The 57,671-nt window shown below is 67.5% G+C and carries 47 protein-coding genes and 1 pseudogene (2 of these 48 running past the window's edge); 18 read left to right on the forward strand and 30 right to left on the reverse strand.

Features of this window, described 5'->3' with window-relative positions; genetic code table 11:
* From BLA15945_RS07105 to ahpF, 3 genes are all read left to right on the forward strand, one after another.
* A protein-coding gene (locus tag BLA15945_RS07105; RefSeq protein WP_174991891.1) for a LysR substrate-binding domain-containing protein crosses the window boundary here: on the forward strand, nt 1-748 show its 3' portion. 149 nt of this gene lie to the left of the window's left edge; the window shows 748 of its 897 coding nt (coding positions 150-897); its start codon lies beyond the left edge, outside the window; the stop codon is at nt 746-748.
* Between the two features lie 152 nt (nt 749-900).
* Complete coding sequence (ahpC, locus tag BLA15945_RS07110) at nt 901-1,464, forward strand: alkyl hydroperoxide reductase subunit C (protein WP_006488685.1); 564 nt, start codon at nt 901-903, stop codon at nt 1,462-1,464.
* 117 nt (nt 1,465-1,581) lie between these two features.
* Entirely contained in the window at nt 1,582-3,180 is a 1,599-nt protein-coding gene (gene ahpF / locus BLA15945_RS07115) for an alkyl hydroperoxide reductase subunit F (protein ID WP_174991892.1), read from the forward strand.
* Between the two features lie 87 nt (nt 3,181-3,267).
* On the opposite strand, the gene BLA15945_RS07120 is transcribed toward ahpF, so the two are convergent.
* The 5 genes from BLA15945_RS07120 to glnQ all read right to left on the reverse strand — a co-directional run bounded on the left by BLA15945_RS07120 (nt 3,268) and on the right by glnQ (nt 7,922).
* On the reverse strand, nt 3,268-4,026 hold the full coding sequence (locus BLA15945_RS07120) for an extensin (RefSeq protein ID WP_174991893.1): 759 nt from the start codon (nt 4,024-4,026) through the stop codon (nt 3,268-3,270).
* A gap of 160 nt (nt 4,027-4,186) precedes the next feature.
* A complete protein-coding gene (locus BLA15945_RS07125) occupies nt 4,187-4,741 on the reverse strand; it encodes a carboxymuconolactone decarboxylase family protein (protein WP_059237089.1) in 555 nt (184 codons plus the stop codon).
* A 32-nt stretch (nt 4,742-4,773) separates the two neighbouring features.
* Nucleotides 4,774-6,108, reverse strand: a complete 1,335-nt coding sequence (locus tag BLA15945_RS07130) for an aspartate aminotransferase family protein (protein ID WP_059237090.1) — start codon at nt 6,106-6,108, stop codon at nt 4,774-4,776.
* Between the two features lie 15 nt (nt 6,109-6,123).
* Nucleotides 6,124-7,173 carry a C45 family autoproteolytic acyltransferase/hydolase gene (locus tag BLA15945_RS07135; protein WP_174991894.1) on the reverse strand — a complete coding sequence of 350 codons (1,050 nt, stop codon included), beginning with the start codon at nt 7,171-7,173 and terminating at the stop codon, nt 6,124-6,126.
* 20 nt (nt 7,174-7,193) lie between these two features.
* Nucleotides 7,194-7,922 carry a glutamine ABC transporter ATP-binding protein GlnQ gene (gene glnQ, locus BLA15945_RS07140; protein WP_174991895.1) on the reverse strand — a complete coding sequence of 243 codons (729 nt, stop codon included), beginning with the start codon at nt 7,920-7,922 and terminating at the stop codon, nt 7,194-7,196.
* Between the two features lie 89 nt (nt 7,923-8,011).
* Between glnQ and BLA15945_RS37595 the strand changes: the two are divergent.
* Nucleotides 8,012-8,134: pseudogene (locus tag BLA15945_RS37595) on the forward strand (RNA-guided endonuclease InsQ/TnpB family protein); the annotation flags it as partial.
* A 59-nt stretch (nt 8,135-8,193) separates the two neighbouring features.
* On the opposite strand, the gene glnP reads toward BLA15945_RS37595, so the two are convergent.
* The 3 genes from glnP to BLA15945_RS07160 form a co-directional block, all read right to left on the reverse strand.
* A complete protein-coding gene (gene glnP / locus BLA15945_RS07150) occupies nt 8,194-8,850 on the reverse strand; it encodes a glutamine ABC transporter permease GlnP (RefSeq protein ID WP_059237092.1) in 657 nt (218 codons plus the stop codon).
* A gap of 66 nt (nt 8,851-8,916) precedes the next feature.
* Nucleotides 8,917-9,669 (reverse strand): glutamine ABC transporter substrate-binding protein GlnH, encoded by a 753-nt coding sequence (gene glnH, locus BLA15945_RS07155; protein WP_174991896.1) that lies wholly within the window; start codon nt 9,667-9,669, stop codon nt 8,917-8,919.
* Nucleotides 9,670-10,157: 488 nt separating this feature from the next.
* Nucleotides 10,158-13,700, reverse strand: coding sequence for an ABC transporter ATP-binding protein/permease (locus BLA15945_RS07160; protein ID WP_174991897.1), 3,543 nt, complete (start codon nt 13,698-13,700; stop codon nt 10,158-10,160).
* Nucleotides 13,701-13,821: 121 nt separating this feature from the next.
* Here BLA15945_RS07160 and BLA15945_RS07165 point away from each other — a divergent pair, with 121 nt between their 5' ends.
* Nucleotides 13,822-14,769 carry a LysR family transcriptional regulator gene (locus BLA15945_RS07165; protein WP_059237095.1) on the forward strand — a complete coding sequence of 316 codons (948 nt, stop codon included), beginning with the start codon at nt 13,822-13,824 and terminating at the stop codon, nt 14,767-14,769.
* 59 nt (nt 14,770-14,828) lie between these two features.
* On the opposite strand, the gene BLA15945_RS07170 is transcribed toward BLA15945_RS07165, so the two are convergent.
* Nucleotides 14,829-15,200, reverse strand: coding sequence for an MAPEG family protein (locus BLA15945_RS07170; RefSeq protein WP_059237096.1), 372 nt, complete (start codon nt 15,198-15,200; stop codon nt 14,829-14,831).
* Between the two features lie 304 nt (nt 15,201-15,504).
* Between BLA15945_RS07170 and alr the strand changes: the two genes are divergently transcribed.
* Nucleotides 15,505-16,626 carry an alanine racemase gene (gene alr / locus BLA15945_RS07175; RefSeq protein WP_174991898.1) on the forward strand — a complete coding sequence of 374 codons (1,122 nt, stop codon included), beginning with the start codon at nt 15,505-15,507 and terminating at the stop codon, nt 16,624-16,626.
* Between the two features lie 184 nt (nt 16,627-16,810).
* Here alr and BLA15945_RS07180 read toward each other — a convergent pair whose 3' ends face one another.
* Entirely contained in the window at nt 16,811-17,605 is a 795-nt protein-coding gene (locus BLA15945_RS07180; RefSeq protein ID WP_174991899.1) for an enoyl-CoA hydratase, read from the reverse strand.
* A 246-nt stretch (nt 17,606-17,851) separates the two neighbouring features.
* On the opposite strand from BLA15945_RS07180, the gene BLA15945_RS07185 reads away from it, so the two are divergent.
* Complete coding sequence (locus BLA15945_RS07185; RefSeq protein ID WP_059237098.1) at nt 17,852-18,097, forward strand: hypothetical protein; 246 nt, start codon at nt 17,852-17,854, stop codon at nt 18,095-18,097.
* Nucleotides 18,098-18,109: 12 nt separating this feature from the next.
* Here BLA15945_RS07185 and BLA15945_RS07190 read toward each other — a convergent pair whose 3' ends face one another.
* The 3 genes from BLA15945_RS07190 to BLA15945_RS07200 form a co-directional block, all read right to left on the reverse strand.
* Nucleotides 18,110-18,568, reverse strand: coding sequence for a DUF3592 domain-containing protein (locus tag BLA15945_RS07190; protein ID WP_059240752.1), 459 nt, complete (start codon nt 18,566-18,568; stop codon nt 18,110-18,112).
* Nucleotides 18,569-18,578: 10 nt separating this feature from the next.
* On the reverse strand, nt 18,579-19,163 hold the full coding sequence (locus BLA15945_RS07195; protein WP_174991900.1) for a hypothetical protein: 585 nt from the start codon (nt 19,161-19,163) through the stop codon (nt 18,579-18,581).
* Between the two features lie 150 nt (nt 19,164-19,313).
* Nucleotides 19,314-20,219 (reverse strand): LysR family transcriptional regulator, encoded by a 906-nt coding sequence (locus BLA15945_RS07200; RefSeq protein ID WP_174991901.1) that lies wholly within the window; start codon nt 20,217-20,219, stop codon nt 19,314-19,316.
* A 90-nt stretch (nt 20,220-20,309) separates the two neighbouring features.
* On the opposite strand from BLA15945_RS07200, the gene BLA15945_RS07205 reads away from it, so the two are divergent.
* Nucleotides 20,310-20,831 (forward strand): DMT family transporter, encoded by a 522-nt coding sequence (locus tag BLA15945_RS07205; protein WP_059237101.1) that lies wholly within the window; start codon nt 20,310-20,312, stop codon nt 20,829-20,831.
* Between the two features lie 37 nt (nt 20,832-20,868).
* Here the strand turns inward: BLA15945_RS07205 and BLA15945_RS07210 are convergent, their stop codons facing one another.
* Genes BLA15945_RS07210 through BLA15945_RS07230 form a run of 5 tightly spaced genes read right to left on the reverse strand, consistent with a single transcriptional unit; the run spans nt 20,869 to nt 25,962 of the window.
* Complete coding sequence (locus BLA15945_RS07210) at nt 20,869-21,234, reverse strand: response regulator (RefSeq protein WP_031401467.1); 366 nt, start codon at nt 21,232-21,234, stop codon at nt 20,869-20,871.
* A gap of 29 nt (nt 21,235-21,263) precedes the next feature.
* Complete coding sequence (locus BLA15945_RS07215) at nt 21,264-22,223, reverse strand: chemotaxis protein CheX (protein ID WP_174991902.1); 960 nt, start codon at nt 22,221-22,223, stop codon at nt 21,264-21,266.
* A gap of 22 nt (nt 22,224-22,245) precedes the next feature.
* Entirely contained in the window at nt 22,246-22,827 is a 582-nt protein-coding gene (locus tag BLA15945_RS07220) for a hypothetical protein (protein WP_174991903.1), read from the reverse strand.
* Nucleotides 22,824-23,552: a methyl-accepting chemotaxis protein gene (locus BLA15945_RS07225; protein WP_059240753.1), complete on the reverse strand. Its 729-nt coding sequence runs from the start codon at nt 23,550-23,552 to the stop codon at nt 22,824-22,826. The genes BLA15945_RS07220 and BLA15945_RS07225 overlap by 4 nt, the downstream gene beginning before the upstream one ends.
* Nucleotides 23,553-23,574: 22 nt before the next feature.
* Nucleotides 23,575-25,962, reverse strand: coding sequence for an MCP four helix bundle domain-containing protein (locus BLA15945_RS07230; RefSeq protein WP_174991904.1), 2,388 nt, complete (start codon nt 25,960-25,962; stop codon nt 23,575-23,577).
* Between the two features lie 522 nt (nt 25,963-26,484).
* Between BLA15945_RS07230 and BLA15945_RS07235 the strand changes: the two genes are divergently transcribed.
* The gene (locus BLA15945_RS07235; RefSeq protein ID WP_059237105.1) at nt 26,485-27,174 is read left to right on the forward strand and encodes an alpha/beta hydrolase; all 690 of its coding nucleotides are present in this window, start codon (nt 26,485-26,487) and stop codon (nt 27,172-27,174) included.
* Nucleotides 27,175-27,221: 47 nt separating this feature from the next.
* On the opposite strand, the gene BLA15945_RS07240 is transcribed toward BLA15945_RS07235, so the two are convergent.
* Both BLA15945_RS07240 and BLA15945_RS07245 read right to left on the reverse strand, forming a co-directional pair.
* Nucleotides 27,222-28,727 carry an amino acid permease gene (locus tag BLA15945_RS07240; RefSeq protein ID WP_174991905.1) on the reverse strand — a complete coding sequence of 502 codons (1,506 nt, stop codon included), beginning with the start codon at nt 28,725-28,727 and terminating at the stop codon, nt 27,222-27,224.
* A 76-nt stretch (nt 28,728-28,803) separates the two neighbouring features.
* On the reverse strand, nt 28,804-30,210 hold the full coding sequence (locus tag BLA15945_RS07245) for an aspartate ammonia-lyase (RefSeq protein ID WP_059237107.1): 1,407 nt from the start codon (nt 30,208-30,210) through the stop codon (nt 28,804-28,806).
* Nucleotides 30,211-30,351: 141 nt separating this feature from the next.
* Here BLA15945_RS07245 and BLA15945_RS07250 point away from each other — a divergent pair, with 141 nt between their 5' ends.
* Nucleotides 30,352-31,326, forward strand: coding sequence for a LysR family transcriptional regulator (locus BLA15945_RS07250; RefSeq protein ID WP_174991906.1), 975 nt, complete (start codon nt 30,352-30,354; stop codon nt 31,324-31,326).
* A gap of 105 nt (nt 31,327-31,431) precedes the next feature.
* On the opposite strand, the gene BLA15945_RS07255 is transcribed toward BLA15945_RS07250, so the two are convergent.
* Nucleotides 31,432-32,493, reverse strand: coding sequence for an asparaginase (locus BLA15945_RS07255; protein ID WP_059237109.1), 1,062 nt, complete (start codon nt 32,491-32,493; stop codon nt 31,432-31,434).
* Between the two features lie 323 nt (nt 32,494-32,816).
* Here BLA15945_RS07255 and BLA15945_RS07260 point away from each other — a divergent pair, with 323 nt between their 5' ends.
* On the forward strand, nt 32,817-35,063 hold the full coding sequence (locus BLA15945_RS07260) for a TonB-dependent receptor (RefSeq protein ID WP_059237110.1): 2,247 nt from the start codon (nt 32,817-32,819) through the stop codon (nt 35,061-35,063).
* A gap of 45 nt (nt 35,064-35,108) precedes the next feature.
* Here the strand turns inward: BLA15945_RS07260 and phnY are convergent, their stop codons facing one another.
* Nucleotides 35,109-36,563, reverse strand: coding sequence for a phosphonoacetaldehyde dehydrogenase (gene phnY / locus BLA15945_RS07265; RefSeq protein ID WP_174991907.1), 1,455 nt, complete (start codon nt 36,561-36,563; stop codon nt 35,109-35,111).
* A 68-nt stretch (nt 36,564-36,631) separates the two neighbouring features.
* Nucleotides 36,632-36,970 carry a GNAT family N-acetyltransferase gene (locus tag BLA15945_RS07270; RefSeq protein ID WP_174991908.1) on the reverse strand — a complete coding sequence of 113 codons (339 nt, stop codon included), beginning with the start codon at nt 36,968-36,970 and terminating at the stop codon, nt 36,632-36,634.
* Between the two features lie 265 nt (nt 36,971-37,235).
* Between BLA15945_RS07270 and pdxR the strand changes: the two genes are divergently transcribed.
* From pdxR to BLA15945_RS07300, 6 genes are all read left to right on the forward strand, one after another.
* A complete protein-coding gene (pdxR, locus tag BLA15945_RS07275; RefSeq protein WP_174991909.1) occupies nt 37,236-38,762 on the forward strand; it encodes a MocR-like pyridoxine biosynthesis transcription factor PdxR in 1,527 nt (508 codons plus the stop codon).
* 544 nt (nt 38,763-39,306) lie between these two features.
* Entirely contained in the window at nt 39,307-42,201 is a 2,895-nt protein-coding gene (locus tag BLA15945_RS07280) for a GH92 family glycosyl hydrolase (protein ID WP_233464140.1), read from the forward strand.
* A 375-nt stretch (nt 42,202-42,576) separates the two neighbouring features.
* Nucleotides 42,577-42,975 (forward strand): nuclear transport factor 2 family protein, encoded by a 399-nt coding sequence (locus BLA15945_RS07285; protein WP_047850193.1) that lies wholly within the window; start codon nt 42,577-42,579, stop codon nt 42,973-42,975.
* Between the two features lie 160 nt (nt 42,976-43,135).
* Complete coding sequence (gene xsc / locus BLA15945_RS07290) at nt 43,136-44,953, forward strand: sulfoacetaldehyde acetyltransferase (protein WP_059237115.1); 1,818 nt, start codon at nt 43,136-43,138, stop codon at nt 44,951-44,953.
* Nucleotides 44,954-45,070: 117 nt separating this feature from the next.
* Nucleotides 45,071-46,105: a phosphate acetyltransferase gene (gene pta, locus BLA15945_RS07295; protein ID WP_174991911.1), complete on the forward strand. Its 1,035-nt coding sequence runs from the start codon at nt 45,071-45,073 to the stop codon at nt 46,103-46,105.
* Nucleotides 46,102-46,869 carry a sulfite exporter TauE/SafE family protein gene (locus BLA15945_RS07300; RefSeq protein ID WP_059237117.1) on the forward strand — a complete coding sequence of 256 codons (768 nt, stop codon included), beginning with the start codon at nt 46,102-46,104 and terminating at the stop codon, nt 46,867-46,869. The genes pta and BLA15945_RS07300 overlap by 4 nt, the downstream gene beginning before the upstream one ends.
* A gap of 13 nt (nt 46,870-46,882) precedes the next feature.
* On the opposite strand, the gene BLA15945_RS07305 is transcribed toward BLA15945_RS07300, so the two are convergent.
* Nucleotides 46,883-48,604, reverse strand: a complete 1,722-nt coding sequence (locus tag BLA15945_RS07305; protein WP_174991912.1) for a cobaltochelatase CobT-related protein — start codon at nt 48,602-48,604, stop codon at nt 46,883-46,885.
* Complete coding sequence (locus BLA15945_RS07310) at nt 48,601-49,590, reverse strand: AAA family ATPase (protein ID WP_059237119.1); 990 nt, start codon at nt 49,588-49,590, stop codon at nt 48,601-48,603. The genes BLA15945_RS07305 and BLA15945_RS07310 overlap by 4 nt, the downstream gene beginning before the upstream one ends.
* Nucleotides 49,591-49,774: 184 nt before the next feature.
* Between BLA15945_RS07310 and BLA15945_RS07315 the strand changes: the two genes are divergently transcribed.
* Complete coding sequence (locus BLA15945_RS07315; RefSeq protein ID WP_059237120.1) at nt 49,775-50,527, forward strand: IclR family transcriptional regulator; 753 nt, start codon at nt 49,775-49,777, stop codon at nt 50,525-50,527.
* 26 nt (nt 50,528-50,553) lie between these two features.
* On the opposite strand, the gene BLA15945_RS07320 is transcribed toward BLA15945_RS07315, so the two are convergent.
* The 5 genes from BLA15945_RS07320 to BLA15945_RS07340 all read right to left on the reverse strand — a co-directional run.
* Nucleotides 50,554-51,501: a dimethyl sulfoxide reductase anchor subunit family protein gene (locus tag BLA15945_RS07320; RefSeq protein ID WP_174991913.1), complete on the reverse strand. Its 948-nt coding sequence runs from the start codon at nt 51,499-51,501 to the stop codon at nt 50,554-50,556.
* Between the two features lie 37 nt (nt 51,502-51,538).
* The gene (locus BLA15945_RS07325) at nt 51,539-52,285 is read right to left on the reverse strand and encodes a 4Fe-4S dicluster domain-containing protein (protein ID WP_059237122.1); all 747 of its coding nucleotides are present in this window, start codon (nt 52,283-52,285) and stop codon (nt 51,539-51,541) included.
* A 16-nt stretch (nt 52,286-52,301) separates the two neighbouring features.
* The gene (locus tag BLA15945_RS07330) at nt 52,302-55,238 is read right to left on the reverse strand and encodes a molybdopterin oxidoreductase family protein (RefSeq protein ID WP_174991914.1); all 2,937 of its coding nucleotides are present in this window, start codon (nt 55,236-55,238) and stop codon (nt 52,302-52,304) included.
* 225 nt (nt 55,239-55,463) lie between these two features.
* Nucleotides 55,464-56,888 carry an amino acid permease gene (locus BLA15945_RS07335; protein WP_059237124.1) on the reverse strand — a complete coding sequence of 475 codons (1,425 nt, stop codon included), beginning with the start codon at nt 56,886-56,888 and terminating at the stop codon, nt 55,464-55,466.
* Between the two features lie 178 nt (nt 56,889-57,066).
* A protein-coding gene (locus BLA15945_RS07340; protein WP_174991915.1) for an NAD(P)/FAD-dependent oxidoreductase crosses the window boundary here: on the reverse strand, nt 57,067-57,671 show its end. Its footprint extends 811 nt past the window's final position; 605 of the gene's 1,416 nt are visible here — the last part of the coding sequence; its start codon lies off the right edge, out of view; it ends in the stop codon at nt 57,067-57,069.

Here is a 57,671-nt window from a genome sequence, read left to right on the forward strand (position 1 = left end):
AGCATTCATCCAGACGCCGCTGACGGTGCGCGAGGGTCGGCTGCTCGCGCTCACCGACGAAGGGCGCGACTACTACCGGTCGATCAGCGCCGCGTTCTCGGTGCTGCGCAGCGCGACGCGCTTCGTACGCGACCGTTCGTCGCTGCGGCAGATCACCGTCAGCCTGATTCCGCTGCTCGGCATCGGCTGGTTCATTCCCCGGCTGCACGCGTTCCTCGCGGACAACACGGACGTCGACGTGACGGTGCTGTACGCACATCACCGCAACTACCGAAGCGATGCGTCGGACCTGTCGATCCGCTTCGGCACCGGCGACTGGCCCGGCTACCGCTGCGAGCGGCTGCTGCCGGGCGCGATGGTGCCGATGTGCAGCCCGTCGTTCCTGAAGCGCCACGGGCCGTTCCGCACGCCGGCCGATCTCGCGCGTGCGCCGCTCGTGCACGACGAGGACCGCAGCACGTGGGTCAACTGGCTGCAGGGCGCCGGCGTGCGGCATATGTCACACGCGGTGGGACCGATGTTCGAGGATGGGCAGCTCACGCTGAGCGCCGCGCGTGCGGATCTCGGCGCGGCGCTGCTGCGTGCGCCGCTGGTCGAGCGCGAGCTGGCGAACGGCGAACTGGTGAAGCTGTTCGATCACGCGCTCGACGACGGGCGCGATTACTACCTGTGCACGCGCGAAGACGCGGATATGCCGGACGGGGCTCGGCGGCTGGCGGCGTGGCTGAGGAAGATGGCGGGGATTTGAGCGGAGGCATCCCGCCAGCTCCACGCAATCAAGGGCCGGAAGCAGATAGAAAATCCCGATGCCCCGGATTGAAACAAGCAATTTCCCAAACTCAGGGTGAACCCGGATACTGGCAACACTCCACTCACCACTGACGAAAAGGAATTCTCCAGATGCCGATCATCAACACCCAAATCAAGCCGTTCAAGGCAACCGCTTACCACAACGGCGATTTCGTGCCCGTCTCGGAAGAGAACTTCAAGGGCAAGTGGTCCGTCGTCGTGTTCTACCCGGCCGACTTCACGTTCGTCTGCCCGACCGAGCTGGGCGACCTCGCCGACCGTTACGCGGAATTCCAGAAGCTGGGTGTCGAAATCTACGGCGTGTCGACCGACACGCACTTCACGCACAAGGCATGGCACGACACGTCGGACACGATCGGCAAGATCAAGTACCCGATGATCGGCGACCCGACGCTCACGCTGTCGCGCAACTTCGACGTGCTGATCGAGGAAGAAGGGATGGCCCTGCGCGGCACGTTCGTGATCAACCCGGAAGGCGAGATCAAGCTGTGCGAAATCCACGACAACGGCATCGGCCGCGACGCAGGCGAACTGCTGCGCAAGGTGCAGGCTGCGCAATACATCGCGGCGCACCCGGGTGAAGTGTGCCCGGCCAAGTGGACGCCGGGTGCGGAAACGCTGACCCCGTCGCTCGACCTGATCGGCAAGATCTGACGATCGCGCCGCGCGCCTCGCACGAGGCGCGCGACGGCGGGCCGCCGCAGCGCGGCCCGCCCCCTCCTCCGGCACGACGTGCCCGACCAGCATAATCAATACGGAATCCGAAACGCCATGCTCGACGCCAATCTCAAGAACCAACTCAAAGCGTACCTCGAAAAAATCACGCGCCCGATCGAACTCGTCGCCTCGCTCGACGACAGCGCGAAATCGCAGGAACTGCTGGCGCTGCTGAACGAGATTGCGTCGCTGACGGATCGCGTGACCGTGACCGAACGCCGCGACGACGCCGAGCGCAAGCCGTCGTTCTCGATCGGCGAGCCGGGCAAGCCGGCCGGCATCCGCTTCGCCGGCATCCCGATGGGCCATGAATTCACGTCGCTCGTGCTCGCATTGCTGCAGACGGGCGGCCACCCGATCAAGCTCGACGACGATGTCATCGAGCAGATCCGCGCGCTCGACGGCGACTACGCGTTCGAGACGTTTTTCTCGCTGTCGTGCCAGAACTGCCCGGAAGTCGTACAGGCGCTGAACGTGATGTCGCTGATCAACCCGCGCATCCGTCACGTCGCGATCGACGGCGCGCTGTTCCAGGATGAAGTCGAGTCGCGCCAGATCATGGCCGTGCCGACGATGTTCCTGAACGGCGCCTCGTTCGGACAGGGCCGCAGCAGCGTGAAGGAAATCCTCGCGAAGCTCGATACGGGCGCCGGCGAACGCGCCGCGAAGTCGCTCGAAAACAAGCCGGTGTTCGACACGCTGATCGTCGGCGGCGGCCCGGCAGGCGCGGCAGCCGCGATCTACTCGGCCCGCAAGGGCATCGCGACGGGCGTCGTCGCCGAGCGTTTCGGTGGCCAGGTGCTCGACACGATGGCGATCGAGAACTTCGTGTCGGTGCAGGAAACCGAAGGGCCGAAGTTCGCAACGGCACTCGAGCAGCACGTGAAGCAGTACGACGTCGACATCATGGACGTGCAGCGCGCCGACGCGCTGATTCCGGGCGACGTGCACCAGATCCGCCTCGCGAACGGCGCGGTGCTGAAGGCGAAGACGATCGTGCTCGCGACCGGCGCGCGCTGGCGCGAGATCAACGTGCCGGGCGAGCGCGAGTACCGCAACCGCGGTGTCGCGTATTGCCCGCACTGCGACGGCCCGCTGTTCAAGGGCAAGCGTGTGGCAGTGGTCGGCGGCGGCAACTCGGGCGTCGAGGCCGCGATCGACCTCGCCGGCATCGTGAAGGCGGTCACGCTGATCGAGTACGGTGCGCAACTGCGAGCGGACGAAGTGCTGCAGCGCAAGCTGCGCAGCCTGCCGAACGTGACGATCGTCACGCAGGCGCAGACGACCGAACTGACCGGCGACGGCAGCAAGCTGAACGGGCTCGTCTACAAGGATCTGCGCTCGGGCGACACGCAGCGCATCGATCTCGAAGGCGTGTTCGTGCAGATCGGCCTCGTGCCGAACACCGAATGGCTGAAAGGGACGGTCGAACTGTCGAAGCACGGCGAGATCGTCGTCGATGCGCGCGGTGCGACGTCGGTGCCGGGCGTGTTCGCCGCCGGCGACGTGACGACGGTGCCGTTCAAGCAGATCGTGATCGCCGTGGGTGAAGGCGCGAAGGCATCGCTCGGCGCGTTCGATCACCTGATCCGCCAGGACGTGGCGCCGGTCGCCGCTGCGCAGCCGCAAGCCGAGGAAGCGGTCGCCGCATAACGCCCTTCGGCATACCCGATTGTCTCTCTTGGCCCCGCATGCTTTGGTCGGCGTGCGGGGTCCTTTTTATTCCGAAACCGATCGCGGTTACTTGGTCGCGGTCGGATCGCCGTTCGCAGGCGCGGGTGTCGTCGACTTGAAGTTGCTCGACGCCCGGACCAGTTGTTCGGTCATCGCGGCGGCAACCGGATTCGCGCCGGACGACGAACTCCCCTGCCGGTACAAACCGGCGCTTGCCGGCATCGACGACATCGGCGGCGCGGGCAACGACGGGTCGAGCTTCGCCGATTCCCGGACGAGCGCGGCCGTCTCCGGCGTTTCGGATTTCGTCGTAGCGGTCGCGTGACGTTCCAGGCCGTCGCGCTTGCGCGGCGCACGTTGCGTGACCTGCGCCGGCGCGGCCGGCTGTGCCTGCTGGGCGGCCGGCGGCGGCGCTGGCGGGGTCGAATCCTGCGCATCGACCGTCACGACATTCACCTTCGGCGGCGGCGCACCCGGCTTCGTCACCGGCTGCGCTTTGTCGCTGACGACCGGTACAGCCGGGGCAGAAGGCGGCGCGGCGCTGACGCGCGCGGGTGCGGCCGGCGCAGGCGCCGTTGCGGGTGACGGGGGCGGAACCGCAGCCTGTTGCTGCGGCGCCGCGGCGGCGGGCGCCGGCGGCGCAATGGTGCCCTGCACCGCGTGATCGTTGTTCGCGGGCGCCACGGCAACCGGCGCGGCCGAATCGCCGATACCGGCGTCTTCGATCGCACGGTGGTCCGCGCGCAGGAGCATCACGTAGGCAGTGCCGGCCACGGCTACCAGGAGCCCACCGGCGATCATCAAGGTCTTGCGGGTACTCGTCATGCTTGCTCACCGATCATGTCGACGTGAACAAGCCATCATACGCGGCCATCGGCCGGCGATCCCGCATGAATACATTTGGTTGCATTGTGCCGGGAGCCGCTCGGCGTGACGTTCGTCAGACGTATCGCCGCCCTGCTCCGGCCCGATCGAAGCGCCGCCTTTACTCCGGAAACGGCAATTCCGTCTGTCCGTCCGCACGCATGCCGAACGTGTTGAGCGTCATCGCGACAAGCGCGTAATAGCCGAGCAATGCAACGAGATTCACGACGGTTTCGTGGCCGAAGCGTGCTTGCGCACGTGAGAACGTCGCGTCGCTGACGCGCCGCGTATCGTACAGCTCGCTCGCGAACGCATGGATCAGCGCATCGTCGTCCGATTCGAATGCGGGTGCGACGCCAAGCCGGATCGCGTCGGCCGTCGCGGCCGGCACGCCCGCGTCGAGCGCGATCGGATGATGGATGTGCCACTCGGCCTGCGAGCGCCAGCGTGCAGCCGTCACGAGAATTGCGAGTTCCGACAGCCGCAGCGGCAGGCCCGTGCGATAGCGGCAGAACGCGCCGAGCTTCTGCGCGTGCTGCGCCAGCTCGGGGCTCGCGATCCAGCCGAGGAACGGCCCGTTCAGGTTGCCGCGCGGGCCGCTGAGAATGTCGGCCAGCACGGCTTTCTGCTCATCGGTGGCCGATGCGGGATCGAACGGAGGCAATCTGTTTGTCATGGCAAGGTCCGGACCAGGTTCGACGAAAAAGTTCATGCACCGGCCGACGCGAGCGCCGCGCCGAGCGCGCCCGACAGTCGCTCGACGATCGTATCGATCTGCTGAGCGGTGCTGATGAACGGCGGCGCCACCAGGATGTGATCGCCGTGGACGCCATCGATCGTGCCACCCATCGGATACACCATCAACCCGCGCTGCATCGCTTCGCGCTTGACCGCCGCATGCAGCTTCAGCGCGGGATCGAACGTCGCCTTGGTGTCGCGATCGCGCACGAGTTCGACGCCGACGAACAGCCCGCGGCCGCGCACGTCGCCGACATGCGGATGCGCGCCGTAGTGCTCGCGCAATGACGCCCGCAGTTGCTCGCCGCGCGCCTTCACGTTGTCGAGCAGCTTCTCTTCGGCGATCACGCGCTGTACTTCGAGCGCGGCCGCACACGCAGTCGCATGGCCGAGGTAAGTATGGCCGTGCTGGAAGAAGCCCGAGCCATCGACGATCGTCCGGTAGATGCGGTCGCTGACGAGCGTCGCACCGATCGGCTGATAGCCCGCGCCAAGCCCTTTCGCGATCGTCAGCAGGTCGGGCGCGATACCGTCTTCTTCGCACGCATACAGGTAGCCCGTGCGCCCCATCCCCGACATGATCTCGTCGAGGATCAGCAGCACGCCGTACTTGTCACACACCGCGCGAATCTGCTTCAGGTACGTGCGCACCGGCGGCACCGCGCCGGCCGTTGCGCCTACCACCGTTTCCGCGACGAATGCCGCAACGTTGTCCGCGCCGAGTTCGACGATCTTCCGTTCGAGCTCGTCCGCCAGACGCTGCGCGTACGCTTCGTCGGTTTCGCCCGATTGCCGGTCGCGGTACGCATAGCACGGGCTCACGTGGTGCGCCTCGATCAGCAGCGGCAGGAACGGCTCGCGCCGCCATGCGTTGCCGCCGATCGCGAGTGCGCCGAGCGTATTGCCGTGATAGCTCTGCCGCCGCGCGATGAAATGCCGGCGCTGCGGCTCGCCCTTCTCGACGAAATACTGGCGCGCGAGCTTCAGCGCGGCCTCGATCGCCTCCGAACCGCCCGACACGAAGTACACGTGTTCGAGGCCGGCCGGCGCGGCATCGACGAGCCGGTCGGCGAGTTCCTCGGCCACGTCGGTCGTGAAGAACGACGTATGCGCGTACGCCAGTTGCTGCGCCTGCCGCTTGATCGCGTCGATCACGCGCTGATTGCTGTGGCCGAGACACGACACGGCCGCGCCGCCGCACGCGTCGATATAGCGTTTGCCGGTGGAATCGATGATCTCGATGCCGTCGCCTGCAACGGCAACGGGCAAGGTGGCGCGCGGAGCGCGATGGAAAACGGTCGTCATGCGTTGCCTCATGGATCAGGACGCGTCGTGCGCGCGTCCGGACGGCACGATGCGCGTCGCGAAACGCTGCGTGCCGTGTTGGTGAATGGTGAAATCGATCGCGGCCGCACCGATCGCGAACACGGCGGTGGCCAGCGTGTTCTCGTCGTCGGGGTCGGCCGGGTCGTCGCGGTAGATCGGCAGCCCTTCCGGCGCGCGATCGCCGAGCACGCCCAGCAGCGCGGCTTCGTCGATCGTGTCGATGCCGGGCGTCAGCGCGTCGACGCGGCGCTGGCGGTCGGCCGACGATTGCGTGACGATCTGTGCTTGCGCATCGCAACCGGGATGCACGAGATGGTTCGCATGGCCCGCGAGCCGTGCGACGTCGACGACCGAGCAGCGCGCAACGCTCGCTTCGATGCTCAGCAAGCGGCCATCGCCGGTCGCGCCGAGCGTGTGATGAAAGCCGCTTGCGCGTGCATGCGCGCGCAATACGTCGGCCGCCGCATCGAGCGACGTCGCGTCGAGCACCGCACGCGCGAGGATCATGCGCGGCACGCCCGGCGCCGGCGTACGGATTCGCAGGTTGTTGATCGCTTGCGCGATACCCGCCCGGTTCGCGGCAAACGTATGGCCCGGCAGCGAACCGGGGTAATAGAAACTGATGAAACCCGGCTTGCCCGCCGGCTGCACGTCGACGAGCAGGCACCGCTCGCGCAGGAACGGATCGCCGTCCTCGTTGTGCGCGATCCAGCGTGTGCCGTTGGCGTCGCGCGCGGCGAGCGTCGTGCAGCCGTCCGGCGCGTGGTGGATCAGCTCGCCACGGCAGTTCCACAGGAAAATGTCGTCGGCCGGCCAGCCGATGCCCGCCGCGATCCCGTCCAGTTCCGCGACGAGATCGGGGGACGCGGCCAGCGCGGCCTGCCGCAGCGCAGCGACGAACGGATGGCCGCGCCAGCGGCGCACGGCCTGCCACGCGCTGCTCTGCTGCATGTACGTGTCGAATACGGGGCGGGCGAGTTCGCCGAGGCGCACGCCGATGTCGAACGGCGCACCGGCGATGACGGGGGAAAGGGAAAGCGGCATGTCGGCCATTTCGGTTTGGTTCAGGACACGTGTTTCAGGAATTCCTTCAGGCGCGGCGTCGGCGGCCGGTCGATCAGGTCGACGGGATGGCCGTCCTCGGCGATGCCGCCCTGATCCATGAACAGCAGCCGCGTACCGACCCGCTTCGCAAAGCCGATCTCGTGCGTGACGACGATCATCGTCATCCCTTCAGTCGCGAGATCCTGCATCACCTTCAGCACTTCGTGGCGCAATTCCGGATCGAGCGCCGACGTCGGCTCGTCGAACAGCATCAGCCGCGGCCGGATCGCGAGCGCACGCGCGATCGCGACGCGCTGCTGCTGGCCGCCCGACAGTTCCGACGGATAGTGATTCGCGCGCGATTCGAGGCCGACCTTGTCGAGCAGCGCCATCGCCTGGTCGCGCGCGTCGGCGCGCGATGCGCCACGCACCTGGATCGGCCCGAACATCACGTTCTCGAGCGCGGTCATTTGCGGAAACAGGTTGAACTGCTGGAACACCATCCCGGCTTCGAGCCGGATGTTGCGGATCGCCGTCGCGTTGCCGCGCACGCTCTGGCCGTCGACGAGCAACTCGCCGCCGGTGATTTTCTCGAGCGCGTTGATACAGCGCAGCATCGTCGACTTGCCCGACCCGGACGGGCCGATCACGACGACCACTTCGCCCGCGTCGATCTTCAGGTCGATATGCTTCAGCACCGGCACGTGGCCGAAGCTCTTCGACACGTTCTGGAATTCGATCATGCTCATAAGATGCTCCAGTCAACGCTGAAATTTTTGGCAAAGCGGAAAGAAGCGTTGTCGACAGACAGCTTCTTCCACGGACCAGCATAACCGGCATGATTCTTGTCTATCGCTGCCGGGTGAAGTCGCTCAACGGCCTCCTGAACCAGCAGAGCCGCGCGGTGAACGACGTCTGGAACTTCTGCAACGACACGCAGCAGCACGCGCTCAAGTGGAACAACATGCGGACGTGCATCGCCGGTTGCGGGAATTGCTCCGCCTCGGGGAAACAGGGACGTCAAAGGATCCGCATCCTCTTCTCGACGAGCCGCAGCGTCAACGTCATGGCGCCGGTCAGCAACAGGTAGATGACCGCCACGGCGCTCCAGATCTCGACCGCCTGGAAATTGCCCGCGATGATTTCCTGGCCCTTGCGCGTCAGCTCGCCAACGCCGATCACGATGAACAGCGACGTGTCCTTGAGGCTCACGATGCACTGGTTGCCGAGCGGCGGAATCAGCCGCCGGAACGCGAGCGGCCCGACCACCTTCAGCAGCACGCGCGGCATCGACAAGCCCATCGCGAGCCCCGCTTCCGTCAACCCCTTCGGGATCGACAGCAGCGCGCCGCGCACCACTTCCGCGAGATACGCGCCGGAATTCACCGTGATTGCGATGATCGCGGCCGTCAGGCCGTCGATGCGGATATGCGCGAGCAACGGCAGCGCGAAGTACAGGAACATCACCTGCACGACGATCGGCGTACCGCGGATCAGTTCAATATAGACCTGGACGAGCACGTTCATCGCCTTCGGTCCGTATGCGCGGAACATCCCCGCGACCATCCCGACGATGAAACCGCCCGCCAGCCCGAAAAATGCGATGAACACCGTCAACCGGACCCCGTCCATCAGGTCCGGCAACGCCGCCCAGATCGCCGACCAATCGAAATTCACTTGTCACTCCCCGTTCGATTCAAGACCGGCGCGGCCGCCCGGCCGCGCGCTGTTGCCGCGTCACGCTCACATCTTCGGCGGTTCGGCACCGAACCACTTCCTGTAGATCTGCGCGTAGCGGCCGTCGGCCTTGATCTTCACGAGCGACGCGTTGACCTTCGGCACGAGCGGGCTGCCCTTCGGAAAACCCATCCCGTACTTGTCGCCGCTGACCGGCTGGCCCGCGACTTTCACCTTGCCCTTGCCTTCGTTGTTCACGAAGAACAGCACGTTCGGCGTGTCGTGCATTGCCGCGTCGACGCGGCCGGCCTCGAGCGCGAGATACGCCTGGTCGATGTTCGGGAACTGGCGGATCTCCTTCGGCTTCAGGTGCGCCTTGATCCAGTCGATCGTCGCGGTGCCCGTCTTCGCGGCGATCACCTTGCCGTTCAGGTCGTCGATCGACTTGATCGACGTGTTGCCGGCCTGCACCATCGCCGCAAGGCCGCTGTCGTAATACGGCGCGGAGAAGTCGATCGCCTTCTTGCGCTCCTCCTTGATCGTCATCCCCGACAGCGCGACGTCGATGTTCTGCGTCTGCAGCGCCGGGATCAGCCCCGCGAAATCCATCGGCTGAATCGTGTATTTCCAGCCCTGGTCCTTCGCGATCTCGGCCCACAGGTCGAGATCGAAGCCGACGTACTTGTTGCCCTGCTTGAACTCGAACGGCATGAACGACGTGTCGGTCCCGACGACGAGCGTCTTGGTGTCCGCGTGCGCGATGCTGGCGCCGAGCGCGACGGCGACCGCGACGGCTTTCAGGAAGGAACGGCGACTCATGGTTTCTCTCCGCATGATTGAGCGATGTAACCGGCCAGCCGGCCGGCGGTAACGACGACATCAAGCCGCACCGCAACATGCGATGTCGAATTAGACCTTAGTGCAACAAGTGTTGTCAATGGCGATACTACGACAACAAAAAAGTCTGCAACAGGTAAATGCATCGAGACAAACCCGAGCCGTGCGGGGCGGATTGATCGGAGGAAACGGGAGAACGGTCGGGCGAGGCATGCAGACCGGCGCACGACTCGCGGGTACGCGCAAGGCGGGAGCGTGCAGAAGGGATCGTGGTGGCTGGCGCGGGTCGCGGACGGCGGCGTGCGCCAGCTGTCAAACGAAGGCGACGCGCCATGCGCCGCCCGCGCATTCGTTCGCGCGGACGGTCAGCGGTTCAACAACGCGTGTCCCGCCAACCGTCGGCGCGATTCAACGCGTGTTGCGGAAGGGGTTCGCCGGCGTCGCCCGGCGACGCGGCGGTGCAGCGTCGATCACGCCGCCACCCCGCTCGCCTGATGCGACACGAGCCGCGCATACGCGCCCTGCCGCGCCATCAGGTCCGCGTGGCTTCCGGCTTCGATCACGCCACCGCGCTCGATCACGAGGATCAGGTCGGCATTGCGCACGGTCGACAGCCGGTGCGCGATGATGATCGACGTGCGCTGCGTCATCAGGTCGTCCAGCGCCGCGCGGATCTGCTGTTCGCTGATCGTGTCCAGATGGGACGTCGCCTCGTCGAGGATCAGCACCGGCGCATCCTTCAGGAACGCGCGCGCGATGGCCACGCGCTGGCGCTGACCGCCCGACAGCTGCACGCCGCGCTCCCCGACGCGCGTCGCGAGCCCGTCCGGCAACCGTGCGACGAAGTCGCCGAGCGCCGCGTGGTCGATCGCGCGCTGCACGTCCGCGTCGGACGCGTCGTTCCCGGCGAGCCGGATGTTCGCCTCGAGCGTGTCGTTGAACAGGTAGGTATCCTGCGCAACCAGCGCAATGTGCTGCCGCAAGTCGTCGAGCCGCAGGTCGCGCAGGTCGACGCCGCCGAGCGTCACGCGGCCCTGCTGCGGATCCCAGAAGCGCAACAGCAGGCTCGCGACCGTCGACTTGCCGGCGCCTGATGCGCCGACCAGCGCGACCGTGCTGCCGGGCGGCACGTCGAAGCTCACGCGGTCGATCGCGGGCACGCTGCGGCCCGGATACGTGAACGACGCGGACTCGAAACGCACCGCCGGATTGCCGGGCATCGCATGCGTGCCGTCCGTCACGGTCACGGGCTCCTTCTCCAGCGCGCGCAAGCGGCGCGTCGACGCAATCGTGTCGGCAAGCTGGCGCGCGACCTGGCCGATTTCGGCCACCGGCATGAACGCCGCCACCGCAACCAGCACCAGCAGCGGCAACGATTCGCGCGGGAACCAGCCGCGTGCGCACAGCAGCGCACCGAGCGCCGCGACGGCCAGCCCGCCGAGCCCGCTCGCGACTTCCAGCGCGGCGCTTTGCGTCGACAGGTCGTCGAGCAGCTTCGCGCGCTGCTGGCGGTACGCATCGACCTCGGCCAAGAACGCTGCCCGCCGGCGCGCGATCGCCTGGAACGCGGTCAGCTCTGCAAGCCCCTGGATCGTTTCGGTCAGGTGTGCACCGAGCTGGCCGAGCGCTTCGCGCGCGCCGGTGCCGAGCCGGTCGACATCGCGCCGGGCCAGCACGGGCGCGAGCCCGGCCCACAGCAGGAACGGCAGCAGCACGAGCGCGAGCGGCCACGCGACCGAGGCCAGCAACACCAGCACGCCGGCCGGCACGAGCACCGCGACGAACGCCGGCGCCAGCGTGTGGGCATAGAAATATTCGACGGTTTCGACGTCCTGCGTCGCGAGCGACACGAGATCGCCGGAGCGGCGGCGCAGCAGCCCGGCCGGCGCGAGGCGTTCGAGCGTCGCGAACAGCGCGATGCGCATTTCCGCGAGCAGCCGGTATGCCATGTCGTGCGCAAGCCACGATTCGAGCCAGTGCAGCACGGCCGCCACCGGCGCGATCACGAGCAGCGCGGTGACGAGCGCCGGGCTCACCCGGCCGGACGACACCGCGCCGACCACCATCGCACCGATCACGCCGACGCCGATGAACGCGAGCACGCGGCCGATCCCGAACAGCACGGTCAGCGCCACCTTGCCCTTCCACGGCTGCACGAAGCGCAGCAGCGTCCGCAACGTTTCCGGCCAGCCGATCGTCGCCGCGTCGTCGTTCAGCGGCCGCACCTGCGGGCCCGACGACGCGCGCGCGGTCGCCCCCCCGGCCGTCGCCGTCGCGCCGACGGATTCGGCGACCGCCTCCAGTTGCGGCCCCATCAGCCGGCGATACGGACCGTCGCGCGCGATCAGCGCCGCGTGCGTGCCTTCATCGACCACCTGCCCCTGGTCGAGCACCAGGATGCGGTCGGCGCCGATCACGCTGGACAACCGGTGCGCGAGCACGAGCGTCGTGCGGCCGCGCGTGAGCCGGTCGAGCGCCTGCTGGATCAGCGCTTCGTTTTCCGCATCGACCGACGACAGCGCCTCGTCGAGCAGCAGGATCGGCGCATCGCGCAACAGCGCGCGGGCAATCGCAATACGCTGGCGCTGGCCGCCCGACAGCATGAGCCCGCGTTCGCCGATGCGCGTCGCGTAGCCGTCGGGCAGCGCCGAGATGAAATCGTGCGCGTTGGCGGCGCGCGCGGCCGCGATCATGTCGGCATCGCTCGCGTCGGGGCGGCCGAGCCGCAGGTTGTCGGCGACGCTGCCGTCGAACAGCGTCGCATCCTGCGCGACAACCGCGATCATGTCGCGCACCTGGTCGTCATCGAGCGCGCGCACGTCGTGGCCGCCGATGCGGATCGCACCGCCCTGCGCATCGTGCTGGCGCAGCAACAGCCGCACGATGGTCGACTTGCCCGCGCCGCTCGGCCCGACGATCGCGACCGTTTCGCCTTCGTGCACCGTGAAGCTCAACGCCGCATGCGCATCCGCGCGGCGCCCCGGATACGCGAAGCTGACGTCGTCGAACGCGATCTCCGGCCGCAGCCCCGTCACGCGCGGCGCGTCGGCTGGCGGCGCCTGGCTACCCGCGTCGAGCAGCGCATGGATCGCATTCGCCGCAGACTGGCCGATCATCCCCTGGTGCAGCACCGCGCGCAGGTCGCGCAACGGCCGGAAGATTTCGCTGCCGGCCATCAGCACGATCAGCAATGCTTCGAGACTCATGTCGCCATGCCGCACGCGCCACGCGCCCACCGCAATCGCCGCGGCCGCGCCGAGACCCGTGCCGAGATCGGTGAAGAGCCGCGTCAGCAGGCCGAGCGCGAGCACCCAGAACGTGCTGTCGGACAGCGCGCGCGCCTTCGCGGCCAGCTTCGCGCCGAACGCGGTGCTCTGCCCGAACGCCTTCAGCGTCGGCAAGCCCTGCACCGCGTCGAGAAACTCCTCGCCGAATGCCTTGAACGCGGCCGACCGTGCGAGCGCCGCGCGCTTGTCGGCACGATGCACGAGTTGCGGCAGCGCGAGCGTCACGAGCGCCGCGACCAGCAGGATCGCGGCCGTCGGCACGTCCCACCATGCGAGCACCGCGAAGATCATGACCGGCGCGCACGCGGCGATCACGAGCTGCGGCAGGTAGACGCCGAAGAAGGTTTGCAGCTGCTCGACGCCGTCGACGACGGCCAGCATCACACCGCCCGTGCGTTCGCCGCTGAACCACGCGGGGCCGAGCGCGGCGATCCGGTCGAACAGCCGTGCGCGCAGCGTGGCCTGCACGCGTCCGGCCGTGTGTTGCGCGAGCACGGTGCGGCGATGATCGAGCCACGCGCGCAGCAGCACGCAGGCCGCCGTTGCAACGACGGCTGCGCCGATGCTGCGTACCGGCGCACCGGTAAAAACCAGCGCCAGCACGCGGCCGAGAAATACGAAACGCAGGATGCCGACCCCCATCGCGACGAGCCCGAGCGCGACTGCCGCGGCTACCCGCCAGCGCAGTCCCGCCATCATTGCCCATAGTCGTCGGTCGAAATACATGAAGCCCTCCGGTCGGTGTTTCGTTGAGTTGTTTTCTTGACCGGATCGAGGCTACCCGCGCCACCCGCGCGCGGCAAAAGATGATTTTTCAACGGGTGTTGAGTCAACTACAATACCCGCCATGTCGCATCTTCCCCCCCTTAGCGCACTGCGTGCTTTCGAGGCGGCCGTCCGCCTCGGCGGGTTCGCGCGCGCGGCGGCCGAGCTGAACGTGTCGACCAGCGCGGTCAGCCACCAGATCCGCTCGCTCGAGGAATCGCTGGGGGCGCGGCTGCTCGAACGCAGCACCGGGCTTGGCGGCATCGGGCTCACGCCGGCCGGCGCACGCCTGCTGCCGGCCGTCAGCGATGCGTTGTCGCGCCTGACCGACGCCTGCGCCGAGATTCGCGGCACCGCACAACGGTTGACCGTCTCCGCCAACGCGCCGTTTTCGTCGATGTGGCTCGCGCGGCGCCTTGCGGAATTCTCTTCACTTCATCCCGAAACGCCGCTGCATGCCGTCGTGCTCGACGACGAGCCGGATTTCGCACGCAGCGGCGTCGATCTGGCGATCGTGCACGTGCCCGCGCACCGGCTGCGGGCCGACGACGACATGCTGATGCGGGAAACCGTGTTTCCGGTCTGCAGCCCCGAACTGTTTCCGTACGCATCTGGGCACGTGTGCCGCTCGCGGCTCCTGCAGGAAATGCACGAGGACAGCCCGGAGATCGACTGGCGCAACTGGGCATCCGACTTCGGCCTGCCCGGCGATTTCGAAACGAAGATCGTGCGTTACAGCAGTTTCAGCCAGGTGATCGGCGCGGCGGTCGGCGGCGCGGGCATCGCGCTCGGCCGCGTGCCGCTGATCGAGCCCGAACTGCGCAGCGGGCGTCTGGTGCCGCTGGTGCCGGGCCTCGCACGCGATGCGTCGTGGTGCTTCGTGCTGCGCCGCCATCCGTCGACGCGGCACCGGCTGCTCGACCCGTTGATCGCGTTCCTGCGCAGCGAAGCGCAGGCACCGCCGTTCGTCGCGAAGATGGTTGCGCCCGCATCCAACGACAGTCACGCCCGCGGCGCGGGCGGCGCCTGACGGGTGACGGGTGACGGGCCGGCATATGAAGCCGGCCCTCGCCTTCGCCGAACTTCCGCTTACGGCGTGGCGAAGAACAGCGCGACGACGCACGCCATCCCGCCAAACCACACGAGCGAACGCAGCGACGCCCAGTTCAGCAGGTACATCAGCGCATAGACGATGCGGATCGCGACGAACGCCATCGCAAGCTGGTCGACGCGATGCACGTTCGCGCCGTTGTGCCACGCCACCACCAGCGCGGCCGTGAACAGCGCAAGCGCTTCCCACGCATTCTGATGCGCGGCCTGCGCGCGTGCGCGCCAGCCTTCGAGCTTCGCCAGGTAATCGCGCGGCGCGCGGTTGTCGTAGCCCTTGCGGGCCTTGGCCAGGAACGTCATCGGGAACGGCAACAGCGCCACGATGAACAGGCACAGCTGGGACGTCGTCATCTAAGTCTCCTCCATTATGATTACATTGATCAATGACAAGATCGCCGAGAGCTTAGCATTGCGCCGCGCTGTTCGCGCACCGGTTTTCTAGACGGGAGACTCGGCCACGCGGGCCTCGGGCGGCCGCGACCGGCCTGCTTGACCACCCCAATTTCCACCAAATCGTCGATAAATACGTTAATTAAAACTGGTCGAACACCAATAAGATAGCGCTCAACACTGGCTTGACGCGCTATCGCGCGCCAGCCTGCCGTTTCAATCCGCGCCGCCGCGCACCGAACGACATCCGACCCGAGCCATCGCCATGCCCCGTCCCATCGTCGCCCATATCCGCCCCGAAGCCGTCCGCCACAATCTCGATTTCATCCGCCGCACCGCCGCGCAATCGCGTGTGTGGGCCGTGATCAAGGCCAACGCGTACGGCCACGGCATCGAACGGATCTACCCGGGCCTCGCGGCCGCCGACGGCATCGCGCTGCTCGATCTCGACGAAGCCGTGCGCGTGCGCGAACTCGGCTGGGACAAGCCCGTGCTGCTGCTCGAAGGGATCTTCGAGCCGGCCGACGTCGAACTGGCCGATCGCCATCGGCTGACGGTCAGCGTGCACTGCGACGAACAGCTCGACCTGCTGATCGCCGCGAAGCCGCAGCAGCCGATCGACATCCAGCTCAAGATGAACTCCGGGATGAACCGGCTCGGCTATCGGCCCGACGTGTTCCGCGCCGCATGGGAACGCGCGGCGAGCGCACCGTCGATCGGCAAGATCACGCTGATGATGCATTTCGCGAACGCCGACGAAGGCGAGGTCGACTGGCAGCTCGACCAGTTCGACGCGACCACGGCCGGGATTCCGGGCGAGCGCTCGGTGTCGAATTCGGCGGCCGTGCTGTGGCATCCGCGCGCGCACCGCGACTGGGTGCGGCCCGGCACGATCCTGTACGGCGCATCGCCGACGGGCGCGTCGCGGCATATCGCCGACACGCCGCTGATGGCCTCGATGACGCTGACGAGCAAGCTCATCGGCGTGCAGACGCTGTCGCCGGCGGAAACCGTCGGCTACGGCCGCCGCTTCACGACCGACCAGCCGATGCGGATCGGCGTGGTCGCATGCGGCTACGCGGACGGCTATCCGCGCCACGCGCCGACCGGTACGCCGATTGCGGTGGACGGCGTGATGACACGCGTCATCGGCCGCGTGTCGATGGACATGCTGACCGTCGACCTGACGCCGTGCCCGAACGCGGGCATCGGATCGAGCGTCGAGCTGTGGGGTGACCAGGTGAAGGTGGACGACGTCGCGGAAGCCAGCGGCACGATCGGCTACGAGCTGATGTGCGCGCTCGCGCCCCGCGTGCCGGTCGTGATCGTGCCGCCCGGCGTGTCGGCCGTGGAGCCGGCGCGGCGGACCGGGAGCTACGGCCGCTGATCCACGTCGACGCGGCGGCGCGCTGTCGTGTCGCCGTGCGTGCCGCACGCCTTGCTTGCGGGCCGCCTCGGGTGGCCCGTTTGCTTTCCGGCGCAGCGGCACCGCATGCGAGCCAAACCGGCAAAACCAACGAAATCGCGTGACGTTCCTTCCGAACCGCACGCTGCCCGCTTGCGCCGACGCGTCACGAACGCCACGTCGGCTGGCGCTTTTCGAGAAACGCGTCGATCCCCTCGCCCGCATCCTCTTCCATCATGTTGCGCGCCATCACGTCGCCCGCATACGCATAGGCTTCGTCGAGCGGCAGCTCGCGCTGGCGATAGAACATCTGCTTGCCAAATCGCACCGCGGCCGGGCTCTTCGCGACGATCTCCGCGACCTTGCGCGCGACGGCCGCATCGAGCGCGTCCTCGGGCACGGCCTCGTTGACGAGCCCCCACGCGGCGGCCGTCGCCGCATCGACGAAACGCCCGGTCACGAGCATGTCGAACGCGCGCTTCGCGGCGACGTTGCGGCTCAACGCGACGGCCGGTGTCGAGCAGAACAGCCCGACGTTGATGCCCGATACCGCGAAGCGCGCGGTATCGGCGGCGATTGCAAGGTCGCACGCGGCAACGAGCTGGCAGCCGGCCGCCGTCGCGATGCCGTGCACGCGCGCGATCACCGGCACCGGCAATGCGCGCATCGCGAGCATCACGCGGCTGCACTGCGCGAACAGCGTGCGGTAGTAGTCGAGTTCGGGCCGGCTGCGCATCTGCCGCAGGTCGTGGCCCGCGCAGAACGCCTTGCCTTCGGCGGCCAGCACGACGCAGCGCACGTGCGGATCGGCCGCCAGCGTATCGAACGCATCGTGCAGGCTCGCAAGCATCGCCTCGGACAACGCATTGAACTGCTGCGGGCGATTCAACCGCAGCGTGACGACGCCGTCGTGCGCGTCGCGCAACAGGATCGGCTCGGCAGTCTCTTGATCGGGTTCCATGATGTTCCACTCGGCGGCGTTCGGCAGGATTCGGTGCGGCACGAACGGACGGCCACGGCATGCGTCCGTTCGCAGCATCGTGACGAAATGGTCCTCCACATTCCGTGTGACGTCCAGTCACGTGCCACTCGTCTTGCGGCCCGCCGTGCCGCAAAGGCGGCCGTCGCACAGGCGACGCATCCGAGCGCCGCGACCGCCCGCAGCGCGTCGCTCCGACCCGGCAACAGGATCGTCGCGGCGCCTGCAATGGCCACGCCGGACAAGCTTCCGGCCTGCCTCGCCGCATTGAGGCCCCCCGATGCCGCGCCCGCCGCGTCCGCGGGCACCTGTTCGAGCACGGTCGCGATCATCGGCGCTACCGACAACGCGGCCCCGGTGCCGAATGCGATCAACGCCGCCCGGACCACCGGCCACGGCGCACGCAGCGCGAGCGCGGCGGCGACCGAAGCCGTCGTCGACGAATTTGCGACCGCCGGGCCTTCCGCCCGGTAGCGGGCTTCCGCGTCAGCGCGCGACCGGCTGGCGCCCGCCGCGCCACGCGCGCACACCCGACCACAGGTGCCCGACGCCCGCGCCGAAAAAGACGGCGCCCATCGCGCCGAAGATCAGCACGTCGCCCCAGATCGCGCCGAACGTATTCAGCTGTGCGGTCATCCTGGGCTCGTCCGGCGCGTAGCGCACCTCGACCGTCGCGCCGTCCTGCTCGCTGACCAGGCCGCCCTGCGCATATTCGACATGCTCGCCCGCGAGCGTCGTGAACGCGATCTCGGGATGATGCTTGCCGGCGTTCAGCTTGATGACGCGGCCCGGCACGACGACCGACGTTCGCAGGAATTCGCGCGTCGACTGCGCGTACAGCGCGATGCCGATCAGCAGGCCCGCTCCGACCAGGGTAAAAAGGACGCCTTTCGCGATCAGCGTCTCCGTGCGCGGCTTGGCGGCGCCTTCGGATCGGGACACCATCTCGCTCACCTCACGGGCGCGACTGATAGAACGACACGTCGATCTTCGACTGCGTCTTGCAACGGTACATCACGCCGCGCCCCGTTTCGTCGGTCACGCCTTCGTACGGGCCGTTGCAGCCCATGACCTTGTATTGCGCGAACGGAATGCGCTTGCCGTCGGTCGGCCGGACCAACACCGGGATGCGCCCCGTCGGGCCATCGCCGACGATACGCACGAGTATCATGCGCGCCGGATCGATCGGCGCGGCGGAACGCATGAAAATCGTGCGTCCCTGCGCGTCGGTCGCGCCTTCGACTTCGAGTTCCCGGTTGTCCAGGGATGCGCTCGTATAGAGCGCGAATGCATAGCGCGTGTTCGGCAGCGCCTGCTTCGTCGCGGGATCGTGCAGCACGAAATAGCACCCGTTGGCGCCCTTCCCGGCCGTTGCCTGCCCGTCGACCTGCGTGGGATTGCACGTGTACGACGAACCGTTGCCGACGGCAGCCTGCTGTGCATGCTGCTGCGCGGTGCCGGCGCATCCGCCTGCCAGCGCGGCCACCAGCGTCACGCATGCGCCGCGCACGAGCGCTGCCCGGTCGATCCTGGTTGTCATTGGAATCCTGTTCCTGATTGCGATGGATGCCGGGCGTGCTGCGCATGACGCGCAGGCACGCCTGCCCTCGGCATCCGGCAGGATACGGACATCGCGGCGCACTGTAAATCGTTGCGCCCGCAATCGGCCGCGCGGTGCCGCTACCCGTCGCTACCCGCCGCTCGCGACGCGCGCGATCGTCTGCCGCAGCCAGACGTGCGCGGCGTCGCCATGCCGGCGTTCATGCCAGTGCTGCGCAAACTCGAACGAATCGATCGGGAACGGCGGCTCGAACACGCGCAGGCGCGCGTCGTCGCGCACGCGATCGAGGTTCCGGCGCGCGACGGTCAGCACGAGATCCGTGCCGGCGATCAAGTCGTTGGCGACGCCCCAGAACGGCAGGATCACCGCAATGTGCCGCTCGCGCCGCAGCCGTGCGAGCGCGCGATCGACCTCGTTGTCCATGCCGTCGCGCATCGCGACGAGTGCATGCGGCCGCGCGAGCCACGCGTCGAGCGCGAGTTCACCGCGGCGCGGCAGGCGGCTCGCGTCGGCCACGCACGCGAACGATTCGACGAACAGCGGCTGCGCATGCAGGTCGCGCTGCAATGCAGGCAGCACGCCGAGTGCAAGATCGACCTCGCCATCCATCAGCTGCATGCGCATCGCCTCGCGCGTGGCCTGCGACACGATCAGCTCGATGCCCGGCGCGTCGGCGCGCAACGTCTTCACGAGCGTGGGCAGCACGATCCGCGCGCCGTAATCGGACATCGCGATCCGAAAGACGCGCGTGGCCGCGGACGGATCGAACGCCGGCGGCTCGATCAATGCGCCGAGCCGGCCAAGGACGTCGTTCAGCGGCTCGACCAGCTCGTTCGCCCGTGCAGTCAGCTCGAGCCGGCCTGCGCGCCGCACGAGCAGCGGATCGCCGAAAATCTCGCGCAGCCGCGCGAGCGCATGGCTCACGGCCGGCTGGCTCTTGTGCAGCCGGGTCGCCGCGCGCGAGATGTGACGCTCGCTCAGCAGCACATGCAGCGTGACGAGCAGGTTCAGGTCGATACGGGCGAGGTTATTCATGGCGCGAATATGAAGCATCCGAAAGACGAATTTCCATTCGCCATCTTAATGGATGACAATCTTTTCGACACCCTTTCAAGACCGACCAAGATGACGACTTCGCTTTCCTTCGCCACCCTTCCGCTCGCCGTCGCGGCTTTCGTCGCCGGCGCGCTCGTACCGCTGCAGGGCGGCAGCAATGCCGCGCTCGGGCGGGCGCTCGGCCACCCGCTATGGGCCAGCGTCGCGTCGCTGACGGTCAGCCTGCTCGCGGTACTGCCGGTGCTGCTGGCGACGCGCGCGAACGCGCCGCTCGTCGGCGAAGCGCTGCAGCGCCCGCTGTGGATGTGGCTCGGCGGCCTTGCGGGCGTGATCTACATCACGCTCGCGCTGATCCTGACGCCGCGGCTCGGCGCGACGACCTTCATCGTCTGCGTCGTGGCCGGACAGATGCTCGCGTCGCTGCTGATCGATCACTACGGGCTGATGGGCCTCGCGCAACGGCTCGCGACGCCCGGCCGCATCGCGGGCGTCGCGCTGATCTTCGCGGGCATGATCGTCGTGCAATGGCAGACGCCCGCGCCGGTTCCGGCGCGCAGCGCGGCGGCCGCGCAACCCGAACCGCAGCATTGACGGCGACGGTGACGGGCCCGCTGCGGCCGGACGTGCGTCAGCCCGCGAGCTTCTTCAGTGCGTCGAGCACCGCGTCGCCCTTGAACGGCTTCACGATCCAGCCCTTCACGCCGGCGGCCTTGCCGCGCTCCTTCATCGCCGGGCTGCTTTCGGTCGTCAGCATCACGACGTTGACCGTCGCGTTCGCCAGTTCGCCGCGGATCTTCTCGACCATCGTCAGGCCGTCCATGTTCGGCATGTTCACGTCGCTGATCACGAGGCGCACGCCGGGCGTCGCCTTGAGCTTCGCGAGCCCGTCCTTGCCGTCGACGGCCGTCGCGACGTCGAGCCCGTGATTGCGCAGGAAGCCCGCGACTTCGTCGCGCACCGTGCCCGAATCGTCGACCACCAGAATCTTTGCCATGTCGTATTCCCCTTTCCTTGTTGCTGACTTCAAAACAGTTCGAGTTCGCCCGATTCGACCATCGGCCCCACGTCCTGCACCGATTCGCGGAAATCCTCCGGCGACCAGCTCAGGCTGAACACGAAATGCTGGTCGAGGCAGACCGAGCGCCCCGATTGCGGATCGGTCATCCGGTACTTGAAACAGAGCTGCGGACAGTCGCCGCCGAACGAGATGAACTTCTGCTTGTGATTGACGACGAGCGGCACCTGCACCGGATGGCGCGCCAGTGCCTCGGCGTCGCCGAGATAGCGGTTCTTGAACGCGCCCCACACGAGGTTCGTCAGTTCGCCGAGCACGCTGTTCACGTCGCGGAAATCCGGCGCTCGGCCGTCGTCGCGGGTGCCGCCGATCATGTCGAGCAGCGGCTGCTCGCTCGTCTGCAGCAGCATGTAGCCGCGGCACCATGCGCTTTCGAGCGCGATCAGGCTGAACACTTCGCCGAAGATGATCTGGTCGCGGACGATGCACGGCGTGTCGTGCTCGATCGTCATGCCCGGGAACAGGCTGTCGATGCGCGCCTCGGTGATCTCCGAAATGCCGCGCACGAGCGCGTTCGGATAATCGCGGCCGAACAGGTATTCGTCGATTGCGCGCTTGAGCGGCGTCATGTCGTCGGCGACGTACGCCGCGCACGCGACGCGCGCGAGCGCGTCCGGCAGCCCGTCGCGCGACGCGAGCGATTCGCGGCGCAGGATGATCGGCAATTCGGGGCGCAGCGCATCGATCTGCGTCGCGATGATCGCGCTCTCGGCCGGCGAGCCGCCGTAATCCTCGGCCAGCAGGATCGCGCCGAGATCGATGTTCGAACGCAGCACCTTCAGCAGCCGGCTGCGCCGCACGGTCAGGCCGACCAGGTTGTGCTCGTCGCAGAAGCGCTTGATCGCTTCGGCATGCATGCGGCTGTCGTCGAGGACGAGCACCTTGCTGACGGGTTGGTCTTCGGTCATCTCAAGATTTCCTGATGGTCGGTCAGAACAGTTCGAGCTCGCCGCCGGAATCCACCGTCGCCGTTTCCGGCACATGGAAATCGACCGGCGCGTTCGCGCACACGCACAGCGTCGCACCGACCCGCACGTCGCCATCGAGCGTCAGGTCGTATGCCGCCACGTAATCGGGGGCGAGCGCGGGCATGTAGTCGATGCTCGCACCGCTCAGCAGATACGGCGTCGACATCCCGAGATCGGGAAACGGCGTGGTCAGCGCCTGGTTGATCGCGCCGCAGCACAGGTTCGCAACTTCCATGAACGCTTCGGACAGCGGCCGCTGGCTGCTCGTGCCCGCCGTCGTGCCGGCGAAATGGCGGCGGGTCGCGTCGTCGTCACTGAAGCGCAGCGCGAGCAACAGGCGGAAATGCAGCGCGGAGATCGTCAGCACCGTGACATGCTCGGGCACCTTCGGCTTCGAGCGCGGCCGCGCAGACGAGCGATCGGGCCCGTCATGTTCGTGGCCGGCGGACGGCCGGATGTCGCACGCGCCGCCGGACGCGAGCCGCGTACGCGCCGCGTCGAAGAAGATCCGTTCGAAGCCTGCCTTCGCCTGCTCGCTGATCACGCCGCCTCTCCTTCGATGCGCGCGTGCAACTGCCCGGCCAGCGTCTCGACGGTCGCGAGCGCGGCCGTGATCATCTTGCCGCCGGCCTGGATGTCCTGGAACGTCGCGGCCGTCACGAGATCGTTGCGGTTCAGGCTGTCGCGATAGCTGTTCGACAATTGCTGCGAGCGCGCGGCCAGCCCGCGCACCTCGCTCGCGACGATCGAGAAGCCGCGCCCGGCCGACCCTGCGCGGGCGGCCTCGATCGATGCGTTGAGCGACACGATCGACACGTGCGCGACGATCGCCGACAGCTCCAGGTTCTTCGTGCGCATGTCATGGTTCTGCGTGGTCAGCGAGATCATCTGCTCGTGCCAGCGCTCGAACGTGCCGGCGAGCCCGCGCAGCCGCGCGGCTTCGTCGGCGATCTTCATCGCATGCTGCGCGAGTGCGGCGCGGTCGGCCGACAGCGCCTGCAGCGCATCGCGCTGCGTGCCGGCCGCGGATACCTCGCTCGCGAGCGCGTCCTGAAGCTGCGCCTCGCGGTGCGCCCACGCGTCGGCCGCCTCCGCATGCGCCGACACCGCCTCTTCCGCACGTGCGTCGGCTGCGTCGAGCGCGCCGCGCAACGTATCCGCATCGCGCTCCAGCGCAGCGACGAGCCGTGTGCGCGTCACGCGGAACACGACGGCCGCCACCACCGCGACCACCACGCCGCCCGCCAGCGCGGCGGCCATCTGAATCATCCAAGCCTGCACGATCACTTCGTCACTCCGCTGCGCCGATATCCGCGATGCGCGCACGCGACTCGTGCACGGTGCCGTGAGCGGCACCATCTGCCGCGAAACGCGCCGGCAGCGACACGATCGTCTCGAACGCGCGATACGGCGCGCCGGCGCGATCGTCGGTGAAGCGCAGCGCGATGTCGCCGCCATCGCGTTTCAGGAAGTTGCGCACCGCGTCCATGCCGACGCCGCGCCCCGACACTTCGGTCACCGTTTGCGCGGTCGAGAAGCCCGGCCGGAAGATCAGCTCGGCAACGTCTTCGTCGGACAGCGCCGCTTCGTTGCCGGCATCGATCCAGCCGCGCTCGCGCGCAATCCCGCGAATCCGGTCGAGCGCGAGGCCGCGGCCGTCGTCGCCGAGCACGAACCACAGCTCGCCGCCGCCCACGCCCACCGCGATGTCGATCGTCCCGGACGCCGCCTTGCCGGCCGCGCGCCGCTCTTCGGACGATTCGATGCCGTGGTCGATCGAATTGCGCAGCAGGTGCATGAACACGTTCTTCAGCGTCGCGGCGATCTCGCTGCGCACGCGCTGGCCGTGGCTGTCGATATGCACGACGGGCGCCGGCTTGCCGAGTTCGGCCGCGAGCGACGGCAGCGACTCGATCACGCCGCCGAGCGCGTCGCCGATGCCCTGCGTGCCGAGCTGGCTCAGCATGCGGCGCACGGCATCGCGTGCCGCGTGCCAGTCGGACGCGTTCGCCGGATCGGCGCCGTCGAGCACGCGCAGGCTCTCGCTGATGTGCGCGCGTTCGACCATCAGGAAGTCGGCGCCGTCCTGCACCGGTTCGCCGCTGCGGCCGAGCGTGACCGCATTGATCGTCGCGTAGTGTTCGACGGCGTCGCGCACCCGCGCCAGGTCGTCCATCAGCGCGTCGCGGTTCCACTCGGGGCCGCCGTCCGCGCGGCGCAGCGATTCGTACGCCTGCTCCGCTTCGTGGACGATGTTCGTCAGGTGCTGGAGGCTGTACGTCCGCGCATTGCCCTTGATCGTGTGCATGTTGCGGAACAGCGCCGCGACGATCGAATGATCGGCGCGCTCGTGCTGGCGGATCATCCGTTCGTTCTCGCTGAGGAAGCCCTTCGCGCTGTGCACGAAGTCGTGGAACTTGTCCTGGCTGATCGACAGGATCTCGCCGATCATCTCGAGGCGGCGCTGCTGCTCGCCGGCCTGCGCGGTCAGCTCGCGGATTTCGGTCACGTCGCGCACGCACAGCATCAGGCGCACGACCGTGTCGGTCTCGTCGGTGATCGCCGACCAGCTCAGGTCGAGCCACTTCTCGCGGCCGTCGGGCATCCGCTTCGCGACTTCGTTGACGAGCAGGTGCTCGTTGAATTCGAAGTTCATGCTGTCTTCGCCGAGGCACGCATGCACGGCCGCATCGACCTGCGAGCGCGCATCGGCGCCGATCGCCGAATCGTCGAACACGAGCGCCATCAGGTCGCGGCCAGCGATGTCGTTCGTCTCGAAGATGGTTTCGAGGTACGCCGAATACTCCGCATGCACGACACCGCCCTCGACGACGGTCAGGATCCCCTGCTGCATGTTCTGCAGCATCGCCTGGATGTCCGCCGTCTTCCGCTTGAGCTGCGCGGCGTTCTCCTGGATCTTCTCGATCATCCCGTTGAACGCGACGATCGAATGGCCGATTTCGTCCATCCGGCCCACCGGCACGCGGCGCGTGAAATCCTGGCTCGTCGCGATCTCGCTCATCGCCGTCTGCATCCCGATCAGCGGGCGCGTAATCTGGCGATACAGCACGAAGCCGAGCGCGGTCAGCAGCACGATCACCGTGCCGGCGACGCCTGCGATCGCGGTCGCCGTGGTTGCGAGCATCCCGTTCAGCGCGCTGATCGCATCGTCCTTCTGGCGGTTCTTCTCGACCCGCAACGTGTCGACGATGCTTTCGAGTTCGTCGCGATACTGCGCGACGTTCGCGAACAGGTACGCCTGCGCCATTTCGGCCTTGCCGTCCGCCTTCATCTTCACGGTGTCGTCGATCGCCGCGAAATAGTTCGCGACGCTGTCCTTCGCCTGCGTGACGAGGCCTTCCTGTGCGCGGCCGACCGCCGATTTCGCCTGCACGTCGAGCGCGGCGCGCAGCGCGGCCTGCTTCGCCTTCAGCTCGTCGCGCGCCTGCGCGGCGGTGTTCGCGTCGGGCGCGTAGACGAGCGTCATCGTTGCGATCTGGATGTTCTTCACATCGGCGACGAGATCGGCCGACGCGAGCGCGCTCGGCACGATGCCCTGGGTGACCTGACGCACCTCGGACGCGCTCTTGCGTGTCTGGTACACGGCATAAATGCCGATCGCGGACAGCGCGAAGAACGTCAGGACGACTAGCAGCGTAATGCGATGACGGATGGTCATGAGTACAGCTCCCCGCAGCGATCCGGCTTCGATCGCCCTTTGGTCTATTGAAAGAATGTGAGCGCCGAATTATCGGGGATGGTGTATGACTGTCCGATGACCGAAAATCAATCGGTCATTGACGAAAATGAAATGAATAATTGCGACCGAAAAAGCCTAAAGTTTTTTGCGGATTAGCCGTTAACTTCCGGCTGCCAAGGCCGGTGTGGCTGTGGAGGTTGCAGGATCGGCGAAGTAGCGGATATTCGTTGTTTTATTCGTGTTCCGCAAAATCAATTTTATTGAATGCCGGTAAAACGTTTGCGCATTATCCGTGAGGCGGTTTGTTTTGGCATCTTTTTATAACCGCTGCGGCGCAAGCGCAAAAATTTCAGGTTGCGCGTCGTTCGCGCGAGCGTTCCGGCCCCGTCGCACGCGACCGGATTCATTCCATTCAGGAAACAATCAATCGCCTCCCGGCGATTCACCTCCCCGTCCGCACGATCTAGACTGTCGCATCGTTTCTCTCTCCGGACCCACGCGATGACCGACGCCCTGCCGCTGACCACCGATCCCGATTCGGGCCTCCAGTACCGGCTGCGCCCGGCCGCCGGCCGCCCCGTCGCGCGCCTGTTGCTGCTGCACGGCGTCGGCGGCCACGAAACCAACCTGCTGAACGTGGCCGACGGGGTCGATCCGCGCATCGAAATCGCGTTCGTGCGCGGCCCGCTCACGTTCGGGCCCAATCAGCATGCGTGGTTTCCGGTGCGCTTCGGCCCGAACGGCCCTGAAATCGATGCGGCCCGCGCGGACGCGAGCCGCGTGCAGCTGATCGCGCTGCTGCGCGCCTTCCGTGCGCAGGACGGCGCGGCATCGCGGTTGCCGGCCGTGATCGCCGGCTTCAGCCAGGGCGGCATCATGAGCGCCGCCGTCGGCCTCACGTCGCCGGACGACGTCACCGCGTTCGCCGTGCTGTGCGGGCGCATTCTGCCGGAAATCGATCCGCTGATCGCGCCGCGCGACGCGCTTCGCCCGCTCCATGCGTTGATCGTCCACGGCCGCTTCGACGACAAGCTGCCCGTCGCCTGGGCCGACACGGCCGACGCGAAGCTCACGGCGCTCGGCGTCGCGCACGATACGCGCCTGTACGCGGCCGGGCACGAACTGACTGCGGAAATGGCCGGTGATTTCGGCCGGTGGGTCGGCGAGCGTACCGGGCTGAACCGACCTTGAACTGACCGCGCCGGCAAGCCGGCCCGCGAACGGGCCAGCGCATGCCGTCACGCGTTCTGCGCAGGATCGGCAACGGCACGCGCAGAGGCAGGCGCGGCAACCGCCGGCTCGCGCTCGGCGCCGCGCTTCGCCAGCTTCCAGCCGACCGCCAGTGCAAGCACCACCACCGGAATCGTCGCGACCGTCCACGTGCCGCCCGGATAGTCGAACGCCATCAGCACCAGCACACCGGCCAGGAACGCGAGCGTGAGCCACGACGTGACCGGCGCGCCGGGCATCCGGAACGACACGGCCTTCAACTCGCCGCGATCGACCGCGCGGCGGAACAGGATCTGGCACATCACGATGAAGCCCCACGTCGTGATGATTCCGAGCGACGCCATGTTCAGCACGATCTCGAACGCCTGCGCCGGGACGATATAGTTCAGCGGCACGCCGATCGCATTGATCGCGACCGTGATCAGGATCCCGCCGTACGGCACGCCGCGCGCATTCATCCGCGATACGAAGCGCGGCGCCGATCCGCCCATCGCGAGCGAGCGCAGCACGCGTCCGGTCGAATAAAGGCCGGAATTCAGGCTCGACAGCGCGGCGGTCAGCACCACGACGTTCATCACCGTGCCGACGTACGGCACGCCGAGCTTGCTGAAGAACGTGACGAACGGGCTTTCGTGCGCGCTGTACGCGGTCCACGGCAGCAGCATCGTCAGCAGCACGACCGAACCGACGTAGAACAATGCAATGCGCCACATCACGCTGTTGATCGCCTTCGGCAGCACCTTGCGCGCATCGGCGGTCTCGCCCGCCGCGACGCCGACGAGCTCGATGCTCGCATACGCGAACACGACGCCCTGCACGATCAGCACGGCCGGCAGGATGCCGTGCGGAAAGATCCCGCCGTGATCCGCGACGAGATGAAGCCCCGGCATCTGCCCCGCAACCGGATGGCCGCTCGCGAGAAACACGGCGCCGACCGCGAGGAACACCGCGAGCGTGCCGACCTTGACGAGCGAGAACCAGAACTCCATCTCGCCGAACACCTTCACGCCGATCATGTTCATCACCGACACGATCCCGAGCGCGCCAAGCGCGAACACCCATTGCGGCACGTCGGTGAACACGGCCCAGTACTTCATGTAGATCGCGACCGCGGTGATGTCGACGATGCCGGTCGTCGCCCAGTTCAGGTAGTACATCCAGCCGGCGACGAACGACGCGCGCTCGCCCATGAACTCGCGTGCGTAGGACACGAAGCTGCCGCTGGTCGGCCGGTGCATCACGAGCTCGCCGAGCGCGCGCATGATCAGGAACGCGAACACGCCGCACACGAGATACACGAGCGCCAGCGCGGGCCCCGCGCTTTGCAGGCGCCCGCCCGCGCCGAGAAAGAGGCCGGTGCCGATCGCACCGCCCATCGCGATCATCTGCACGTGCCGCGGCTTCAGCTGTTTCGCATAGCCGGCTTCGTGCGCCGCGAACATCGCATCGGGATCGGCATGGCGGGAATCCGCGCCGCCGGCCGCATCGGCCGGGCGCTCGCTGGTGTGTTTCATCGTCAGTCTCCGTTGTTTGTTGGTGTGTCGCGCCCCGCTCCGGGGCGCTTTCGGACCGGCCACGCGCCGGCCGCCGTCAAAGCACGCGCGGCCGGATCAGCGCTTCGGGTTGCAGCGCCTCGTCGAGCTGCGCGACGGTCATCAGCGCGCGCTCCAGCACGACCTCGCGGATCGATTTGCCGGTTGCGTGCGCTTCGGCGGCGACGGCGGTCGCACGCTTGTAGCCGATGTACGGGTTCAGCGCGGTGGCCAGCGCGACCGAGCGCTCCATCGTGTCGCGCAGCCGCTCGGGGTTCGCGGTGATCCCGCTCACGCAGCGCTCCGCGAGCGTCGTGCAGGCGGCCGTCAGATGGCTGAAGCTGCGGAACAGCGCGCTCGCGATCACCGGCTCGAACGCGTTGAGCTGCAGTTGCCCGGCCTCGGCCGCGAAGGTCACGGTCAGGTCGTTGCCGAACACCTCGAACGCGACCTGGTTGACGACCTCCGGAATCACCGGATTCACCTTGCCGGGCATGATCGACGAGCCGGCCTGCATGGGCGGCAGGTTGATCTCGCCGAAACCGGCGCGCGGGCCGCTCGACAGCAGCCGCAGGTCGTTGCAGATCTTCGACAGCTTGACCGCGATGCGCTTGAGCACGCCCGACACCTGCACGAACGCGCCGCAATCCTGCGTCGCCTCGATCAGGTTCGGCGCTGTGCTCAGGTCGAGCCCGGTGAGGCGCCGCAGCGCGGCCAGCGCCTTCTCCGCGTACTGCGGATGCGCGGTGATCCCCGTGCCGATCGCAGTCGCCCCGAGATTGATCTCGCGAATCAGCCAGCCGGCTTCCTGCAGCCGCGCGATGTCTTCCGTCAGCATCACCGCGTAGGTCGAGAATTCCTGACCGAGCGTCATCGGCACCGCGTCCTGCAACTGCGTGCGGCCGAGCTTCAGCAGGCCCGCGAATGCGTCGGCCCGTTCGGCGAACGCATCGCGCAGCCGCGCCATCGCTTCGAGCAGGTGTTCGACCGCGAAGCACGTCGCAACGCGGATCGCGGTCGGGTAGACGTCGTTGGTGCTCTGCGCGAGATTGACGTGCTCGTTCGGGTGCAGGTATTCGTACTGCCCGCGCGCGTGCCCCATGATTTCGAGCGCGCGGTTGCAGATCACCTCGTTCGCGTTCATGTTGGTCGACGTGCCGGCGCCGCCCTGAATGACGTCGACGACGAACTGGTCGTGCAGGCGCCCTTCACGGATCTCGACGCACGCGGCGGCGATCGCATCGCGGTGTGGCCGCGACAGCAGCCCGAGTTCGCAATTGGCGTCGGCCGCCGCTTCCTTCACGGCCGCGAGCGCCATCACGAGGTACGGCAGCGACGCAATGGTGCGGCCCGAAATGTCGAAATTCTCTTTCGCGCGCAGCGTATGGACGCCGTAATAGGCATCCACCGGAATGCTTCGTTTACCTAAAAGATCCGCTTCGACGCGGAAGCCGTTTTCTGTCATCGTGCCCTCCTGAATGTCTCGTGCCGCTCGCCGTGAACCGCTTCCCGACGCGACGGGTTCGCATTCTATGCCTTTGCAAAAACAAGCTCGCCTCTGTATTATCAAAAGCGGTTTTGCGTGGGACGCAACAGCGAGAATCGAATGAAGAAAGGCGCAAGAGAAACCGGCATCGATCATCTGGGCGCGATGCGCGCGTTCGTGAAAGTGGTCGAAACGGGGAGTTTTTCGGCGGTCGCGAAGGAGATGCACGTATCGACGTCGACCGTCGCGCGCAAGGTCACGGCGATCGAGGACGCACTCGGCGTCGCGCTGCTGCACCGCTCCACGCACAGCGTGACGCTCACCGAAGCCGGCCACATCTACCTGGAACGCGCGGTCACGCTGATCGCCGATCTCGACGACACGCTGCGTGTCGTCGCCGAGCTGAATGCGCAGCCGAGCGGCCCGCTGAAGCTCACCGCGCCGGTCGCGTTCGGCCGCCGCCATCTCGCGCCGCTGGTCGCGCCGTTTCTCGCACGCTATCCGACGATCCAGCTCGACGTGCGGCTCACCGACAACCACAACGACCTCGTGGCCGGCGGGTTCGATCTCGACATTCACGAAGGCGAGAATTACCTGGACAACCTGGTCGTCCACCGGCTGTCGCGCAACGACAGCATCCTGTGTGCGACGCCCGGCTATCTGGATCGCTGCGGTCGCCCCGCGACGCCGGACGACCTGAAGCAGCACAACTGCCTGCGCTACGCGCACCCGGAAGGCGATCCGCGCTGGCATCTCGCGCGCGACGACGCGCAGCACAGCGTGCTGCCGGCCGGCAATCTCGTCACCGATCATTCGGAACTGCTGCTCGAAGCGACCAGCGCGGGGCTCGGCATCGCGGAGTTCGAAATCTGGCTGGTACGCGACCTGCTCGCGAGCGGCCGGCTCGAAGCCGTGCTGCCGCGTTACCGGCTGCAGAACCGGCTGACGGGCGAATTCATCTACATCGCGTATCTGGCGAACCGGCGCAGCTCGGCGAAGCTACGCGTGCTGAAGGATTTTCTCGCGGAACACCTCGCGCAGATCGGCGAGCTGTCGGAACTGGAGCTTGCGAGGATTCGCGGGGGGCGCGTGTAACTCGCGCGTTCATTCGCACCCGCCCGCCAGCCGGTCAGCGAGCGGGCGCGCGCCGCTGCAGGCGCCCCGGATCGCGGGCCGGCGGCAGCGGCGCGGCGACGGCGCTCAGGCCGCCTGCAATTCGAACGGGAACGTTGCGTGCCCGAACTCGACGCCCTGCGTGTTGAGCATCGGCGGCCGGTGGAAGCCGGCCAGTTGCGCGCGCTGTGCGGCCGTTCCGATCCGCAGCCGCTCGAGGACTTCGCTGACGACCATGTAGAGCACGTCGACATTGCCGTCCTCGATCTTCACCGAGATGCCGAGCGCGCCATCCGCGCCGAGCTGCCGCGTGCGCTCCGATGCGCGCACGCCGATCCCGTAGCACGCATCGGCGCCGAGCTTGCCGACCACCTGCCCGTCGAACGCGTTCATCAGCACCGTGCAATAGCGGCCGTCGCCTGCGACCAGTTCCGGATAGGCCGTCATCGCGCGATGAATGCGCGCCAGTGCGCGAACGCGATCGGTTACCGCGCCGCCCGCCTCCACCGCGTCCGCGCCGTCGGCCAGCGACGCGTACAGACGCGCGAGCCGATCCAGCGGGAACGCCGGCGTCGGCAGGTTGCACCCGTCGATACTCCAGTCCACCTCGTCGTCGCGCAGGCCGCACGCGTCGGCCACCCCATGCTTGACGCGCACCTGCATCGGATGGTCCGGCAGATGGTAGTCGGCGATTGCCGCGCCGATCGCCTGCGCGCCGGCCAGCATCCCGACATGCTTGCCCGAACAGTTGCTGCACACGCCGGTCGGCGTGTAGTCGCGCTTGATCCATGCTCGATACACCGCATCGGACAACGGCGGATGGCCGCCGCAACGCAGATCCGATTCGTGCGCGGCCACCTTCGCGAGCATGGCCCGCGTGCGTTCGATGTGACGGTCCTCGCTGCTGTGCGACGCGCACATCAGCGCGATGTCCGCATCGTCGAAGCCGAAGCGCTCCACCGCGCCCGTCTCGATCACCGACAACGCCTGCGCCGGCTTGGCCGCCGAGCGCGCGAGCGTCATCCGGAACGGATCGCCGAACCGGGCCAGCAACCTGCCGCGTGCGTCCACGACCGCCACATGGGCGACGTGCGTGTTCTCGATCGTATTGCCGCGGTACGTGACGACCGCTGCGCGTGGGGTGTCCATCGTGTCTTGTCTCCTTGCTCCGGGCCTGACTGCCGGGGCCCGTCCAACCGGTACCGCAGTGTAGCGAGTCGCCGCCGCCACGCGCCGGCCGTGCAATGGAAAGCGGTGTTGCACACGACGCAAAGGCAATCGCGCCCCCACGAATGCCTGACTGAATTAGTACAAAAACCATTCGATCGTTTACATATTTGGTACTAATCCGTACAATTGCGACCGCAAACGCGAATCATACGCATTTACATTGACGTTTTCCGATGCTGCGGACTGTGCTGTCCGCATCGCGAAAACGCGCCCGTTCACCGAACCTTCCGCTGCTTCCCGATATGCCTGCCCAGTTCAAGACGAGGCCTCGCGCCCTCGTGTCGGCGCTGACCTGCTCCGTTTTCCTGACGCCGCTGCTCGCTTCCGCCGCAACCGCTCCCGCTGCCGTTCCTGCCCCTGCCGCCGACCAGCCCGCGCCGGCCGCCGACGTACCGGCGACGCTGCCGACGATCGCGGTCCAGTCGTCCGCGCTGTCGGACATGCAGGTGAAGCGTTCGCCGTCGTACAAGTTCACCGCGCCGCTGCTCGACACGCCACGCTCGGTCACGGTGATTCCCGAGCAGCTGATCAAGGAAAAGAACGTCACGTCGTTCGCGGACGCGCTGCGTTCGGTGCCCGGCATCACGTTCCTCGGCGGCGACGCGGCCGCGAACCCGTCGGCCGACCGTCCGGTGATCCGCGGCTTCGAATCGCGCAACTCGATCTTCGTCGACGGCATGCGCGACTCCGGGCTGCAGAACCGCGAGACGTTCGCGGTCGAGCAGATCAGCGTGATCAAGGGCCCCGACTCGGTCTACGCGGGCCGCGGCTCGGTGGGCGGCAGCATCGACATCGTCACGAAGACGCCGAAGAACGACGATTTCATCAACAGCAGCATCGGCTTCGGCACCGACGGTTACAAGCGCGCGACGGTGGACGCGAACCGCAAGATCAACGACACGACGGCCGTGCGCCTGAACGTGATGGGGCACGACGCGAACCAGGCCGGCCGCAACGACGTGTACAACAAGCGCTGGGGCGTCGCGCCGTCGATCGTGTTCGGGCTGAACACGCCGACCACGGTCACGGTCAGCTACTACCACATGAACTCGTACGACATGCCGGACTTCAGCGTGCCGTTCCGCGCGTCGGGCGGCACGCCGGTGCCGACCGATCGCGGGCAGTTCTTCGGGCTGAACACGCGCGACTACCGCTACGGGCAGACCGACACCGGCGAAGTGCGCGTCGAGCACAAGATCAACGACGACTGGAAGCTGAAGAACACGACGATGTTCGGCCGCTCGACGCTCGATTACGTCGCGACGAATCCGCAGATCCTCGCGTCGAACCCGAATATGCTGAGCCTGCAGGCAAAGAGCGGCAAGTACGCGCTCAACGGCTTCTCGAACCAGACCGAAGTCACCGGCAGCGCGAGCCTGTTCGGCATGAAGCACACGATGACGGCCGGCGTCGAGTTCAGCCACGAACAGGCGCGCTACGAGGGCTATCTCGTGTCGGATTCGGCCGGCAACAACATCCGCTCGGGCGGCCCGTGCTCGGTGGCCGGCAACTGCACGCCGCTCGCCGGCGGCTGGAACCCGAACATGCCGTGGACCGGCAACATCGTGCTGAACGGCGACAAGGGCTTCCCCGGCGCGACGACGAACACGCGCACCGATACGGTGTCCGCGTACCTCTTCGACACGGTCAAGCTGTCCGAACGCTGGCAGTTCAACACGGGGCTGCGCTTCGATCGTTACGACACGACCGGCAAGCAGGCCGGCGTCGCCGACCTGTCGAATACGTCGAACCTGTTCAGCTACCAGTTCGGCCTCGTGTTCAAGCCGGTGACCAACGTGAGCCTGTACGCGTCGTACGGCACGTCGTCGAACCCGCCGGGCTCGAACGGCGGCCTCGGCGGCGGCACCGACCAGATCACCGCGACGAACCAGGACCTCGCGCCCGAGCGCTCGCGCAACATCGAGATCGGCGCGAAGTGGGACGTGCTGCAGGACCAGCTGTCGCTGACGTCGGCCCTGTTCCAGACCGAGAAGACCAACGCGCGCGTGAGCGACGGCCTCGGTCATACGGTCAACGCGGGCAAGCAGCGCGTGCGCGGCTTCGAATTCGGCTTCGCGGGCAACCTGACGCCGAAGTGGCACGTGTTCGGCGGCTACTCGTACCTGAACGCGATCACGACCGACGCAGGCCCCGGCAGCCCGGGCGCCTCGGGCCTGCCGATGGTGATGGTGCCGAAGCACAACTTCACGCTGTGGACGAGCTACGACGTGATGCCGAAGCTCACGCTCGGCGCGGGCGCGACGGTGATGAGCCAGACCTATGCGTCCGTGTCGGCGACGACCAGGAAGTGGACGCCCGGCTATGCCCGTTTCGACGCGGCCGCGACGTGGCGCGTGAACAAGACGATGGACGTGCAGCTGAACGTGCAGAACCTGTTCGACAAGAAATATTACGCAAGCGCGTACCCGATCTACGCAACGTGGGCGCCGGGCCGTTCGGCGATGGTCACGCTCAACTTCTATCAGTAACGCCGATGGCGGCGGGAGGGGGCGATGCGCCCTTCCCCGCCTCGCTCACCACGGCAGCGAATACGTCTTCACGTTCGTGAAGCTCTTCATCGCTTCCTGCACGCCCTCCTTGTATCCCAGCCCCGAATCCTTCACGCCGCCGAACGGCGTCACTTCGAGCCGGTAGCCGGGCACTTCGCGCACGTTCACGCTGCCGACTTCCAGCTCGGTGATGAAGCGCGTGATGTGGTCGAAGCGGTTCGTGCACACCGACGACGACAGCGCGTAGTCGGTGCTGTTCGACATCCGGATCGCTTCGTCGATGTCGCGAAAGCGCATGATCGGCGACACCGGGCCGAACGTCTCGTACTTCACGAGCGGCATGTCGGGCGTCACACGGTCGATCACCGTCGGCGAATACAGCGCGCCGTCGCGCACGTTGCCGACCAGCAGCCTCGCCCCGCGTGAAATCGCGTCATTCACCTGCTGCTCGCAGAACTTCGCGGCCGCCTCGTCGATCACAGTGCCCATGTCGACCGACGGATCGGATGGATTGCCGTACGACCACGCACGCGTTTTTTCAACGACCAACTCGGTGAAGCGATCGGCCACCGACTCGTGCACGAGCATCCGCTTGATCGCCGTGCAACGCTGCCCCGAATTCTTGTACGAGCCCGACACCGCGAGCGTGCTCGCCTCGTCGAGATCGGCGTCTTCCATCACGATGATCGGATCGTTGCCGCCGAGTTCGAGCACCGCGCGCCGGTAGCCCATCCGCGATGCGATCGACTTGCCGATCGACACGCCGCCGGTGAACGTGATGAGATCGATCGCCGGGTTCGTGATCAGCTCGTCGGCGATCTCCCTCGGGTCGCCGGTGATCACCTGCAGCATCTGCGGCGGCAATCCGGCCTCATACAGGATGTCGGCAAAGAGGTAACACGACAGCGGCACCTTCTCCGACGGCTTCACGACGATCCGGTTGTTGGTCGCGACCGACGGCACGATCTTGTGCGCGACCTGGTTCATCGGGTGGTTGAACGGCGTGATCGCCGAAATCACGCCGAGCAGCGGATCGCGCTGCGTGTACACGCGGCGTTTCTTGCCGTGCGGCGTCAGATCGCACGAAAAGATCTGCCCGTCGTCCTTCAGCACTTCACCGGCGCCGAACGTCAGCACGTCGGCCACGCGGCCCGCTTCGTATGTCGAATCCTTGATGCACAAGCCGGCCTCGGCCGTGATCAGCGCCGCGATCTCCGCCGTGCGCGAGCGCACGATGTCGGCCGCACGGCGCAGGATCGCCGCGCGGTCGTGGCGCGTAAGCGTCGGCTGGTACGCACGCGCAACCGCAAACGCGCGGCGCACGTCGTCCAGCGTCGCCTTCGGCACGGTGCCGACCAGCGTGCCGTCGTACGGGTTGCGCACGTCGATGACTGCGTCGCGCCACACGCGCTGCCCGTCGATGCGCAACGCTTCGTGCCGCACGTCGAATGCGGGAATCGGTTTCAGGACCGTGCTCATGTCGTCTCCGTCTTGGGGGCGCGTGATCGTGGCCACGCTTTCGGTTAATGCAGTGATTGCCGCGCGGGCTAGCGAACCACCACCAGCCCTTCGTATTCGAGGCAGCGGCACAGCGTCGCCCATGCCGGCGTATCGGGCCATTCACGCGCGCGGGCGTCGATGCGAATCGGCCGCCCGAATTCGCGCGACACGCACGCCAGCAGCGTGTGCGCGATGCCGCTGCGCCGGTAGGCCGGTTCGACGTACAGCCGCGTGAGCGACGGCGATCGCGCGGCACCACCGCCGTCGTCGATACCGAGTTCGCCGATCGCCTCGTCGTCGCGATACGCGACCGCTGTCGCTCGCGCGTCGTCGAACACGATGCGGATCACGCGCGCGCAGCGATCCCTGAACACGACGACGTGCATGGCGCCCTCCGGATGTCGATGCCGGCGAACGCGACACGCGCACGCCTCCCTGCGCCCCCGTACCGGGGAGTTATCCGGATCGTCCGGGCGCGACGAGTTGAGTATCGTCTTGCCACGTCGGCACGCAGTAGTGCCAGTCGGCACATTTCATTGAGTCCACATCCGCGGCGCGACACGCGTATTCTCGCGACACCGCGCCCCTCGCGGGCCTGCGCCCCACCGCGCGCACCGCCTCGCGTTTCCCGTACCGATCACAGGAGGAAGCATGCCGAGTCGTACCCCGACCGCCCTATGGGCCCAGCAGTTCCGGCGGTCGTCGGCGTCGAGCCTGCAGGACCAGATCCGGCGCATGCTGGTGGCCGCGATCCTCGACGGCCAGCTCGCGCCCGATGCCGCACTGCCGTCGAGCCGCGAACTTGCCGACCAGCTCGGCGTCGCGCGCAACACCGTCGTGCTCGCGTACCAGATGCTCGTCGAAGAGGGCTACCTGATCTCGCGCGAACGCAGCGGGCACTTCGTGAACCCGAAGATGCTCGAGGGCGTACCGGGCTTCGCGACTGCCAAGCCCGATGCGCAGGTTGCCGGCAACGACGACACGCCAGGCCGCCCCGCATGGGAGAAGCGCATCGCGCATCCGCCGTCGAGGCAGCGCAACATCGTGAAGCCCGCGAACTGGCAGCACTATGAGTTTCCGTTCATCTACGGGCAGTTCGACCAGTCGCTGTTCCCGACCAACGACTGGCGCGAGTGCTGCCTGAAGGCGTTGTCGGTGATGGAGATCCGCAACTGGGCGCCCGACCTGATCGAGCGCGACGACGAATCGCTGATCCAGCAGATCCGCACGCGCGTGCTACCGCGGCGCGGCGTGTTCGCGATGCCCGACGAGATCGTCGTCACGAACGGCTGCCAGCAGGCGCTGTACCTGATCGCGGACCTGCTGTGCGGCAAGCACACGACGGTCGGCTTCGAAAACCCCGGCTATCCCGACGCGCGCAACATCTTCGAGAACCGCAATGCGCGGCTGCTGCCGCTGCCCGTCGACGGCCACGGGATCGCGCCCGACACGCTCGGCGACACGCTGTCGCGCTGCGACTACGTGTACGTGACGCCGAGCCACCAGTGCCCGACCACCGCGACGATGCCGGTCGAGCGCCGCCGCGCGCTGCTCGATTGCGCGCAGCAGCATGATTTCGTGATCATCGAGGACGACTACGAGAGCGAGAACACGTTCTCCGGCACGCCGCATCCGGCGCTGAAGAGCCTCGATACGGCCGACCGCGTGATCTACGTCGGCAGCCTGTCGAAGACGTTCGCGCCGGGCCTGCGGCTCGGCTACGTGGTCGGGCCGCGCGAGCTGATCCGCGAACTGCGCGCGCTGCGGCGGCTGATGGTGCGCCATCCGGTCGCGTACATCCAGCGCGCGTTCGCGACCTTCCTCGCGCTCGGCCATCACGACGCGCTGCTGCGCCGGCTGGCCCATGCGTACAGCGAACGCTCGCAGGCGCTGATGGCCGCGCTCGATGCGCATGTGCCGGAAGCGCGCCATGTGCGCGTGACGGGGGGGGCTTCGTGCTGGGTCGAGGGGCCGCCGTGGCTCGACGCCACGCGTCTCGCGACCGACGCGCAGGAAGCCGGCATCCTCATCGAGCCGGGGAACGTGTTCTTCATGGACGACGCGGGCGACGCGCGACGCTGCTTCCGGATGGGCTTCTCCGCGATTCCGCTCGAGCGGATCGAACCCGGCGTGCGGGCGCTGGCGGAATGCATGCGGTCGCAAAAGCCGGACGCCTGACCGGATGCGGACAGGTATCGCGCAGCGGATCGCGCGACGTCCCTCTCTCATCGATCAGCATCACGCATCCGGCAACGATCCCGACTTTCGTTGCACTGGAAGCATGTCATCCGTGCCGCGCGCGTCGCTCCCCTGCGACGCGCGCGGATGCCCGTCGCAACGACCGATCGCGCTGCCCTGAAGTGCAACTCGCGGTGTCGCGCCCGCGGGCTGCCTTTCAAGTACCGGCCGCCCTCACGCGCGCACGCAACACGCCTCGACTCGATCGGCACATTGCCACCCGCCTCGTCGCACGACACCGCGTTCGCCGCTCGCGCTCCGAATCCGTTTCGCTCGCCGATACCGCGCCACTACCCGTTCATCGTTTCCATTCGTTTAGTAAATCTAATAAAAACATTACAAACCCGTTATTCGGATTGACAACGAATTCATACGAATCCTAGTGTTACGACGCAACCAGACAGCAACAACCCACAGCGATCCCGGGATTCGATCGTCGGGATCGTCAAGGCAAAAGATGCATCTCCGACTGGAGGGGGCGATCATGAATCGATTCACGACGCTTGCGGCGTTGCTGGCCGCGGCGTGCGCGTTGAGCGGATGCGGTGGCGGTGACGGCAGCGACGGAACAGCGGCGTCGATACTGGCCGCCCATCCGGCGGAATCCTCGGCCGATGCGGCCGACACGACGAATCTCGACGACAACCGCAGCCTGTCGTTGACGCAGTACGTCGATCCGCTGATCGGCACGCTCGCGAGCAATTCACCGAACCCGGTGCCGGCGGGACAGGCCGGCAGTGTCGAACCGGCCGCCGGCCTGCCGTCGGGCATGGTGCAGTGGGCGCCCGACACCAACACCACGCCGGCGCCGAACAGCAGCCAGGAGCCGAACTCGCCCGCCGGCTACTACTACGACATCCACTCGATCCAGGGTTTCAGCCTGACGCACATGCCGGGTGCCGGTTGCAGCGGCAACAACGGCGAATTCCCGGTCATGCCGACCACCGACCCGGCGCAGCTTGCGCCAACCTTCAGTCATGCGAATGAAACGGCCAGACCGGGCTACTATTCCGTGCTGCTCGACTCGCAGATCAAGGTCGAGCTGACCGCCACCCTGCGCACCGGCTTCGGCCAGTTCGCGTACCCGGCCGGCAAACCCGCGCTGCTGGTGCTCGACGCGACCCGCACCAACACCAAGACGTCGACCACCGGCGCCATTACGCAGGTTTCCGGCAGTGCGATCTCGGGCAGCACGGTCGGCGGCGGCTTCTGCGGCAACTCGGTGCCGGTCCCCGTCTACTTCTACGCCGCCTTCGACCAGGCCTTCACGTCGGCCGCGATCTCGCACGGCGTGGCGCAGCTCGGCTTCCGCTCCGGCCAGACGGTCAGGATGAAGATCGGCCTCTCCTACGTCAGCGTCGCCAACGCGAAAGCCAACCTCGACGCGGAAAATCGCGGCTGGGACTTCGCGGGCGTACGCGCACAGGCCGACCGCATCTGGAACGACCGCCTCAACGGCATCCGCGTGGCGGGCGGCACGCTCGACGCGAAGAAGAAATTCTATACGGCGCTCTATCACGCGCTGTGGGCGCCCAGTACCTTCAGCGACGTGAACGGCCAGTACATCGGCTTCGACAACACCGTGCATCAGGTCGCCCAAGGCCAGCACGCGCAGTATTCGTCGTTCTCGGGCTGGGACATCTACCGCTCGCTGATCCAGCTGAAATCGATCCTCAACCCGTCCGAAACCAGCGACATGATCCAGTCGCTGATCAACGACGCGGATCAATGCGGCGCGATTCCGCACTGGGTCAACGACAACGTCGAGGACGGCGTGATGCCCGGCGACGCCGGTTCGCTGATCGTCTCGAATGCCTATGCGTTCGGCGCGCGGCGCTTCGATACGCGGTCCGCCCTGCAGCACATGGTGAAGATGGCGAACCTCCCCGGCACGGCGTGCAACAACGTGACCACCAACGGCGGTCGCGCGAGCTACCTGCAGACCGGCTACATCACCGGCGGCGAGTGGGGGCAGGCTTCGTCCACGCTCGAATACACGGGCAGCGATTTCGCGATCTCGCGCTTCGCGGGAGCACTCGGCGATACCGCCACGCAGCGCATGCTGCTGGGCCGCTCGGCCTACTGGCAGAACCTGCTCGACACCGCGCTGACGCCGCCGCTGATCGCGGCGCGCCAGTCGAACGGCGCGTGGATGCCCGAGACGCCGGGCAGCGGCGACAACTATGTGGAAGGCAATGCCGAACAGTACACGTGGATGGTGCCGTACGACGGCGCCGGCCTGTTCGCACAGCTCGGCGGCAATGCGGCGGTGACGTCGCGGCTCGACCAGTTCTTCACGGTGCTCAATGCCGGCCTGAGCCTGCCCAACTTCTACATGGGCAACGAGCCGACCTTCGAGGTGCCCTGGCTCTACAACTGGGCCGCGCAGCCGTCGGGTACGCAGCGCGTGGTGCAGCAGATCCTGGGCAGCGCGTTCGGCACCGGCCCCGACGGCCTGCCGGGCAACGACGATCTCGGCGCCGTGTCGGGCTGGTATGTCTGGGGCGCGCTGGGCCTGTACCCGCAGATCCCCGGCGTGGCGGGCCTGGCGATCGGCAGTCCGCAGTTCCCGCAGATCGACGTACGGCTCGGCAACGGCCGCACGTGGCGGATTCGCGCCAAGGGCGCGCCCGCGTCCAATTATGTGCAGTCGCTGTCGATCAACGGTCGCACCCACGATGTACCGTGGGTCGCCTACGACGACATCGCGAACGGCGCGACGCTGCACTTCGCGATGGGCAGCGCGCCGTCGCAATGGGGCAGCCGGAAGCAACCGCCGTCGTTCGGCGTGCCGGTGGCGATCAACGCGGTCGACAGCTACAACAATCGTGGCTTCAGCGCGGACGGCGCGACCAATCCCGACGGCCAGGGCGCGGACTTCGACGGCAGCCTGTTCAGCTACTCGCTGAATGCGCTGGCAGCAGCAGGCGTGCAGCCCGGCAAGCCGTTCGTGGTGGCCGGCGCCAGCGTGGCGGTGGCCGGCGGGCCGCTCTCGCTCGACAATACCGTGACCGTCGGCCAGACCGTGATGCTGCCGCCGGGACCGGCCGGCACCGCCGTGGTGGTGCTCGGCTCGTCCAACAATGGCCCGAGCAGCGGCATCGCGCAGCTGAATTTCGCGGACGGTTCGAGTCAGGCCGTCACGCTGACCTTCGACGACTGGACCCTGAACGGCGGCAGCGCACACGCCAGCGCGGCGGTCGCCGTCACGATGGCTTACCGCAACTCGGGCAGCGGCCAGCAGGACAACGTCAAGACCTACATCTTCGCGCAGAAGATTCCCGTGCCGCCCGGCAAGGTGGTGACGAGCATCGTGCTGCCGCGCCAGGTGAGCGCCGGCAAGATGCACGTGTTCGGCATCGGCATGACGGCATCCTGACGCCCGCATGACCGACGGGGATACATCGGGCCTCCCGATGTATCCCCTCGCCGGCCGGCGCTGCTGTCACGCGATCCCCGGCCGCCGTGACGTCATCGCGCAACGGCAACGGTTTCGCGACATGCCCCGGCGGCAGCTCTTCTTGCTCATCGCTCCGCGTCGATGATTTCCATCGATGCGCGTCAACGAACCCGCCGTCGGGAACCCACGGGGCACCGGCAGACCGGCGCACCGGCCCGGCTTTCCCCCTGGCCCAAGCGAAACCTCCCGACTGGCGCTACCGCCAAAAACGAGCGCTCACTAACGTGTCGATACCGCGTGCCGCATGCGCGCCCGCGCCTTGCGCACCGCCCACCATTCGACAGGAGACACGTTATGGCAGACACGCTCACCGGCCCCGTCACGGCCGCCACGCTCGCGGCATTTTCCGACGCATTCAACCGGCACGACGCCAATGCGTTGATGGGCTTCATGACCGAGGACTGCGTATTCGACGCGGCCGGTGGCCCCGACATTCACGGTACGCGCTTCGTCGGCCGCGATGCGGTACGCGCCGCGTTCGAGGCCGTGTTCAAGACCTTCCCCGACGCGCACTGGGGTCACGGCCGCCACACCGTCGCCGGCGAACGCGGCGTCTCCGAGTGGGTGTTCACGGGCACGCACGCCGAAGGCTGGCGCATCGAGGCCGAAGGCTGCGACCTGTTCGAATTCCGCGACGGACTGATCGCCGTCAAGCGCGCTTTCCGCAAGGAACGGCCGAAGCAACCGGCCTGAGCGCGCCACCCGGGCCACCATGCCCCGCGCGCATTTTGAAACGAATCATTTCATTTCATTCCACATTCCCCGGCAGCAGGTGGAATGGCTTGACCGGCTTTCCCAAGCAAATAGCATCTGGAACAAGACGTTCCGTTAATTGAACAATCGGAGACAACCCATGAGCGAACAATCCACTTCCCTGCGTGCATCGACCAGCGGCCCGCAGGACATGACGCCGTCCGAAGCCTTCGTCGAGACCCTCGCGGCCAACGGCGTGACCGACATGTTCGGCATCATGGGCTCCGCGTTCATGGATGCGATGGATATCTTCGCACCGGCCGGCATCCGCCTGATCCCGGTCGTGCACGAACAGGGCGCGGGCCACATGGCCGACGGCTATGCGCGCGTGTCGGGCCGCCACGGCGTCGTGATCGGCCAGAACGGCCCCGGCATCAGCAATTGCGTGACGGCGATCGCAGCGGCTTACTGGGCGCACAGCCCGGTCGTGATCGTCACGCCGGAAGCCGGCACGATGGGCATCGGCCTCGGCGGCTTCCAGGAAGCGAACCAGTTGCCGATGTTCCAGGAATTCACGAAGTACCAGGGCCACGTCACGCACCCGGCGCGGATGGCCGAGTTCACCGCGCGCTGCTTCGACCGCGCGCAGGCCGAGATGGGCCCGACGCAGCTGAATATCCCGCGCGACTACTTCTACGGCAAGGTCAAGGTCGAGATTCCGCAACCGCGCCGCCTCGATCGCGGCGCCGGCGGCGAGCAGAGCCTCGACGACGCGGCCGAGCTGATCGCGCAGGCGAAGTTCCCGGTGATCATCTCGGGCGGCGGTGTCGTGATGGCCGACGCGATCGAGGAATGCAAGGCGCTCGCCGAACGGCTCGGCGCACCGGTCGTCAACAGCTACCTGCACAACGATTCGTTCCCGGCGAACCACCCGCTGTGGTGCGGCCCGCTCGGCTACCAGGGCTCGAAGGCCGCGATGAAGCTGCTGTCGCGCGCGGACGTCGTGATCGCGCTCGGCTCGCGCCTCGGGCCGTTCGGAACGCTTCCGCAGCACGGGATGGACTACTGGCCGAAGGACGCGAAGATCATCCAGATCGACGCCGACCACAAGATGCTCGGCCTCGTGAAGAAGATCTCGGTCGGCATCTGCGGCGACGCGAAGGCGGCCGCCGTCGCGCTCACGCAGCGCCTCGAAGGCCGCACCCTCGCGAGCGACGGCTCGCGCGGCGACCGCGCCGACCAGATCGCGACCGAAAAGGCCGCGTGGGAAAAGGAACTCGACGACTGGACGCACGAACGCGACGCGTACAGCCTCGACATGATCGACGAGCAGAAGAACGAAAAGACCTTCAACGGCGGCCGCTACCTGCATCCGCGCCAGGTGCTGCGCGAGCTGGAAAAGGCGATGCCCGAGGACGTGATGGTGTCGACCGACATCGGCAACATCAACTCGGTCGCGAACAGCTACCTGCGCTTCAACAAGCCGCGCAGCTTCTTCGCGGCGATGAGCTGGGGCAACTGCGGCTACGCGTTCCCGACGATCATCGGCGCGAAGGTCGCCGCGCCGCACCGCCCGGCCGTGTCGTATGCGGGTGACGGTGCGTGGGGCATGAGCCTGATGGAAACGATGACCTGCGTGCGCCACAACATCCCGGTGACGGCCGTCGTGTTCCACAACCGTCAATGGGGCGCGGAGAAGAAGAACCAGGTCGACTTCTACAACCGCCGCTTCGTCGCCGGCGAACTCGACAACCAGAGCTTCGCGGCGATCGCGCGGGCGATGGGCGCCGAAGGGATCACGGTCGATCGTCTCGAGGATGTCGGCCCGGCGCTCAAGCGCGCGATCGACATGCAGATGAACGAAGGCAAGACGACGATCATCGAGATCATGTGCACGCGCGAACTCGGCGATCCGTTCCGCCGCGATGCGCTGTCGAAGCCGGTGCGCATGCTCGACAAGTACAAGGACTACGTGTGATGCCGCGTCGCTGACGCAAGCGCTGCCGGCCGTGCCCTTCCCGCACGGCCGGCACCCGGCCGGACGCCGTGCCCCGTGCGGGCCGCCGCATCCGGCCTTTTTTACTTCGAATTCCCGATGAAAGCCCTCGACCGCATTCTCGAATCCGCGCGCCGTCAGCCGATGCGCATCGCGCTGTGCGAAGCCGACGATCCGCGCGTGCTGCACGCCGCCGCGCGCGCGACGCGCGACGGCATCGCCCGCATCGTGCTCGTCGGCGACCGTGCCGCCATCCATGCGGCGGCCGCGCGCGACGCGATCGATCTCGACGGCACGACGCTCGTCGATCCGGCCGCCGCCGCGCACCGCGACGCGTATGCCGATGCCCTCCATGCGCTGCGCAAAGACAAGGGCATGACGGCCGACGCCGCACGCGACGCGGTGCTCGACCCGCTCTGCCACGCGAACCTGATGGTCCGGCTCGGCGACGCGGACGGCTCGGTTGCGGGCGCCGTGCATGCGACGGCCGACGTCGTGCGCGCGGCGATCCAGCTGATCGGCGTCGATCCGGCGTTCCGGATCGTGTCGAGCTTCTTCCTGATGATGCTGTGCGAGCCGTTCCACACGATCAAGGGCGGGCTGATCTTCTCCGACTGCGCGCTCGTCGTCGATCCGGACGCCAGCCAGCTCGCCGAAATCGCGATGGCCGCTGCCGACAGCGCGCACGCGCTGCTCGGCGAGGCACCGCGCGTCGCGATGCTGTCGTTCTCGACGAGCGGCAGCGCGCACCATGCGGCGGTCGACAAGGTGACGGCCGCGACGGCGCGCGTGCGCGAACTGCGCCCCGCGCTCGCGATCGACGGCGACGTGCAGCTCGACGCGGCGATCGTCGCGGAGATCGCCGAACGCAAGATCGCGCATTCGCAGGTCGGCGGCCATGCGAACGTGCTCGTATTCCCGAGCCTCGAAGCCGGCAACATCGGCTACAAGCTTGCCGAGCGGATCGGCCGCGCAAAGGCCGTCGGCCCGCTGCTGCAAGGGTTGCGCCGGCCCGCGAACGACCTGTCGCGCGGCTGCAGCGCCGACGACGTCTATCACGTGATCGCGGCGACCACCGTGCAGGCGCACGCGGCCGCGCAGCGAGCCGCGGCCGGCGAGGCGGCACACGCATGACGGCAGACAAACTGGCGATCCTGATCGCGGTGATCGGCGCCGGCAGCTATTTCCAGACCGTCACGGGGTTCGGGCTCGGGATGATCGTGATGGGCGCGACGAGCGGCTTCGGGCTCGCGCCGCTCGCCACCGTCGCGACGCTGATGAGCGTCGTGTCGCTCGCGAACGGCGCGACCGCGCTACCCGGCCGGCTGCATCACATCGACTGGCGTGCGGTCGGCGCCGCGACGCTCGGCATCCTGCCGTCGGTCGTCGCCGGCGTGGTGCTGCTCGAATGCCTGAGCCGCTCGGCGGCCGACCTGCTGCAGCTGATCCTCGGCGCGGTCGTGCTGTACGGCGGCCTGAGCGCGGCGCTGCGCCCGACGCCGTTGACGGAGCGCTCGGACAACCGCAGCTTCTTCGTCAGCGGCCTGTTCGGCGGACTGCTGAGCGGGATGTTCGGCGTGTCGGGCCCGCCGCTCATCTTCCAGTTTTACCGGCAGCCGCTGACGCTCGTGCAGATCCGCTGCGCGCTGATCGTGCTGTTCACGACGACCTCGGCCACGCGCGTGCTGTACAGCGCATGCGAAGGCCAGCTCGATCGCGATATCTGGCTGCTGGCCGCATTCGCGACGCCGGTCGTGATGCTGACGACGATCGCCGGTCGCCACTACCCGCCGCCGCTGTCGCCGGTCGCGCTGCGACGGCTCGCATTCGGCGTGCTGATGGCGATCGGTGTCGGGCTGATCGCGACGTCGCTGCCGCCGCTGCTGCATCGCGGCTGATTCCCCGCCTCTTTCACCGCCGCGCACCGATCCAGCGCGCGATTTCGACGAGCCGCTTCATGTCGGGCGCCGACACGAGATCGATCGCGAGCCGGTGCCGGTAGTACGGGCCGAGATCGAGCCCGACGCCGAGCCCGAGCACTTCGACCTGGCCGGCCACCTCCTGTCGCGCAACCACCTGTTTCAGATGGTTGTCGAGATAGAACGGATCGTTCGCGAGCGCCGTCGCGCCGTCCATCGGACTGCCGTCCGAGATCACGACGAGGATCTTTCTGGCCTCCGGCCGCGCCGCGAGCCGCGCGCACGCCCATTCGACCGCTTCGCCGTCGATGCCTTCTCGGAACAGGTCGGCCTTGAACAGCGCCGCAATGCCGGTGCGCGCATGCCGCCAGCGCGTGTCGGCATCCTTGAACACCAGGTGGCCGGTTTCGTTGAGCCGGCCCGGATGGCGCGGCTTGCCGCACGCGAGCCACGCCTGCCGCGCGCGGCCACCGTTCCACGCGAGCGTCGTGAAGCCCAGCACTTCGGTCGCGAGCCCCGCGGCGTCGCCCGCGCGGGCCAGCGTGTCGACCATCAGCGCGACGCCGTCGATCCACGTCTTCATCGAGCCCGAACAGTCGATCAGGAACGCAACTGCGCAGTCCGCATGCGGCCGCACGCGTTCGAGCCGGAACAGCCGCCGTTCGGCCGGCGAGCTGACGAGCTGCGCGAGCCGGCGGCCATCGAGGCGGCCATGCTCCTCGCCGAACGACCAGCCGTCGGCCTGCGGCACGACGAGCGCCGCACGCAGCACGCGGGCGAGCCGGGTGACGTTGATCCGCTGCGCGGCGACCTGCGCATCGAGCCGCTCGCGGTACTCGCGCAGCAACGCCGCGCGGATCTGCGCGGCCGGCCGCAACTCGCGGTCGTAGCGCGTCGTGTACGCGCGATAGACGGCGCCGCCGCCGTGCAGCACGACGCTGTCGCCCGTCTCCACCAATGCCGGCAAGTCGATGCCCGTGTCGTCGAAATCGACCCACAACGAGAAATTCGTAAGCGCATCGTCCTGCTCGCGTGCGTCTTCGGTCTCCGGATCGACGACGGCCGCACGCGCGTCCCGGATCATCGACGCAATGCGCCGCGCGAGCGCCAGCGCATGTTCCGCGAATTCACGCTGATCGTGCCGGCACCGGCGCAGCCCCGCGAGCTGCACGCCGATCTCGGGCACGATCGCCGCGCGCGACGCTTCGATCAGGTCTTCCGTTTCCTCGAGCACCGGCCAGCCCGTCAGCCGCGACCACGCGATCTGCGCGACCGTGTAGACCAGCATCCCGACATGCGTATCGGCCTGTCCCGACCGGTGAAACGCACGCGACCAGGTTTCGAAGCGATGGCGCAGGTTCTGCACGACGCCGCGCATCGCGGGTGGTGCAAGCGATTCGCAGCGCAGTTGCTCGAGCATCTCGAACAGCACGCGTTCGACGGGATCGCCGCCGGAGAACGCGCGATGCAAATCGGCATCGGAATGCAGGATGCGCAACGCGGCGCCATCGGCCGCGCCGCGCCACGACGCGAGATCGTCGTCGGCGGCCTGCGCGCGCAGGTGCGGCGCATGGATCGGCAACGGCCGCAGGTCGCGGCACACGCGGCCCGCGCGGTAATGCAGCGCCGCATCGCGCGTCAGCGCACGCACGGTCGACGCGCCGAGCGCTTCGCGCGCGGAGGCACGCCGCGCCGCATCGCGACCGGCGCTCACCGCCCCGCCCCCGGCTCGCCGCCGCCGGCACGCGACGCGACCGCCAGTTCCTCGCCGAAGCAGCGCTGGTAATACTCGGCGACGACCGGCCGCTCGGCGTCGTCGCACTTGTTCAGGAACGTGAGCCGGAACGCGAGCGCCGGATCGCGGAAAATCTGGCAGTTCTCGGCCCAGTTGATCACCGTGCGCGGCGACATCAGCGTCGACAGGTCGCCGGTCGCGAAGCCGTTGCGCGTCAACTCCGCGAGGCTCACCATCGATTCGAGCAGCGGGCGGCCGGCTTCGTCCGCGAGTTCCGGCACGCGGGCGCGCACGATGCCGATCTCCTCGTCGCGCGGCAGGTAGTCGAGCGTCGCGACCACGTTCCAGCGGTCCATCTGCGCATGGTTGAGCATCTGCGTGCCGTGATAGAGCCCGTTCAGATTGCCGAGCCCGACCGTGTTCGCGGTCGCGAACAGCCGGAACGACGGGTGCGGATGGATCACGCGGTTCTGGTCGAGCAGCGTGAACTTGCCGTCGCGCTCCAGGACCCGCTGGATCACGAACATCACGTCGGGCCGCCCCGCGTCGTATTCGTCGAAGATCAGCGCGACCGGCCGCTGCAGCGCCCACGGCACGATCCCCTCCTGGAATTCGGTCACCTGCACGTCGTCGCGCACGACGATCGCGTCCTTGCCGACCAGGTCGAGCCGGCTGATGTGGCCGTCGAGGTTCACGCGCACGCACGGCCAGTTCAGCCGCGCGGCAACCTGCTCGATATGCGTGGACTTGCCGGTGCCGTGCATCCCCTGCACGAGCACGCGGCGGTTGCGCGCGAAGCCCGCGAGGATCGCGAGCGTCACGTCCGGGTTGAAGCGGTACGCATCGTCGACATCGGGCACGTGGTCGTCGCGCGCGCTGAATGCGGGCACCATCAGGTCCGAGTCGAAACCGAACCGTTCGCGGACCGACACCATGCAGTCCGGCTTGTTCGTCACCCCATCCATTGCGTTGCGCTCCTGTCGTTGCGTGTTGCGCAGGCGTCGATCGCGCCTGCGTCGATCCTGTTTACGGAACGATTCGTTCCGTTGCCGAAAATGCGTGCCGGGTTGCCGTGCCCGCCGCCCCGCGCGGCCGGCCTGCCGGGCCGTTCGGTACAATGGCCGCAGTCCAGTTTCCGGAACGCCCGACATGCTGCCCGCGGATACGCCCACGCTGCGCGCCTTCGCGCTGCTCGAACATCTCGTCCAGGCCGGCGACGCCGTGTCGCTCGCCGATCTCGCGCGCGACGTCGATATCCCGAAGGCATCGCTGCACCGGATGCTCGCGTCGCTCGAAGCCGGCGGCCTCGTGATCCGCGAGCCGGGCCGCAAGAACGCGTATGCGATCGGGCCGCGCCTCGCGCGACTCGGCACCGGCGTGATGCTGCATGCGGGTGCGCGCCGGCTGCGCCACGCGATCCTCGAACGGCTCGTCGCCGATCTCGGCGAAACCTGCAACCTGACCGCGCTGCACGACACCGAAGTCGTTTATCTCGACCGCGTCGAGGCCGACTGGCCGCTGCGGCTCGACCTGAAACCGGGCTCGCGCGTGCCCGCTTATTGCAGCGCGAGCGGCAAGCTGCTGCTCGCGCTGCTGCCGCGCGACGAACGCGCCGCGCTGGTGCGTGCGATGGCGCTGCCGCGCCACACGCCGAACACGATCTCCGACCCCGAGCTGCTCGAAGCCGAACTCGACCGCACCGCGCACAAGGGCGTCGCGATCGACAACGAGGAATTCGTCGCGGGTATCGTCTGCATCGCGGCGCCGATCCTCGGCGACGACGGCGCGTGCATCGCCGCGGTCGCCGTCCATGCGCCAGTGTCGCGCGCGCCGCTGTCGCGGCTGCTCGACCACGTGCCGCGCCTGCAGGAAGCGGCCCGCGCGCTCGCGGACACCTTCTAGTACGGCGCGACCGCTCGCTTCCAGCGTCATGACGCGCGCTGGTAGTAGATGTTCTGCGGATGCCGCGCATCCGCGAAGAAGAACCAGCGTTCCGCGACCAGCCCCGCATACTGGATCACGAACGCCGCGCCGAGCGCGACGGCCGCCGCGACTGGTGTCGGCGCGAGTGCGCCGGCCCCCGTCAGCACGAACGGCACCGCGAACGCACCGATCAGGAAACCGGCCTTCACCGCGCGCAGCGTGCCGTTACCCTGCCCGTGAAAGAATTCCTTCGTGTTGAATGCGCTGGCCGTGAAGCCGCGCGACTTCTGCTCGACCTTTTCGCTGCGGATCCCCGTCGCGCTCTGCACGGTCGACTTCGGCCGCAGCCGTGCATTGCGCGCGAGCGACGCGAGCCGTGCGACGCAGCCCGCGAGCGTCAGCACGCAGGCGGCCACCGCGAGCCGGCCGACCAGCGCCGGCACGAGCCATGCCGCGCAGGCCGTCGCGAGCGTGCACCCCGATGCGCAGCCAAGCAGCACGAAGTTCACCAGCGTCAGCGGGCTCGCCCATTCCTGCAGGAAGCGCAGGCACGCATAAATCATCGCGGTGCAGACGAACAACGCGACGCTCGCGAGCGCGCCCGCCGCGCCGATCAACAGCGTGCCGGGCCAGCCGAACAGGTGCGCGGCGCCATACGCGAACGCGCATGCGAGAAACACCGGCAGCGCGATGCATTCGCGCGACAGCCACGACGTGCGCCACATCGCGATCGCACGCCAGGCACGTTCGGGGTGGCCGAGATGGAAGAACGACGCGAACAGGCCAAGCACGCCGAGCACGACCGACAGCGCGGCGCCGGTCACATAGAACGCGGCGGCCACGTCGAGGCCGGCCAGCCGCGCCAGCGCCTCGACGATCACGAGCGTCAGCAGCAGGCCCTGTGCGGCGCCGCACAGCGTGGTGAGAAAAACGACCGAAAAGGCTGGGCGCATGGGAACTCCGTATGGTTCTGAATGAAATGCGTCGCGCTCAGCGCGGCGTCGCCAGCGACACGAGATCGATGTCGCCGCGCGATGCACGTGCCTCGAACGAATCGTCCTCGTTGCGTCCGTCCGACGCGCTGCCGCATCCGCCGCTGCTCCCGCAACCGCACGACGCTTCGGTCTTCACGCGCGGCAGGTAATGGTTCGACGGCCGCGTGCCCCATTCGGGCATCAGCGCATAGCCGCCGCGTTCGCGGATCGCGCGCGACACGTCCGATTCGGGATCGTGCACGTCGCCGAACAGCCGCGCCGACGTCGGGCACGCGAGCACGCAGGCCGGCTTGCGGTCGCGTTCCGGCAGCGCGTCGTTGTCGATGCGGTCCGCGCACAGCGTGCACTTCGTCATCTCCTTGCGGCCTTCGTCGAGCTCGCGTGCGCCGTACGGGCACGCCCATGCGCAGTACTTGCAGCCGATGCACTTGTCGTAATCGACCAGCACGATCCCGTCCGACTTGCGCTTGTAGCTCGCGCCGGTCGGGCAGACGGGCACGCACGGCGGGTCCTCGCAGTGCAGGCACGACTTCGGGAAGTGGATCGTGTCGGTCATCGGAAACACGCCGGCTTCGTACGTCTGCACGCGATTGAAGAACGTGCCGGACGGATCGTCGTCGTACGGACGCATATCGGCGAGACTGCCGGCTTCGCCCGACGTGTTCCATTCCTTGCAGCTCGTCACGCAGGCATGGCAGCCGACGCACACGTTCAGGTCGATGACGAGGGCCATCTGGGTCATGGTTCTGCTCCTTCGTTCAACGATCGTCGGACGTCGGGCCGGCCGACGCCGCGCGCCGCAGCCGCGCGGCGAATGCGCCGGTTCCCGCGAAATACGCCTGCACGCGCTGCAGCACGCGCGGCGTGCCGGGCAGCGCCGGCATCGGCGCGAACTGCGGCAGCGTCGTCGCCGCATCGGCTTCGGCCGGATAGATCCGCACCTGCACGTCGTACCAGCCGGCCTGCCCCGTAACCGGATCGGAGTTCGACATGCGCGCACCGGCGCGCGCCGCATCCGGCAACTCGTCGGTGATCACGTGGTTGAGCAGGAAGCCGCGCTGCGACTCGCCCGCGTCCGGCCCGAGATTCCATGCGCCCGACGCCTTGCCGATCGCGTTCCACGTCCACACGGTGCCGGGCTCGACGGCCTCGCTGTAGCGCGCACGGCAGCGTACCTTGCCCCACGGCGATTCGACGTAGATCCACGCGCCGTCGTCGATCTGCTGCGCGGCGGCCGTCACCGGGTTCACGAACAGGTGGTTCTCGCCGTGGATCTGCCGCAGCCACGCGTTCTGCGAATCCCACGAGTGGTACATCGCCATCGGCCGCTGCGTGATCGCCGCGAGCGGATAGCGGTTCGCATCGGTCAGCCCGCTTTCGAGCGACCGGTGCCAGAACGGCAGCGGATCGAAATAGCGCGCGATGCGCTCGCGCAGATGGTCGGGCGGCTGGCGGCCCGACGTGCGGCCCTGCGCAGCGAGCCGGAATTTCTGCATCACGTCCGAGTAGAGCTGGATCACGATCGGCACACCGAACTTGCGCATGCCGTTGTCGACCGCCCACTGCATGTACGGGCCGTTGCAGTTGCGCATGTACTGCAGCGGCTCCGGCAACCGGTGGTGGTACACGCAGTTGTTCTCCGCGTAACGCTTCCACTGGTCGGGGTTCGGCTCGCCGACGACGGCCTTGTCGCCGTCCTTGCCGCGCCAGCCGATCAGGAAGCCGGTGCCCGAATTCGGCGCGGTCTGGAAGTTGATGACGAAATCCGGATAGTCGCGGTACTTGCGCTGCCCGTCCGCGGTCGTGAAGGCCGGAAACTTCAGCCGGCTCGCCAGCTCGATCAGCACTTCCTGGAACGGTTTGCATTCGCCGGTCGGCGGCACGACGGGCACCCGTACCGAATCGACCGGCCCGTCGAATTCGGAAATCGGCCGGTCGAGCACCGACATCACGTCGTGCCGTTCGAGGTAAGTCGTGTCGGGCAGGATCAGGTCGGCGAACGCCGTCATCTCCGACGCGAACGCATCGCACACGACCAGGAACGGGATCCGGTACTCACCGTCGTCGCGCTTGTCGACCAGCATCTTGCGCACTTCCGTCGTATTCATCGACGAATTCCACGCCATGTTGGCCATGAAGATCAGCAGCGTATCGATCGGATAGGGATCGCCGCGCCACGCATTGGTGATCACCGAATGCATCAGTCCGTGCACCGCGAGCGGGTATTCCCACGAGAATGCCTTGTCGAGCCGCGCGGGCGTGCCGTCCGGATGGACGAACAGATCCTCGGGGCCGGCCGGCCAGCCGAGCGGGCCGGTCGCGAGCGGCGTGTTCGGCTTGATCTGGTCGGGATCGTTCGGCGGTTTCGCCGACGGCGGCACCGCGCGCGGATACGGCGCCTTGTGGCGAAAGCCGCCCGGGCGGTCGATCGTGCCGAGCAGCGACATCAGCACCGCGAGCGCACGAATCGTCTGAAAGCCGTTCGAATGCGCGGCGAGCCCGCGCATTGCATGGAACGCGATCGGCACGCCCTTCACCGTCGCATGTTCCTTGCCCCACGAATCGGTCCATCGCACCGGCAATTCGATCGCGTGCGCGCGCGCGACCGTTTCCATCTCGCGGGCGAGGCGGCGGATCGTATCCGCCGCGATGCCGGTGATGTCGGCCGCCCATTCGGGCGTGCAATCGGCCACCTGTTCGCGCAGCAGCGTGAACGACGGTGCAACCGGCGTGCCGTCGTCGAGCGTGTAGCGGCCGTCGAGCGCAGGCTCGGCGCCATCCGTGTGGTGCAGCACCGCGCGGTTCGTCTTCGTGTCCCACCACATCCGGTTCTGCGGATACAGCGGGTTGACCTCCGGCGCATCGGCATCGCGCACGAACAGCCCGGACGTGTCGGCATCGGCACGCAGGTCGATCAGCTCGCCCGCGTTCGTGAAGCGAGACACGAATTCCATGTCGAACGCGTCGCGCGCGATCAGCTCGTGCATCAGCGCCATGAACAGCGCGCCGTCGGTGCCCGGGCGGATCGGAATCCACTCGTCGGCAATCGCCGCGTAACCGGTGCGCACCGGATTGATCGCGATGAAACGGCCGCCCGCGCGCTTGAACTTGCCGAGTGCGATCTTCAGCGGATTCGAATGGTGATCCTCCGCGGTGCCGATCATGAAGAACAGCTTCGCGTTGTCGAGGTCGGGGCCGCCGAATTCCCAGAACGAGCCGCCGATCGTATAGATCATCCCGGCCGCCATGTTCGCCGAGCAGAACCCGCCGTGCGCCGCATAGTTCGGCGTGCCGAACTGTTTCGCGAACAGGCCCGTGAGGGCCTGCATCTGGTCGCGGCCCGTGAACAGCGCGAAGCGCTTCGGGTCGGTCGCGCGCAGGTGCGACAGGCGCTTTTCGAGCACGTCGAACGCGACCTCCCACGACACCGGCTCGAACTGGGCATCGCCGCGTTCGGCGCCCGGCTTGCGCATCAGCGGCTGCGTGAGCCGCGCGGGCGAATACTGCTTCATGATTCCCGACGAACCTTTCGCGCAGATGACGCCCTGGTTCAGCGGATGCTGCGGATTGCCGTCGATATAGCGCACTTCACCGTCGCGCAGGTGTACGCGGATGCCGCAGCGGCATGCGCACATGTAGCACGTCGTGGTCTTGATGTCGGCCTGCTCGTCGCGCTCGCGTGCCCGATGTTCCATCGTCTGTCCTCGTTCGCGGATGACGGTGCGCCCCGCCGGGGCGCACCCGTGAATCGGTTCATCCATGCTATGCCGGCAGGCGGCCGACATAAAGTCGCATCCTCCGATCGGTCCTATCGGGCGGCCTGATAGTTGGCCGCGACATCCATCGGATCGCCCGCCGGATCTGCACGCGCGAAGGCCCGGCGCGCGCACCGGGCCTTCGGCGTCATGCGTTACCGCCCGTTACCGCGGCGGATACGCAAGCAGTTCGCTGTCGTCGAGATGCTCGCGACGGCTGCGGCGCGTCAGCCCGTATGCGACGACCAGCACGCCGAGGCTCGCGACGCCGAGCCACAACGGCTTGCGCTGGTCCGGGATGAACGCCATCGCGACGAGAATGCCGATCATGCCGACGATCGCGACCCAGGTCAGGTACGGATACGCCCACATCTTGACGCGCAGCTTGCTGGCGGCCACCGGGTCGAGACGCTTGCGCAGGCGCAGTTGCGAGAACGCGATCAGCACGTACACGAACAGCGCGACGGTGCCGTACGAATTGACGAGGAACGCGAACACGGTGTCGGGCGACACATACGACATCACCACCGACGCGTAGCCGAACACCGTGCCGAGCAGGATCGCGCGCACCGGCACGCCGCGCTTGTTGACCTTCGCGAGCGCGGCCGGCGCGTCGCCGTGGCGGGTCAGCGCGAACAGCATTCGCGATGCCGCATACAGGCCCGAGTTGAGCGCGGACAGCACGGCCGTCAGCACGATCGCGTTCATCACGTTGGCGGCGGCCGGCAGGCCCATCACTTCCAGCGCGCTCACGTACGGCGTGGCCATCTGCGCGGAATTCCACGGCACCAGCGCGACGACGAGCGCGACCGACCCGACGTAGAACACCAGCACGCGCGTAATCACCGAGTTGGTTGCCTTTGCAACGGCCTTGGCCGGCTCCTTCGCCTCGGCCGCCGCGATCGTCACGATCTCGGCGCCGAAGTAGAACCCGGTGGCCGCGACCGCCCCGCTCATCACCGGCCCGATGCCGAGCGGCATGAAGCCGCCGTGGCCGAGCAGCGTCGGCAGCACGGCTGTGGTGTGCATCGACGCAGGCCACAGGCCGAGCACGTAGAGGCCGCCGAGGAACAGGAACACGATGATCGCGCCGACCTTGATCGACGAGAACCAGAATTCGAACTCGCCGTAACTGCCGACCGAGATCAGGTTCGTGAGCGTCAGCACGACCAGCAGCGCGAGACTGATGATCCAGGCCGGCGTGTCGGGCAGCCAGAACTGGATCAGCTTCGCGCCCGCCACCGCTTCGAGCGCGACGACGATCACCCAGAAATACCAGTACATCCAGCCGGTGAGGAAGCCCGCCATCTTGCCCGGCCCGCGCCAGTTGCCGAACGCGAGCCGCGCGTATTCATAGAACGAGCCGACGGCCGGCATCGCACAGGCCATCTCGCCGAGCATCCGCATCACGAGCACGACCAGCCCGCCCGTAATCAGAAACGACAGGATCGCGGCCGGCCCGGTCTGCTGAATCACCACGCCGCTGCCGACGAACAGCCCGGCACCGATCACGCCGCCAAGCGCGATCATCGTCATGTGGCGCTGCTTGAGCCCACATTTCAGGTCACTCTGTTCCATCGAGGGTTGCATGTCTTCTCCATATCCAGTTGTCCGGCGCCGCCCGCGCATCACCGTCGGGTGAACGCGAGCGCCGCCGGCGACGGCGCGTGCAGGGGCGCCTGCAGCCCCGGCCGCACGGATTTCCGTTGCTTTTCTTGTGTTGGATGGCCCGGTGCGAGCGCGCGGCGCCGGGCCGGATGCACCGCGTTCAGGGTTTCTCGTCGTTCCTGAAGTACGACACGTAGAGCATTCGCTGCCCGAGGCGCCGGAACGGCGCGAACGGGTGGCCCGGCAGCGGCGACGTGAAGATCGGCAGCGTCTGGCGTGCGCCCTTCCCCGCGATCTGCTCGGCAAGGCGCCGGCCGGCCTGCTGCGAGTACGACACGCCGTTGCCGCCATAGCCGAGCGCGTAGTACACCGACTGCCGCGGATCGGGCTGGCACACGCGCGGCATCATGTCGTGGCTCACGTCGACCCAGCCCCACCACGAATAATCGATCTGTACGCCTCGCAGCGCGGGAAACTTGCGCGCCATCCCTTCCTTCAGCAATTCGAAGTGGCGCGGGTTCGGCGCATCGTCGCCGGTGATCGCGCTGCGGCTGCCGATCTGCAGGCGGCGATCGGGCAGGAACCGGTAGTAGAAGCGCAGCGTGCGCGTATCGGTCAGCACCTGCGTCGTGCGGAAATTGCACGCGTCGATCTCGGCGTCGGTGAGCGGCCGCGTGACCATCGAATTCGACAGGATCGGCATCACCTTGCTGCGCAGCGACGGATGCAGCGTCTGCGCGGTGTACGCGCCGGTCGCGATGCCGA

The organism is Burkholderia arboris (assembly GCF_902499125.1).
GTDB classification, from domain to species: Bacteria; Pseudomonadota; Gammaproteobacteria; order Burkholderiales; family Burkholderiaceae; genus Burkholderia; species Burkholderia arboris.

Coding starts and splice junctions, on each gene's coding strand:
- ahpC (WP_006488685.1), top strand. CDS start 901: ATGCCGATCATCAACACCCAAATCAAGCCGTTCAAGGCAACCGCTTAC.
- ahpF (WP_174991892.1), top strand. CDS start 1,582: ATGCTCGACGCCAATCTCAAGAACCAACTCAAAGCGTACCTCGAAAAA.
- BLA15945_RS07120 (WP_174991893.1), bottom strand. CDS start 4,026: ATGACGAGTACCCGCAAGACCTTGATGATCGCCGGTGGGCTCCTGGTA.
- BLA15945_RS07125 (WP_059237089.1), bottom strand. CDS start 4,741: ATGACAAACAGATTGCCTCCGTTCGATCCCGCATCGGCCACCGATGAG.
- BLA15945_RS07130 (WP_059237090.1), bottom strand. CDS start 6,108: ATGACGACCGTTTTCCATCGCGCTCCGCGCGCCACCTTGCCCGTTGCC.
- BLA15945_RS07135 (WP_174991894.1), bottom strand. CDS start 7,173: ATGCCGCTTTCCCTTTCCCCCGTCATCGCCGGTGCGCCGTTCGACATC.
- glnQ (WP_174991895.1), bottom strand. CDS start 7,922: ATGAGCATGATCGAATTCCAGAACGTGTCGAAGAGCTTCGGCCACGTG.
- glnH (WP_174991896.1), bottom strand. CDS start 9,669: ATGAGTCGCCGTTCCTTCCTGAAAGCCGTCGCGGTCGCCGTCGCGCTC.
- BLA15945_RS07160 (WP_174991897.1), bottom strand. CDS start 13,700: ATGTATTTCGACCGACGACTATGGGCAATGATGGCGGGACTGCGCTGG.
- BLA15945_RS07165 (WP_059237095.1), top strand. CDS start 13,822: ATGTCGCATCTTCCCCCCCTTAGCGCACTGCGTGCTTTCGAGGCGGCC.
- BLA15945_RS07170 (WP_059237096.1), bottom strand. CDS start 15,200: ATGACGACGTCCCAGCTGTGCCTGTTCATCGTGGCGCTGTTGCCGTTC.
- alr (WP_174991898.1), top strand. CDS start 15,505: ATGCCCCGTCCCATCGTCGCCCATATCCGCCCCGAAGCCGTCCGCCAC.
- BLA15945_RS07180 (WP_174991899.1), bottom strand. CDS start 17,605: ATGGAACCCGATCAAGAGACTGCCGAGCCGATCCTGTTGCGCGACGCG.
- BLA15945_RS07185 (WP_059237098.1), top strand. CDS start 17,852: ATGGCCACGCCGGACAAGCTTCCGGCCTGCCTCGCCGCATTGAGGCCC.
- BLA15945_RS07190 (WP_059240752.1), bottom strand. CDS start 18,568: ATGGTGTCCCGATCCGAAGGCGCCGCCAAGCCGCGCACGGAGACGCTG.
- BLA15945_RS07195 (WP_174991900.1), bottom strand. CDS start 19,163: ATGACAACCAGGATCGACCGGGCAGCGCTCGTGCGCGGCGCATGCGTG.
- BLA15945_RS07200 (WP_174991901.1), bottom strand. CDS start 20,219: ATGAATAACCTCGCCCGTATCGACCTGAACCTGCTCGTCACGCTGCAT.
- BLA15945_RS07205 (WP_059237101.1), top strand. CDS start 20,310: ATGACGACTTCGCTTTCCTTCGCCACCCTTCCGCTCGCCGTCGCGGCT.
- BLA15945_RS07210 (WP_031401467.1), bottom strand. CDS start 21,234: ATGGCAAAGATTCTGGTGGTCGACGATTCGGGCACGGTGCGCGACGAA.
- BLA15945_RS07215 (WP_174991902.1), bottom strand. CDS start 22,223: ATGACCGAAGACCAACCCGTCAGCAAGGTGCTCGTCCTCGACGACAGC.
- BLA15945_RS07225 (WP_059240753.1), bottom strand. CDS start 23,552: ATGATTCAGATGGCCGCCGCGCTGGCGGGCGGCGTGGTGGTCGCGGTG.
- BLA15945_RS07230 (WP_174991904.1), bottom strand. CDS start 25,962: ATGACCATCCGTCATCGCATTACGCTGCTAGTCGTCCTGACGTTCTTC.
- BLA15945_RS07235 (WP_059237105.1), top strand. CDS start 26,485: ATGACCGACGCCCTGCCGCTGACCACCGATCCCGATTCGGGCCTCCAG.
- BLA15945_RS07240 (WP_174991905.1), bottom strand. CDS start 28,727: ATGAAACACACCAGCGAGCGCCCGGCCGATGCGGCCGGCGGCGCGGAT.
- BLA15945_RS07245 (WP_059237107.1), bottom strand. CDS start 30,210: ATGACAGAAAACGGCTTCCGCGTCGAAGCGGATCTTTTAGGTAAACGA.
- BLA15945_RS07250 (WP_174991906.1), top strand. CDS start 30,352: ATGAAGAAAGGCGCAAGAGAAACCGGCATCGATCATCTGGGCGCGATG.
- BLA15945_RS07255 (WP_059237109.1), bottom strand. CDS start 32,493: ATGGACACCCCACGCGCAGCGGTCGTCACGTACCGCGGCAATACGATC.
- BLA15945_RS07260 (WP_059237110.1), top strand. CDS start 32,817: ATGCCTGCCCAGTTCAAGACGAGGCCTCGCGCCCTCGTGTCGGCGCTG.
- phnY (WP_174991907.1), bottom strand. CDS start 36,563: ATGAGCACGGTCCTGAAACCGATTCCCGCATTCGACGTGCGGCACGAA.
- BLA15945_RS07270 (WP_174991908.1), bottom strand. CDS start 36,970: ATGCACGTCGTCGTGTTCAGGGATCGCTGCGCGCGCGTGATCCGCATC.
- pdxR (WP_174991909.1), top strand. CDS start 37,236: ATGCCGAGTCGTACCCCGACCGCCCTATGGGCCCAGCAGTTCCGGCGG.
- BLA15945_RS07280 (WP_233464140.1), top strand. CDS start 39,307: ATGAATCGATTCACGACGCTTGCGGCGTTGCTGGCCGCGGCGTGCGCG.
- BLA15945_RS07285 (WP_047850193.1), top strand. CDS start 42,577: ATGGCAGACACGCTCACCGGCCCCGTCACGGCCGCCACGCTCGCGGCA.
- xsc (WP_059237115.1), top strand. CDS start 43,136: ATGAGCGAACAATCCACTTCCCTGCGTGCATCGACCAGCGGCCCGCAG.
- pta (WP_174991911.1), top strand. CDS start 45,071: ATGAAAGCCCTCGACCGCATTCTCGAATCCGCGCGCCGTCAGCCGATG.
- BLA15945_RS07300 (WP_059237117.1), top strand. CDS start 46,102: ATGACGGCAGACAAACTGGCGATCCTGATCGCGGTGATCGGCGCCGGC.
- BLA15945_RS07310 (WP_059237119.1), bottom strand. CDS start 49,590: ATGGATGGGGTGACGAACAAGCCGGACTGCATGGTGTCGGTCCGCGAA.
- BLA15945_RS07315 (WP_059237120.1), top strand. CDS start 49,775: ATGCTGCCCGCGGATACGCCCACGCTGCGCGCCTTCGCGCTGCTCGAA.
- BLA15945_RS07320 (WP_174991913.1), bottom strand. CDS start 51,501: ATGCGCCCAGCCTTTTCGGTCGTTTTTCTCACCACGCTGTGCGGCGCC.
- BLA15945_RS07325 (WP_059237122.1), bottom strand. CDS start 52,285: ATGACCCAGATGGCCCTCGTCATCGACCTGAACGTGTGCGTCGGCTGC.
- BLA15945_RS07330 (WP_174991914.1), bottom strand. CDS start 55,238: ATGGAACATCGGGCACGCGAGCGCGACGAGCAGGCCGACATCAAGACC.
- BLA15945_RS07335 (WP_059237124.1), bottom strand. CDS start 56,888: ATGCAACCCTCGATGGAACAGAGTGACCTGAAATGTGGGCTCAAGCAG.